Below are 57,671 nucleotides of genomic sequence, written 5' to 3'. Positions count from 1 at the left end.
AAATTGAACAAATGACAGAAGAAAAAGCAGGTGAGCTTATCATGGCGGCCCGCAATATCTGTTGGTTTGGCGATGAAGAGTAAGTCGATCAACAGGGGGAAGTAACTGATGGCAGAAACTACTGTAGAAAAGTTGGCCATGGAAGTTGGAAAAGATGTTGATCGGCTGATCGAACAATTTTCCAAAGCCGGCATAAAGAAGAAACGCAATGATCGCGTGACTGAATCTGAAAAACACCAACTGCTGGAACATCTGAAACAGCAGCATGGTCAGGACAGCGCGCCAGCGCGGATGACATTACAGCGCAAGACCGTGTCTACGCTGAGTGTGTCCGGTTCTGGTGGTCAATCAAAAGATGTCAAAGTGGAAGTGCGTAAAACGCGTACCTTCGTAAAACGCGACCCAGCCGAGCTGGCGCGTCAGGCTGCCGAAGCGGAAGCCAAGGCGAAAGCCGAAGCTGAGGCCAAAGCCAAAGCGGAAGCGGAAGCCAAGGCGCGAGCTGAAGCAGAAGCTAAGGCCAAGGCCGCCAAAGCCGAAGCGGAGGCCAAGGCAAAGGCCGAAGCTAAAGCGAAAGCCGAAGCTGAAACTGATGTCGCTAAAGCTAAACCGGTGGAACTAACCCCCGAGCAGGCCGCCGCCGCTGAAGCTGCGCGCATAGAAGCGGCTCGACTGAAGGCAGCTCAGGAAGAAGCCGTACGTCGCAAAGCGGATGAGGAAGCGGCAAAGGCCGCTGCCGAAGCGCGTCGTTTGGCTGAAGAGAATGAAAAGCGTTGGGCGGAAGAAGAACGCCAGCGTCTAGAAGCGGAAAATCGTAACGATCACCATATCACCACCTCTAAAGTGGCGCGAGCTGCCGAAGATACCAGTGATATGGATGAAGAGCGCTCTGGCCGCCGTAACCGTCATAAGAGCACAGGTAAAAAACGTTCTAAGGAAGAACGCCTGAGCCGTGATGGTGGTAAAGAGCGGATGTTGCGCTCAAAAGCCCCTCAGTCTATGAAGCATGGGTTTAATAAACCCGTTGCTGCGGTAAACCGTGATGTGCGCATTGGTGAAACTATCACTGTTAACGATCTGGCACAGCGTATGGCAGTCAAGGCCACTGAAATCATTAAAGCTATGATGAAAATGGGCTCGATGGTCACCATTAACCAGGTGTTGGATCAGGAAACTGCACAACTGGTTGCCGAGGAAATGGGTCATAAAGTGATTCTGGTGCGTGAAAACGAACTGGAGCATGAAGTACTGGCCGACCGTGATGGTGAAGATGTCAAAGTAGAGCCCCGCGCACCTGTGGTGACCATTATGGGGCATGTTGACCACGGCAAAACGTCACTGCTTGACTATATCCGTCGCACTAAGGTGGCAGCTGGCGAAGCGGGTGGCATCACTCAGCATATCGGTGCTTACCATGTGCAGACTGATAACGGCATGATCACCTTCCTCGATACCCCAGGACACGCCGCATTTACCGCGATGCGTGCACGTGGTGCCCAAGCGACCGATATCGTGATTCTGGTGGTTGCCGCCGATGATGGCGTCATGCCGCAAACCATCGAAGCTATCCAGCACGCCAAAGCTGGCGGTGCGCCGCTGATTGTGGCTGTCAACAAGATTGATAAGCCAGAAGCTGACGTGGAACGGGTGAAGAGCGAGTTGTCACAGTATGGCGTTATGTCTGAAGATTGGGGCGGACAGAACATGTTTGTCTACGTTTCCGCCAAGACAGGCCAAGGCGTCGATGAATTGTTGGAAGCGATTCTGCTAGAAGCCGAAGTCCTAGAACTGACTGCCGTCAGAGACGGAATGGCTGCAGGTGTGGTTATCGAATCCAAACTGGACAAAGGGCGTGGCCCGGTGGCTACGGTACTGGTTCAGGAAGGCACTCTGCATCAAGGGGATATCGTACTGTGTGGTCTGGAATACGGTAAAGTCCGCGCAATGAAGGACGAAGATGGTAACAGCATTACTGAAGCTGGCCCATCGATTCCGGTAGAGATCCTCGGTCTTTCCGGTGTGCCATCAGCAGGTGATGAAGCCACCGTTGTGAAAGATGAACGTAAGGCCCGTGAAGTTGCGTTATATCGTCAGGGCAAATTCCGTGAAGTGAAACTGGCGCGTCAGCAGAAAGCCAAGTTGGAAAACATGTTTGCCAACATGACTGAAGGCGAAATTCAGGAACTGAATATTGTACTGAAGGCTGACGTTCAAGGTTCTCTGGAAGCGATTTCAGATTCTCTGACTAAATTGTCTACCGATGAAGTCAAAGTGAACATCATCGCCAGCGGTGTTGGTGCATTGACAGAAACCGACGCTACTCTGGCGGCAGCTTCTAACGCCATTATGGTAGGCTTCAACGTTCGTGCAGACGCGCAAGCACGTAAAACGATTGAAAGTGAAAGCGTCGATTTGCGCTACTACAGTGTGATCTACGATTTGATTGACGAAGTGAAGGCTGCCATGAGTGGTATGCTGGCGCCGGAATTCAAACAGCAGATCATCGGTATGGCGGAAGTCCGTGACGTGTTCAAGTCACCAAAACTGGGTGCTATCGCAGGTTGTATGGTCACCGAAGGTCAGGTGAAGCGCAGTGCGCCTATCCGAGTGCTGCGTGATAACGTGGTGATCTTCGAAGGTGAACTGGAATCTCTGCGACGCTTCAAAGATGACGTCAGCGAAGTTCGAGCGGGTACTGAGTGTGGTATCGGTGTGAAGAACTATAATGATGTTCGCGTAGGCGATCAGATCGAAGTATTTGAAACCGTCGAAGTCGCCCGGACACTCTAAACAGGCTGTTGCGACGAATAAGGGCGGCTTCGGCCGCCTTTCTTAATTTGGGGGAATAAGATAATGGCAAGAGAATTTAGCCGTACTCGACGCATAGCACAGCAGTTACAGCAAGAGCTGGCTTTTGTGCTACAACGTGATATGAAAGATCCCCGGATTGGCATGGTGACAGTAAATGATGTTGACGTGTCACGGGATCTGAGTTTTGCCAAGGTGTATGTCACCCTGTTTGAAGAAGACCCAGAGCGTATCCAGGAAAAAATGGCCGCACTCACCAAGGCAGCGCCTTATGTCCGTACATTGGTTGCCGGTCGCATGCAATTGCGGGTCATGCCGGAACTGCGTTTCGTCTACGACAAATCCTTGGTTGAAGGGATGCGTATGTCTAATCTGGTAACTCAGGTTGTGAATAGCGATAAAGCTAAACATCAGCAGTCTGAACATGATGATGAAACATCCGGGGATGAGGAAAACAACTAATGGCAAAACGACCTAAGGGCCGTTTCGTAGATGGTGTTGTGCTGTTGGATAAACCCACCGGCATGAGTTCCAATCACGCATTACAGAAAGTTAAGCGGATTTATAATGCGGTTAAGGCGGGTCATACTGGTGCGCTCGACCCTTTAGCCACGGGAATGCTGCCGGTTTGCCTAGGTGAAGCAACTAAGTTTTCACAGCATCTGTTGGATGCCGACAAACGTTATCTGGTTACCGCTAAGCTCGGCGTTCGTACCGATACCAGTGATGCTGATGGTGAAGTGGTCAGCACCCGGCCGTTGACTTTCAGTTCGGCGCAACTCGAAACCGCGTTAGCGCATTTTCGCGGTGACACCTTACAGGTGCCTTCGATGTTTTCGGCCCTGAAATATCAAGGACAACCTCTTTATAAATATGCCCGCGAGGGCAAAGACGTGCCACGAGAAGCGCGGCCGATTACAGTGTACGAGCTCAAGTTTATCGCGCTGACAGATGATGAACTGACGCTGGAAATTCACTGCTCTAAAGGTACCTATATTCGTACTATTGTGGATGATCTTGGTGAACTGCTTGGTTGTGGTGCGCATGTGATTATGCTGCGGCGTTTACAGGTTGGTCATTATCCCTATGAACGTATGGTCACGCTGGAGCAACTACAACAGTTGTTCGATGAGGCGATAGCACAGGAGATTGCACCGTCACAGTTATTAGATCCATTGTTGCTACCTGCCGATGCGGCCGTGGCAGATCTTGATGAATGTAATGTCCCAGAAGCATTAGGGACTTACCTGTTGCACGGTAATCCGGTGCGGGTCAATGGATTAAAACCAGCGGCATTGGTGCGTATCACCTTGGGGGAAGCACGTCGATTTATCGGCGTAGGCACCATGAACGATGATGGTTTACTAGCCCCTAAACGCCTTATAGTCATGCACGAGACTACTGTTGACTGAACTTGCACTGTAATAGGTAACAGGTTATTATTCTGCGCCCCTCGGCTGAGTTAGTGATCGGCTGAGGTCATTTGATTAAATATTTGGAGAGACTCATGTCACTAAGTACTGAAAAGAAAGCTGAAATCCTGGCTGAATTTGGCCGCGGCGAAAACGATACTGGCTCACCTGAAGTTCAGGTTGCCCTGTTGACTGCTCAGATCAATCATCTGCAGGATCATTTCAGAGAACACGCAAAAGATCATCACTCTCGCCGTGGTCTGTTGCGCATGGTTAGCTCTCGTCGTAAGTTGTTGAGCTATCTGCAGAAGAAAGATGCTGAACGTTATGCTGCTTTGATCCAGAAACTGGGTCTGCGTCGCTAATCAGTTTCTCATCGAAAGAGGAGGCTTACGCCTCCTTTTTTGATCTATTCTTTGAACAATCAAAGCCCTACCTTACTGGGCTGTGCTACCACATAACGCTTTTCAAACTCTGCCAACGGCAATGGCTCGCTAAAGTAGAAGCCTTGACCGATACCACAACCATGACTTTCCAACCAGTCTAGCTGTTGTTTATTTTCAATCCCTTCCGCAATAATTTGTAACCCTAATTGCTTGCCTAACGTCAGAATAGTGGAAGCGATAGCGCTATTACCCGGTAGTTCAGAAATAAATGCGCGATCAATTTTGAGTGTCGTCAGTGGTAGCCGACGCAGATAAGACAGCGATGAATAACCAGTTCCGAAGTCATCCACCGCAATACCAAAGCCTGCAGATTGCAATTGTTGCAGCTTTAATACTGCCTGCTCGACATCATTCATAAAGGCTGTTTCGGTGATTTCGATTTCCAGATACTCAGGTTTTATCTGATAGCGCATTGCCGAACGTTTAATATGTGGAATAAGCCCAGGATCGGCGAATTGCTTTGTGGATACGTTACAGGCAATAGTGGTCTGGAAGTTGTAAAGTTTTTGCCACATATTGAGTGTCTTGCAACTTTGCTCAATTACCCATTCCCCGATTGCCACAATAATGCCGGTTTCTTCTGCAATGGGAATAAAAGTCATTGGGCTGACAAGTTTGTCTCCCCGTTGCCAGCGGATCAGGGCTTCGCAACCAATCAAATGGCCGCTTCGTAGATCCAGCTGTGGTTGGAAATACAACACAAACTCGTCATTTTTGATGGCGTCGTGCAGCGAGGCTTCTGTTCGCAAACGAGTAACGGCACGTTCTGTCATCTGTTGCTTGAAAAATGCCCAGTGGTTGGAGCCTGCAGCTTTGGCGCTATACATGGCAATGTCGGCATGGCGGATCAGATCTTCCGCTGTTTCACCATCGTCAGGGTAAAACGAGATCCCCACTGATGCCGCAGGATGTACAGTATGGTCGCCCAGCTTAATGGTCATCTTTAACTGTTCAAAAAGTTTTTCCACAAAATCTGCTACTTGGCTAGGAGAATGCAGATCTTCGGCCAGAATTACAAACTCGTCACCACCCAAGCGCACCACTAATCCTCGGTTGTCTACAAAACGTTTCAGTAGCAGTGCAATACGGATCAAATATTGATCGCCTAACGAATGTCCCAATGAGTCATTGATATTTTTAAACCGATCTAAGTCAATAAACAGCAGCGCTAGGTTACTTTTGCGAACATTTGCTCGCTGAATCGCAACTGTGAGGGTTTCCAACAGCAGCGTACGGTTTGGTAACCCGGTAAGTGAATCTCGGGTCGCCATTTTCCTGAGTTTTTCTTGGGCCTTACTGAATTGCACCAAAATTTGATTTAATTTCGAGGCAACCAATCCTAATTCATCGTCTTTGTGGTTGTTTAGTAGTGGTAACAGATGCTCGTCAGGGCATTCGGGATCGATGCGGTCAATCGCTTCACCGATTCTCGCAATGGGTTGCGTCAGAAATCGGTGAAATACCAAAGATAACACTAGGGTAATAAAGAGGGCTCGTGCCAGCGTCGCCGTAAAACTCACTTTTAACTGGCTGATCAGTCGCTCTGTTAACTCGCGGGTATTGTAATTTATCTGCAGCGTGCCTATTAACTGTGGTTTTTCGTCATTTCCTAGGTATGTAGGCTGATGCAGTTGACGGTTGATTTGGCGAAATTCACCAAATAACTTCAGGCTGATGGCAGAAAAGATATCGTCCGGCAGAGATGTTGTGTTACCCACACTAACAAAGGTATTGCCATCATCTAGGGTAATGATGGCTGAACCGACATAATCGACTTTCAGTAAACCTTCCAGCGTTTGTTTGGCAAGATTGTCATCCAGTGCCCAAACCGCATTTTCTACGGGCTGTTCAACAGAATCGACAACTTCTTTTTGGCTGCGCTTTAGCGTTTCACGTTCGGTGGATAGCACCATCAAAATTTCAACGATAAAGATAGCAATAGCGAAAAAAAGCGCTGTAAATACCACCAGATTGGTTTGTTTCCACGTCAACGACTTGAAACGTCTGGCCCGCATCCGCTTCTTCCTTTGCATCTAAGCCCTTTTTAAAGGCACCGTCGGTTTATATACGAATAATGTTAGTCCATAACTGCATATTTTATGGAATGAATCCCAGAGATCTTACTTTATGGGAAAGTTGTTGTTTTGTCACTTGGTTACGCTCTTTATCTGTACAACTGCTTTGCAGTATACTTACGCGCGAATTCAAGGTTATTGAAATTAAGGAATGGGTCACGTGAATCCAATAGTAAAAAGTTTTAAATATGGTCAGCACACAGTTTCTCTGGAAACAGGCGTAATCGCACGCCAGGCCGATGGTGCCGTTCTTGCAAGTATGGGCGACACCACCGTTCTGGTAACCGTAGTCGGTAAGAAAGAATCAGACCCAAGCCGTGACTTCTTTCCTCTTACTGTTAACTATCAGGAAAAAACCTATGCAGCCGGTAAAATTCCCGGTGGTTTTTTCAAACGCGAAGGTCGTCCCTCCGAAGATGAAACGTTGGTTGCCCGTTTAATCGATCGTCCTATACGTCCTCTGTTTCCCGATGGTTTCACCAATGAAGTTCAGGTCATCATTACTGTGGTTTCAGTCGATCCGCAGATTGATCCAGATATCATCTCGATGATTGGTACTTCAGCTGCATTGGCTATTTCTGGTATTCCATTTAATGGTCCGTTGGGTTCCGCCCGGGTGGGTTACATTAATGGTGAATATGTCCTGAATCCAAGTGTTGCGGAGCTGGATAACAGCGATTTGGACTTGGTTGTTGCCGGTACTAAAAATGCGGTACTGATGGTGGAATCGGAAGCGAATATTCTGCCAGAGGAAGTGATGCTGGGTGCGGTCGTTTATGGTCACGAGCAGCAGCAAGTGGTTATCGAGGCCATTGCTGAATTCCAGAAAGAAGCCGGTAAACCTCGTTGGGATTGGACTGCGCCAGTAAAAAATGAAACGCTGGCAGAGAAGATCAAAGCGCTTGCCGAAGCAGATTTTACTGCCGCTTATCAGATTACTGCCAAGCAGGAACGTTATCAGGCTGTGGCAGATATCAAGAAAGCCGTGGTTGAAAAGTTACTAGCTGAAGATCCGCAACTGGATACCACTGAGGCTGACAACTTGCTCGGTAGTTTGGAAAAACGCGTAGTACGTAGCCGTATTCTGAAAGGTTTGCCTCGTATCGATGGTCGTGAACCGGATATGGTGCGTGCGTTGAGCGTAATGGCAGGTGTATTGCCCCGTACTCACGGTAGCGCATTGTTCACTCGTGGTGAAACTCAGGCGTTGGTTACTTGTACTCTGGGGACTGAACGCGATGCTCAGAAAGTCGATTCTATTCTGGGTGAGCGTACCAAACGCTTTATGCTGCATTACAACTTCCCGCCGTTCTCTGTAGGTGAAACCGGTATGGTTGGTTCACCAAAACGCCGTGAGATTGGTCATGGTAAGTTGGCTTGGCGCGGTGTTAATGCGGTTATGCCATCAGAAGCGGAATTTCCTTACAGTGTGCGCGTGGTATCTGAAATCACCGAATCAAACGGTTCTAGCTCAATGGCTTCTGTGTGTGGTAGCTCTCTGGCGTTAATGGATGCTGGTGTGCCTATCAAGACTTCTGTTGCCGGTATTGCCATGGGCTTAGTGAAAGAAGGTGATGATTTTGTGGTGCTGTCAGACATTCTGGGTGATGAAGATCACCTGGGTGACATGGACTTCAAAGTCGCCGGTACCCGTGATGGTGTTACTGCGTTGCAGATGGATATCAAGATCGAAGGTATCACCAAAGAGATCATGGAAATTGCGCTGCAGCAGGCTTACGGTGCGCGTGTGCATATCCTAAACGTGATGGATCAGGCGATTAATAAAGCCCGTCCAGAAATCTCTGATCATGCTCCTCGTATCACCACTATCAAGATCAATCCAGAGAAAATCCGTGAAGTGATTGGTAAAGGTGGCGCGACTATCCGTGCGTTGACTGAAGAAACTGGCACCACTATTGAGTTGGAAGACGATGGCACAGTGAAGATTGCTTCTAATAACGCGGATGCTACCAAGGAAGCCATTCGCCGTATTGAAGAGATCACCTCTGAAGTGGAAGTTGGCCGTATCTATAAAGGTAAAGTTATCCGTATCGTGGATTTCGGTGCCTTTGTGAATATCCTGCCGGGCAAAGATGGTTTAGTTCATATCTCACAGATTGCTGAAGAACGTGTTGCTAACGTATCTGACTATCTGCAACTGAATCAAGAAGTCACTGTTAAAGTGATGGAAGTGGATCGTCAGGGGCGTGTGCGTCTGTCCATTAAGGAAGCGCAACAGGCTGCTGCGGCTGCACCGACTGATTCAGCTGAATAAGTCATTGACACAGTTTTAAGGAGATCTTCGGATCTCCTTTTTTATTTGCCCATAGTTTTTTTATGTCGTAGGGTAACTTGGCCGATGGCAGTGGCTCCGCTCTGTTGCTATGATGAACAGCGCATTGGAATTAAGAAGGACTTTTGAATGAATTTGAATTTGCGGGCTGCCGTATTTTGCGTTGTGGCTGTTGGCAGTCTCCTAAACGGCGGTTGTGCGGCAACGTCTGCTGCTGATAATCAAGGGCAGTTATTGGTCGCGCCGTTGTTGCCTGATTACAAGATGGAAATCGCCCTGGCAAAGCTGAATGAGATTATTTCCAATGCCAAGCTTACTCAGCAGCAGCTCGCGCGTTTTCATTATGATCGTGGCGTAATATACGATCGTCTTGGTTTACGCATCATGGCGCGTATTGAGTTTCACGAGGCGTTGAAGTTACAACCTGACTTGGCTGATGCGTACAACTTTATCGGCATTTACTATACCCAGGAAGGTGAGTTTGATGCTGCTTACGAGGCTTTTGATTCCGCATTAGAGCTGGCGCCTGATTATGACTATGCCTATCTCAACCGTGGCTTAGCGCTTTATTATGGTGACAGACCACAGCTGGCTGTGGACGATATGCAGTCCTTTCTGAACAAAGAGCCATCCGATGGTTATCGAGTCTTGTGGCTATATCTGGCTGAGTATCAGCTCGAGCCGAAACAGGCATTGCTCACGATGCAGCATAATCGCAGCAAACTCAATGATGACACCTGGTCGACAGTACTGGTGGATTATGTGTTGGGTAAAACCTCGGAAGCCCAGGTTTTTGCATTGGCAAAACAGGGGTTGAAAGGGCCTGCTGAATATGCTGAACGTCTCTGCGAAGCTTACTTTTATCTGGCAAAAATAGCGGAAGAACAGCAGCAAAATGACAAGGCCGCTAACTACCTGCGACTGGCGCTGGCAACCAATATCTATGACTTTGTTGAACATCGATATGCTCGGGTTGAGTTGGCGCTATTGGCAAATACCATGGATAACAGTAAAGACAGTTCGCTGTAATGCTCTCAGATTAGCGGCAACTACGGTTGCCGCTTGCCACAGTTGTTCAAGGCTTTTACCAGAGTTTCAGGTTTGTACGTTGTTTATCCCGTCAAGATCATAGAAAATAGCCGCCTTTAACAGTTGTCATCCGCGCTCCGGCACCGCTGGTTACTCGTCGTGTCGGCGCCATTTATGCAGAAGATAGTTATCCATGTCGAATAAGCTAATCCAGCAGGAAGTGGGCAAACGCCGAACTTTCGCCATTATTTCGCACCCTGACGCGGGTAAGACCACCATTACGGAGAAAGTGCTGCTGCACGGCCATCTGATCCAGCAAGCGGGAACGGTAAAAGGTCGCGGCTCAGGTCAGCATGCTAAGTCTGACTGGATGGAGATGGAGAAAGAACGTGGTATCTCGGTAACCACCTCAGTCATGCAATTCCCTTACAATGATTGCTTGGTGAACCTGTTAGATACGCCGGGGCATGAAGATTTCTCGGAAGATACCTATCGTACACTTACTGCCGTTGACTCCTGCTTGATGGTGATTGATGCCGCCAAAGGTGTGGAAGACCGTACCCGTAAGCTGATGGAAGTCACCCGCTTGCGTGATACCCCGATTATCACCTTTATGAACAAGCTAGACCGTGACATCCGCGATCCGATGGAATTGCTCGATGAAGTGGAAAACGAGCTGAACATCATGTGTGCGCCCATCAGTTGGCCTATTGGTTGTGGTAAGTCTTTTAAAGGCGTGTATCACCTGCATCGCGATGAAACCATCCTGTACCACAGTGGTTTAGGTCATACCATTCAGGAAGTACGCATTATTAAGGGGTTGAATAACCCAGAATTGGATAATGCTGTTGGCAGCGATTTAGCCCAGCAATTGCGCGAAGAGCTGGAGCTGGTGCGCGGCGCCTCCAATGAGTTCGATGAAGAGCTGTTCCTGAGCGGCGAATTAACACCGGTATTTTTTGGTACGGCGTTAGGCAACTTTGGGGTAGATCATATGTTGGATGGTCTTACCCAATGGGCACCCGCGCCGAAGCCGCGGCAAAGCAGTGACCGACTGGTTGAAGCAACGGAAGAAAATTTCTCCGGTTTTGTATTTAAAATTCAGGCCAATATGGACCCGAAACACCGCGATCGCATCGCCTTTATGCGCGTAGTGTCTGGACAGTACACCCAAGGGATGAAGATGAAGCATGTGCGCATCGGCAAAACGGTGAGCATTTCCGATGCAGTAACTTTTATGGCGGGTGATCGCGAACGCGCAGAAGAAGCCTTTGCTGGTGATATTATCGGATTACACAATCACGGTACTATTCAGATTGGCGATACATTTACGCAGGGCGAAGAACTGAAATTTACCGGTATTCCTAATTTTGCCCCAGAAATGTTCCGGCGTATTCGTCTTAAAGATCCGCTGAAACAAAAGCAATTGCTTAAAGGCTTGGTACAGTTGTCAGAAGAAGGCGCGGTTCAGGTATTCCGGCCGCTAGAGAATAACGATCTGATTGTAGGCGCCGTTGGGGTGCTGCAGTTTGAAGTGGTTGTCGGCCGCTTGAAATCTGAATATAACGTTGAAGCCATTTACGAAGCTGTCAACGTTGCAACCGCGCGTTGGGTATATTGCAACGACGCTAAAAAACTGGATGAATTTCAACGTAAATGCACTGTTAATTTGGCATTGGATGGCGGCGATAACCTCACTTATATCGCGCCGACTATGGTCAATCTCAACTTGTCGATGGAACGTTATCCCGACATTGAATTTGCCAAAACGCGAGAACACTGATAAAAGGCGGAGTCATACTCCGCTTTTTTCTTGGGCGCATAGAAAGGGTTGGCAACATGAATAAAATGCTTTCACTGATAAAACGTGGCTGGCTTAAATACACCAGTTGGTGCGATAAGATGGGTTTGACTGAGAACAGCCAACGCTGTTGTATGCCGCGTTTGCAGGATCCGCCACTCGAGAAAAAACCATTTAGCAAAGATCCAACCAATTAGTTGGAGATAATGCAAGCCGCAGTGTGTCTTCAATAATACTGCTTGGCTCGTCATTATGAATATATCGATGCTGACTGATTCTCACGCCCATCTTGATGCCATCGAGTTCGATGGCGACCGTGAGCAACTGTTCCTTGAAATGCAACAGGCAGGGATTAGCGGTGCATTAATTCCGGGCGTGTCACCTGCTGATTGGGCCAAACAGCAACAGATTGCTGCTGCCTTTCAATGCCCTTATGCACTCGGCATTCATCCTTGGTATTGCCCGACAGATATTCCTGCGGCGGTGGCTTTATTGGAGCGTCAACTTCAGCAGCACTTGGCTGATCCATTGCTGGTGGCCGTAGGCGAGTGTGGTCTTGACAAACCCAGAGCAAAATTCGCGGAAGACGATGTTCGTCGCGTTGCCTGGGAGCAACAAATGGTTTTATTGGACGCGCAGTTGGCATTAGCGGTGAAATACCAATTGCCGGTAGTGTTGCACGCGGTGCATTGTCACGCGGCGATGCAGGCGCTTTTGCAAAAATACCCTAGCTGTCATGGTGTTATTCATGGTTTCAGCGGCAGCTATGAAGTGGCTATGCAATACTGGCAGATGGGTTTTCGTTTGGGGATCGGTGGTTTGTTACTTGAGGCATCCGCTAAAAAGCTGCGTAGCGCGGTGAAGCGTTTGCCGCTACCTGCGTTGTTGGTGGAAACTGATGCGCCAGCCATGGCACCAGCAGCGCTGCGGCCAGCGCGCAACACGCCGTTAACGATACTGGCGGTGGTGGCTGAGATAGCAATATTGCAGGAGAAAACTGCCGTTCTGGTATCAGAACAGTTACAGAATAATTTTGTTCAACTGTTTGAGCGCTAAATAGAATTAAGGGAACATCGCAAAGTTTTTTGTAAGGTTTTGAAAAATAAACCCTAAAATGTACTACAGCAGGCGATTTTGTGGCGCCCGTTGGTTATAATGCCGCCCAAATAAAGGTCGGTTAACGCCATTAACAAAGCAATTAACAATAAAAAGGGATAGTTAATGAGTATCGTCATGAGTTTAGTGGGATTGTTTTTCCTACTGTTTATTGGCTTCTTGTTTTCCAACAATAAGAAAGCGATAAATTTGCGCACTGTCGGCGGTGCTTTTCTGATCCAGGCGGCTTTTGGTGGCTTTGTTCTGTATGTGCCGGTAGGTAAAGACATCCTTAAAGGTGTTTCCGACGCAGTGTATAGTGTCATCGATAAGGCTAACGATGGTATTCGTTTCCTGTTTGGCGACCTAGCTAACTTTAAAGTCGGCTTTATCTTTGTGATTCATGTGTTGCCGGTGATTGTCTTTTTCTCCTCGTTGATCGCGGTGTTATATCATCTGGGCATCATGCAGTGGGTGATCCGCTTATTGGGTGGTGCGCTTCAGAAAGCGCTGGGTACCAGTCGCACTGAATCTATGTCGGCCACCGCCAATATTTTTGTCGGTCAAACCGAAGCGCCATTAGTGGTGCGGCCTTTTATTCCCACCATGACGCAATCTGAACTGTTCGCCATTATGGTGGGCGGTATGGCATCCATTGCCGGTTCAGTTATGGCAGGTTATGCGCAAATGGGCGTACCAATGGAGTATCTGGTGGCCGCTTCATTTATGGCGGCACCTGGCGGGTTATTGATGGCTAAATTGATGCATCCAGAAACCGAAGCCCCACATGATGATATTGTGGCGCTGCCAGATGATCCCGATAAGCCTGCCAATGTGTTGGATGCGGCGGCTAGTGGCGCCTCCGCTGGTATGCAACTGGCATTGAACGTCGGTGCTATGCTGCTGGCATTTATTGGCCTTATTGCCTTAATCAACAGCATTATTGGTGGTATCGGTGGTTGGTTTGGCTATGGCAATGCCGCGCTCGCAACAGCATTTGAGGCATTAAAAACTGCCGCAGCAGCGACTCCGGAATTGCAGGCAGCGTTCAACAGCAGTGTGCAAGCACTGGCTGATCAAGCGCATGTGGCGGTAACGGCCTTAACAATTACCGATATTGACCGACAACTGGTGATTGAGCAGTTTAGTAAGCTGCAACAACCTGAATTAGCAACTGCAACCAAGGCGGTTGTTGATGCTGCAGCCGCTAAAATTTCCTTGGAAATGATCCTCGGTTACCTGTTTATGCCTCTGGCCTGGATGATTGGCGTACCCTGGAAAGAGGCGATGCTTGCTGGTTCCTTTATCGGCCAGAAGATAGTGGTCAATGAATTTGTGGCTTACTCTAATTTTGCCCCTTATCTGAAAGATCTGGCTGAAGGTGGCAAGCTGGTGGCTGAAACCGGTATGGTGATGACTGATAAAACCAAAGCCATTGTATCTTTCGCCTTGTGTGGTTTTGCCAACCTTTCCTCCATTGCCATTCTGCTGGGGGGGCTTGGCGGCATGGCACCCAACCGTCGTCATGAGTTGGCGAAACTAGGGATGCGCGCAGTTATCGCCGGTTCGCTGGCTAACTTGATGAGCGCCACACTTGCCGGTTTGTTTGTCGCTCTTTCCTGACCTCTGTTGACGGGCCAGATCTATGTCTCTGGCCCGCGCGTCAATTTGCCGCTACAGCTATTTTTCAATAATTGTTCGTTAATCTGAACCGCTGGTTCTGGAAATGAAATTATCCGCGGTATATTATTGGCCGCCTTGCAGGAGTCACTCGTCCCTTGCTGTGTTGCTTGCCAGTAACGGCGTATTGATTCAGCTATTTTTCGCGTTAAAAAGGAATTTTTCGCGGTGAGGGTGCCCTTGGGGCAATCCTTTCCGGTCTTCACGGAGCCAAGTCGTGAGCCCGATGATTGGTCGTCATGTGCGTACCAGCGCGGGATGTCATGTCGCTGGTAGTGGTAACCAGTGATGAACAGATTATTTCTCGGAGAGCTTACCCATGACTGATTTGAAACAGGCCGCCCGTCAGGCCATTCGACTGATGGATTTGACTACGCTGAACGACGATGACACCGAGCAGAAAGTCATTGCCTTGTGCCATAAAGCGCAAACCCCAGCGGGCAATACTGCTGCTGTGTGTGTATACCCACGCTTTGTTCCTATCGCCCGTAAAACCCTAAATAGTATTGGTGCGACAGATGTAAAAGTGGCAACTGTGACCAATTTCCCTCACGGTAATGACGACCTCGATATTGCGTTGTTGGAGACCAAAGCCGCTGTCGCTTACGGCGCTGACGAAGTGGATGTGGTGTTCCCCTATCGGGCGTTGATGGCGGGTAACGAGACGATTGGGTACGAGTTAGTCAAAGCCTGTAAGCAAGCTTGTGGTAAGCAAGCTTTACTGAAAGTCATTATTGAAAGTGGTGAATTGCAAGATCCAGCATTGATCCGTAAAGCCTCCGAAATCGCAATTGACGCGGGTGCCGATTTTATCAAAACCTCAACCGGCAAAGTGCCGGTAAATGCCACTATTGAAGCGGCTGAAATTATGCTGACGGTTATCAGCGAGAAAAATCCTCAAGTAGGTTTTAAGCCAGCCGGTGGTGTTCGCGATGCCGCGCAAGCCGCGGAGTTTCTTGGGGTAGCCCAGCGTATTTTAGGGGCGGATTGGATCAGTCCCCGCACCTTCCGTTTTGGAGCTTCTAGTCTGCTCACTAATCTGCTGCATACGCTGGAACTGGGTCAGGCACCCGGTGAAGCTCAAGGTTACTGAGTTAAACAACGCGTTATGGCAGAGTATTGACCACATGGCGGTCAGTCACAGAATTCTGACTCACAACGCAGGAGCAACTGATGTATCTGGCACAGGAAATCATTCGCAAAAAACGTAATGGTCAGGCGCTGACTGCGTCTGAAATCACCTTTTTTGTCAATGGCATCACCAACAACAGCATCTCTGAAGGGCAGATCGCCGCCTTAGGCATGGCGGTTTACTTCCAGGGGATGGATATGGCTGAACGCATAGCGCTAACGCAAGCCATGCGTGACTCTGGACAGGTGTTGAATTGGGATAGCCTACAGTTACCAGGACCGGTGCTGGACAAGCACAGTACTGGTGGCGTTGGCGATTGTACTAGCTTGATGCTGGGGCCGATGATAGCCGCTTGTGGTGGCTACGTGCCGATGATTTCCGGCCGCGGTCTTGGCCACACTGGCGGTACACTGGATAAGCTGGATGCTATCCCCGGTTATCGGACAGAGCCTGACAGCCAGCGCTTTCGCAACACGGTCAAACAGGTCGGTGTGGCCATTATTGGGCAGACAAGCGACTTGGTACCCGCCGATAAGCGCTTTTATGCCATCCGTGATAACACGGCGACGGTGGAATCGATAGCCTTGATCACGGCCTCTATTTTGTCAAAGAAGCTTGCTTGTAACCTCGATGCTCTGGTGATGGATGTGAAAGTGGGCAGCGGTGCCTTTATGCCCTCTATGGCCGAATCACAGGCCTTAGCGCAATCTATTGTCAGCGTGGCAAATGGCGCCGGAACGCACACGTCAGCACTGCTGACCGATATGAACCAGGTGCTGGCTTCCAGTGCCGGTAATGCCTTAGAAGTTGCCGAAGCGGTGCGTTTTCTCACGGGTGAGCAGCGCAATCCTCGACTGTTTGACGTTACTATGGCGCTGTGCAGTGAATTATTACAGCTCGGCGGTTTGGCACAAAACGATACTGATGCCAGACGGCAATTGCAGCAGGTACTAGATAATGGTCAAGCGGCGGAACGTTTTGGCCGGATGGTGACGGCACTTGGCGGACCTGCGGATTTTATCGAGCACTATCAAGACTATCTGCCTCAAGTACCGGTTTGCAAACCTGTGTATGCCGAGACTACCGGCATCGTGCAGGCCATCGATACCCGCCAACTGGGGTTAGCAGTGGTGGCGCTGGGTGGTGGTCGCCGTAAGCCTGGCGATATGTTGGATTACAGTGTTGGGCTGAGTGAGCTCTGTACTTTAGGTCAGCGTCTGCAACCACAGCAACCGTTAGCGCTATTGCATGCCCGCAACGACAACGAATGGCAACAGGCGGCAGCTATGGTGCGCCAAGCAGTGCAACTAGGCGATGCTGAACGCGAATGCCCGCCAGAGATTTATGGCTGTATCCGCGATACAGATATGGCCGTGGAGAGTAAATGAAACGCTGTATTATTTTAATGCTGGATTCTTTTGGTATCGGCGCGACAGCTGATGCCGATAAATTTGGTGATGTTGGCGCTGATACTTTCGGCCATATCGCCGAGCGGTGTGCCAACGGCCAAGCAAATATTGGCCGTCACGGGCCGCTGTCATTGCCAAATTTGGCGCGATTGGGTCTGGCGCATGCCGCTCAGGAAAGCTCTGGTACCATGCCAGCCGGATTTAGCGGCGCCACTCCGGTCAGCGGCGCTTATGGGTACGCAGCAGAACTGAGTTCTGGTAAAGATACCCCTAGCGGCCATTGGGAAATGGCGGGGGTTCCGGTGTTATTTGATTGGGGCTATTTCAGCGAGCGGCAGCAATCGTTTCCGCAGGAACTCACCGATAAGATTCTGGCTCGCGCTGGCCTCAGTGGCTTCCTCGGTAATTGTCATGCGTCTGGTACGGTGATCCTCGATGAACTCGGGGAGCAGCATATGCAGACCGGGTTACCGATTTTTTATACTTCGGCAGATTCGGTATTTCAGATTGCCTGCCATGAGCAAACCTTTGGATTAGACAAGCTGTATCACTTGTGTGAAATCGCCCGTGAAGAATTAGAACCCTACAACATTGGGCGAGTGATTGCCCGGCCATTTGTCGGCAGTGGACGCGGGGCGTTTAGCCGTACCGGTAACCGCCGTGATTATGCAGTGGAACCGCCAGCAGCGACAGTTTTAGACAAATTGAAAGCAGCGGGTGGCGACGTTATCAGTGTTGGCAAAATTGCCGATATATACGCACACTGCGGCATTACCAAAAAAGTCAAGGCTTCAGGGCTGGAAGCGCTGTTCGACAGCACCCTTGAGCAGGTAAAATGCGCCGCCGACAATACGATCGTATTCACTAATTTTGTGGATTTTGATTCCCAGTTTGGGCATCGGCGCGATGTGGCGGGTTACGCCGGGGCGCTGGAGTATTTTGATCAGCGCTTGCCAGAGTTGCTGGCACTATTACAGGCAGACGATCTATTGCTGCTGACCGCTGATCATGGTTGTGATCCCACTTGGCCGGGTAGCGATCACACCCGTGAACATGTCCCAGTCCTCGCACTGGGCGCTGGATTGCGCGCCGGGTCACTGGGACGTCGCAACAGTTTTGCGGATATCGGGCAGAGTATTGCTCAATATTTTGGGCTAGCGCCTATGGCTTATGGTGAATCTTTTCTGCCGTAATGCTGCAACTCCGCTATGGTTGTGCGGAGCATAACGAATTTATTTTTGAACCAAAGGGGTTATTTTTTCATGGCAACACCACACATCAATGCAGTAGACGGCGCATTCGCGGAAACCGTGCTGTTCCCAGGCGATCCGCTACGTGCCAAATATATTGCTGAGACTTTCCTGGAAAATGTTGAGCAAGTGACAGACGTGCGCAATATGCTGGGTTTTACCGGTACTTACAAAGGTAAGAAAGTCTCTGTGATGGGGTCTGGCATGGGCATCCCTTCATGTTCTATCTATGCCACTGAACTTATCAAGGATTACGGTGTTAAAAACCTGATCCGTGTCGGTACCTGTGGTGCAATCAGCCGTGATATCAAGGTTCGCGACGTGGTGATTGGAATGGGGGCCTGCACCGATTCACGGGTTAACCGCATGCGTTTCAAAGATAAAGACTTTGCTGCTATCGCCGATTATGAACTGCTGACTGCCGTGGTAAATGCCGCCAAAGCACAGAACATCAAGGTACGGGTTGGCAATGTGTTCTCGGCTGATCTGTTCTACTCTCCAGAACCGGATATGTTCGATGTGATGGAGAAAATGGGCGTTCTGGGCGTCGAAATGGAAGCGGCCGGCCTGTACGGTGTGGCAAAAGAGTTTGGGGCGCGGGCGTTGTGTGTGGTAACGGTATCAGACCATATCCGCACTGGTGAAGTGACCACTTCTGAAGAGCGGCAAACCACCTTCAATGACATGATCACTATGACACTGGAAGCGGTGCTAGCGCTGTAACTCTAGCGTCAATTGCGTACAATATTACAAAGGAGCCTACGAGCTCCTTTGTGGTTATTTGAGTGTGGCGTTGTTGGTGGTGGCAGACTCTGCCGCATTGCGGATGGTTTCAGCCGTTGTAGCAAGCTGCTTTAGTGCTTTTCGCCGGCGCTTGACTCGGGTGCGACGCCTGTCAAAGTCAGCGCGCTTGAAGGATAATGCCCGCGACAACAGCATACCGATAACCCCGGCGACCAACAGCATAATCTGTTGCTGCTTCATGTTTTGTTCGTGGGCCGCTTTGATCTCGTTAAAAAATAGTTTGGGATCTAACCGAACTTCGATAAACCCAAGATTTTTCCCATCCTGTACCACGCTCTCTACGTAGGGCGGATAAGGGGCCAATAGATTTTCCAGTTCATCGCTATCCGGGTCTACTTGCTCTTCGGTGATATCTTGGGCAAAAGATAGTCGCTGACCTGCCTCGCTGTAGATTGTGGCGGCCATTACTTTGGGGTCTTCTACCAGCGCAGTGGTGAGCCATTGTAATTGCTCATCATTCTGTAACTGTAATGCGGGTGCTGCGCCGTAAGCCGTTTGTTGTACCAATAATCTGGCCATCTTTTCAGTCTGGGACTTTAGCAAAAGCTGGCCTTGTAGTAGGCTGGTCTGCCACAACTGTACCAGCCCAACGATCAGTGTTATTGCTAACGCAATCTGCAGCAGTCTGATAAAGGTGTGGGTAGTCTTTAGCCCCTTGAACAGTAACACTTTGTACCTTAATACCCAGAGGTTTAGCGTTAATCATAATCGATTATCGTCAGCCCCGATAGCCGGAGAAACTTACCGTATGCTGCCAGCGTTTAGCCACTTGACCCGTTCCTCAGCCAATAACAGTGACACCTATCGCTTCCAGCAACAGTCATGGCCCGCTGCGGTGGAAGGTGACCACCGCCATCAGTGGCGTTTACGTTTGGTATTTCCTGCCGCGGTGGAAGCTGAGGTGTTGGCGCAATTAAGCGCTTTCCCAATCGCTGCGTTAGTCTGTCTGCAGCGGCAGCAGCCGTTACTGGGGTTAGAATTGCTACTGACCACACCACCGGAAGCTGCATTGCTCGACGTGTTGACGGAGGATGCAGCGCTAGAGTGGTTACTATTGCAGCCGACTGACATCCTGCCTGAGTTGACCCAGCCAGGACTTTTGGTCATGGATATGGACTCTACCGCTATCCAGGTAGAGTGTATCGATGAGTTGGCGGCAGCGGCAGGGGTAGGGGCACAGGTTGCCGCAGTGACTGAGTTGGCCATGCAGGGTGAACTGGATTTTGAGCAGAGTTTGCGGGCGCGGGTGGCCAAACTGAAAGGTGCAGACACCGCCATTATTGAACAGTTGTGTGAACGGCTGCCATTAACGCCAGGGCTAGCATCGATGATTGCCGAACTGCAGCAACATGGTTGGCGTACTGTGGTGGCGTCTGGTGGTTTTACACCATTCGTCAACCATCTGAAACAGTTATTGGCACTGGACGCCGCTTACGCCAATGAGTTAGTACTCCAAGATGGCAAATTTGTGGGTGAAGTGACAGGAAAAGTGGTGGATGCTGCATTTAAAGCCGCTGTGGTTACCGAAAGTGCCACACGTTGGCAGATAGCTGACGGTCAGAAAGTGGCCATCGGTGACGGTGCCAATGATATTCCGATGATCTGCTGTGCCGATTTTGGCTTGGCTTATCATGCCAAACCCAAATTGGCAGCAGTAGCGGATGCTAGGATCCGCCATCTTGGATTAGAGACCTTGCCGTTTTTTTTGCAGGCCAGAGGTTGATGGTTATTAGTTTTTGGGCGGCAGCCGCATCCGCACTTCCGCAGTAATATCTAGCAGTTCACCAACGCCAATGATCCGCCATAGCTGTTGTTCCAACTTTTGTGCCCGATGTTTAGCATGGACTTTGATGTAATCCAGTTCGCGTTGCAGGTAGCTAAAATCCGGTTTACCTGTAGCGCCACGATAGACTTTGAGCGCCATAAAGCGGCCAATATAGTCCGATTGCTGGATGAAATCGGAAAGTGCCTCAGCGTTTGCCATGTCTTCGGCCCGTTTACAGCTGAGAATTTGCGGATGGCCGCTAGTACTAACAACAGCATACAGCTCAAAACTGTCAACATTGTCTTGAGGTTTCATCTGCCGCACTGGTTCGACAAAATCCAGTTTCAGGCGTCCATCGTTTAGAATCGGGCCTAAATCAAATAACAACCGATTACCTTGCTCACGTGTAAAAAGATCGCTGATCAGGTCACGTTGCATGCCAATCCCGATACAGGCCATACGAAATGATTTAGCGGTTTTTTCTAACATGAAAGGTACGGCGTGCAGATGGCGTATCAGTTGATTTTTCAGACCATCGGCTAACTCTTTGGCTTGCTGATTGTTGTCCGTCAGTTGCTGCAGTTTTTCACGGTTACGGATAATTAAGCGATTAAGAAACTCCACCCCTGTATGTGGCGTGTGTCCAACAACCGCTGCTAGATGTAAAGTAGTGCCGTTTTTGCGGCTATGCACTACCCGGTAAGGCAACTCCTGCAGTTTAATTTTGGTGGACAATTCCTGGAGTTTGGGAAAACTGAGCAGCAGTTCTTTACTGGTGTCGAGCTTATGAGGATGCTCCAAGTGCAGTTGCAGACCTCGGCTGGAAATATCGTGGGTCATTGCTGTCAATTGTTCACCATCCTGATGGATAGTGACTAGTGTTTTGAACGCAAAACGCGCTTCTCTGCGGCGTTCACTAAAGTTCAGCGCCGCTAGTTTTACCGTATTCCGAGGCGTTTTTGTCATGCCAAAACACTTCAGATCGTTGATGTGCAATGCTGATTGCCACTGCTGATATTGCATCGCAGCGACTTGGTCGGTGAGGTCTATTAGCTGTACCAGACAACGATATTGAACCAGTTGCTGTTCAGTCAGCGGGCTATAGTTAACGTCATCTCCCGGCAGTGCTGAAGATTTATGGGGCTGCTGATGATCGAGCATATCCAGCGACAGTCGACAAACTTTCCAGCTGGATTTGGCCGCACCATAATGGAAAAACAGCGATATCAGCCCAGATGCTTGTAATTCTGCCAAGGTTGCCGCATAAAAAAACAGCCGACCTTTAGCGTTGTAAGTGAAGCAATAAAGGAGGCTGTGACTATCGTCAGCAGGATGATCAATCAGCGCCTGCAGCCTTTGGCTGTGCAGGATCGTTGGCAATTGGTTGACATCGTTTTCGTCAAGAAAATAGTGCAGTAATTCCTGATTATCACTGCTAAGTAAAATGGTACTGATTTCTGGCTGTTGTTGATTGTCGCTGATGAACAACGGCAGATGCGGATAATGAGGCAAATAGTAGCGCTCAAATCCCAGGCCACTGGCATTTACCATGACATCGTTGATATCGACTTTGTAACGGAATTTGTAACCCTGAATAAGATCAGACAACATCTGTGACAACTGCTCAGAGCCGCTGACACGTTTTAGCCGCATCAAGCAGTTTTCACCTTCATCATCGGCATCGACCACTTGATAATCGACACCCTGCTGCAGATCGGCAAAATAGAATTCGTCTCCCAGTTCCTGCAACTTAACCGTTAATGGTTGCTGCAGATCAAAGCCATGTTTCAGTGGTAACCGAATACGGGCACCGCTGACTGAGAGATCCAGCGTGTTACCGACGATTTCCCGTTGTCCCGGCTGTGACACCAGAATTTTAATGCTGTAATTCATTCGCTCTTCAGTACGGCGAATGTAGTTGCCTAGAATGATGCCTGGCACCAGCGTTGACACTGACTCCACTTTGCTGGGCTCTTTTTGTTGACGTCGCAGCTGATGTGCCTGCATCACTTCTTCGTATACACCCATAGTGTACTGATTGCGATATAGCGCTAGTGCGTTCTGGAACACCTGCTTGGCGGGTTCATCCAGATAGTGGTGTTGTTCACCGTATATGACTTCAGTACAGGGCAATTCAGATTTATCGCGTAGGTCGATAATCCGCAGGCAAGGATTGGCAAGGCGGCTGATTTCCATTTTCAGCAGAAAGCGACTGGAACTCGATTCTCCTTCGGTCATCTGCTCAAATACGTCATCAAAGTTGGGCTCCATCATCAGCGGTTTTAACTGCTCAATCAGGAGACTGTGGGCGTCTGCACTCATCTATTCACTCGTAAAAGATGCTAAACTGCGGATCCTGTATATTGTATGTCGGCTGCCGCGGCGGTAACTGAATGTAAAATGCCAGTTATCGTGTTGAAAGGGCAGTTATTTTATTTATTTTTATTCAAATTACCCCAAGATTCCATTGCGTATGGCGAAAAATAAAACAGCTTATGTCTGTACCGAATGCGGTCAGGATTATCCCCGTTGGCAGGGTCAGTGTAGTGCGTGTCAGGAATGGAACACCATTACTGAAGTGCGATTGGGGGCGGCAACTGCGGCGCGTAGCGGCAGTTTCAGTGGATACGCCGGTGCTGGCAGCAGTGAAGTTAAAACTCTAGATCAGATAGATCTTAACGAAGTGCCGCGTATTGCCAGCGGTTTTGCCGAGTTTGACCGGGTGCTGGGCGGTGGGATTGTTGCCGGTAGCGCCATTTTGATTGGCGGTCATCCTGGGGCCGGTAAAAGTACCTTACTGCTGCAGACCTTGTGCCAGTTGGCAGAAACGCTCCCGGCGTTATATGTCACTGGTGAAGAATCGCTACAACAAGTTGCTATGCGCGCCAAACGACTTGGGTTACCAACTGGTAAGCTGAAAATGCTGTCGGAAACCAATGTCGATACCATTTGTGAAGTTGCCTTGCGTGAGCAACCGAAAATTATCGTCATTGACTCCATCCAAGTAATGCATATCAGTGATGTGCAATCTTCGCCCGGCAGTGTTGCCCAAGTCCGTGAGTCAGCAGCGTTTCTAACCCGTTTTGCCAAGCAACATAATATCGCCATTATCATGGTGGGACACGTGACCAAAGATGGCAGTCTCGCCGGACCGAAAGTACTAGAACACTGTATCGACTGTTCAGTTATGTTCGAAGGCGATAGCGATAGCCGATATCGAACGCTGCGTTCCCATAAAAACCGCTTTGGTGCAATCAATGAACTCGGCGTGTTTGCCATGACTGAACGTGGCTTGCGGGAAGTGGCAAATCCCTCAGCCATCTTTTTGTCGCGTGCCGATGAGGCCGCATCCGGCTCACTGGTGATGGTGGTGTGGGAAGGTACCCGGCCGCTGCTGGTGGAATTACAGGTGTTGGTGGATCATTCTGCGTTAGCCAACCCCAGACGTGTGGCGGTGGGAATGGACAGCAACCGTCTGGCGATGTTGTTAGCGGTGATGCATCGTCATGGCGGTTTGCAGATGGCCGATCAAGATGTGTTTGTAAACGTGGTTGGTGGTGTCAAAGTGACAGAAACCAGCGCCGATTTAACCTTGTTGCTGGCAATGTTATCCAGTTTTCGCGGCGAAGTATTACCGCGGGATTTAGTGGTGTTTGGCGAAGTGGGGTTATCCGGTGAAATCCGGCCGGTTCCCAATGGCCAGGAGCGTTTGGTTGAAGCGGCTAAACACGGTTTTCGCCGTGCCATTGTGCCTATTGCCAATGCTCCCAAAAAAGCGCCGTCAGGGATGGAAATTATCGGTGTCAGCAAGCTCAGTGAAGCGCTGACGGCGCTATAACGGAGTGGCTCAGGAGTTGTCGTGCTCCTTGATAAATTGGTCCAATTCTCGATGCAGTTGTGAGGCATCACCAGTGTTGAGCTCTAACAACCGCCGCAGGTGGGTAATGCTGTCTACATCAATAAAAGCGCACTTAAGCCCTAGGTAACTGCGTTTACGGTATACCGGTTCGGCAAGCATGCTGACTTCAATATCAGAGGCCGGCAGACGAAAGCTGAGGATCAATGACGGCGATGGCTCGAAATCATCAGGTAATTGTACCATCGCGCCATTGAGACACAGATCCACTAGTCTGGTATTCCAGATTTTTGTTTCAGTTCGCAATTGGGCCGGTGTTTCAAACAGCACTCGCGAAAATTTGCGCTTGTCTTCCATCAGATGCCTGCATTGTCCTTAAGTTGCCTAAATTGTAGACAGATTTTCAGCGCTTAGCATCTGTCTTTTCATTTTTGTATCACTGTTGCTCAGAATGTGTGCTTTATACGTGCAATTATGCGTTAGTTATTGCCTGTTCACACCACAGTTGCCAGCTACCGCACAGTTCTTCATTCGGTTATCGCAGTCGTGCGGGAATTGTTTTATGATCGCGCGTCCAATATTACCGCTGGTCGCCTGTTATGACGTCATTTACAGGTATTCTGCTAGTTCCAGCGGGATGTTAAGTACCCTATTTTAAGAACAAGGTAACTTCTATGCAGTCATCTAACACCAATAATGCTGTAACCGCATCATGGCTAGAGCGCTATTTTTGTATTCAGCAACGTGGCAGCAGTGTACGCGGCGAATTGATCGCTGGTCTGACCACGTTTCTGGCAATGGTTTACTCAGTCATCGTGGTGCCATCAATGCTTGGCAAGGCGGGATTTGATCCAGGCGCTGTGTTTATTGCCACCTGTTTGATCGCTGCCTTTGGCTCACTGTTGATGGGGTTATGGGCGAATTTGCCGATGGCCATCGGCTGTGCGATTTCGCTGACCGCATTTACCGCATTTAGTCTGGTGTTGGGGCAGCATATGTCGATACCCGTGACGCTGGGTGCCATATTCCTGATGGGGGTAGTGTTCACTCTGGTGAGTGTTACCGGTATTCGGCAATGGGTACTGACCAATCTGCCTCGCGGTATCGCGCATGGGACAGGTATTGGTATTGGTTTGTTTTTATTGTTAATTGCCGCCAATAATGTCAGTTTGATTGTCGGCAATAGTGGCGGCGGTTTGCCGGTGAAACTGGGCGATGTTAACAGCTTGCCAGTTATTGCTACCATCGTGGGCTTAGCCGCCACCATAGGTTTGGAAAAACGCCGAGTGCCGGGCGGTATTCTGTTGGTGATCATTGCATTATCGGTGTTTGGCTTATTGTTTGACCCCGCTGTGAAATATAGTGGTTTGTTTGCGTTACCGGATTTGACCTCAGAACACAGCTTGTTTGGCAAGCTAGATATTATGGGGGCTCTGAATCCCGTGGTGTTGCCAATAGTGCTGGCGCTGGTAATGACCGCGATTTTTGATGCCACCGGGACAATTCGAGCAGTGGCGGGGCAGGCTAATCTGTTGGATAAAGACGACAATATCATCAATGGTGGCAAGGCGCTGACATCCGATTCGGTCAGCAGTATGTTTGCGGGTCTGGTGGGGGGCGCTCCCGCGGCGGTATATATCGAATCTGCGGCTGGAACTGCAGCTGGTGGCAAAACGGGTCTGAGTGCGACCCTGGTTGGCGCGTTATTTTTACTGCTAATTTTTCTCGCACCACTGTCTTATCTGGTGCCGGCTTATGCCACTGCGCCAGCGTTGATGTACGTGGGGTTGTTAATGCTCGCAAACGTCACCAAACTGGATTTTGACGACAAAGTTGACGCGATGGCAGGTCTCACTTGTGCGGTGTTTATTGTGCTTTCCAGCAATATTGTTACCGGTATTATGTTGGGTTTTGCAACCTTGGTCATTGGCCGGATCTGTAGTGGTGAATGGCGGAAAATCAAGCCGGGTGTATTACTAATCGCTATCGGCTTGGTAGTGTTTTACATGGGTGGTTGGGCTATCTGACCGACCAAGAAAAAAGCGGCATATGCCGCTTTTTTCTCAGACGATGCCTTGATTCAGGAACAACTAAGGCCATCGGCCCCGTATTTTATCATTCCTGAAGTACTGACAGTGATACTGCGGGAATTAACACTGCTGCTATCGGTACAATATATGAAAGTTGCGGCTCCGCTGCTTAAGCCATCAGCGCGAAACGAGACATCTATCCCTTTCACCGAGTCGCCACTGTTAAATCCATCAACGACTTTTAAGGTTTTGTTGTTCCCATCAGGGTCCACAGCATATACCAGAATGCCGTTACGCCAATCGCTGCCGCATACGCCATCACTGGCATAAGCACAGACAGACACTGTCATGCCATAACTGACTGCTTGGTTGCGGGCAAAGGCCAATAGTTGCTCGATACGGCTGATTTCGGAACGTACCCGGTAACCATCATAGAGCGATTTCAGTGATGGTACGCCTACCGAAAGCAGAATGGCTGCCACGGCAACGGTCACCATTAACTCTACCAAGGTAAACCCGCGATACTTGCCTGACATGTGACACCCTGTTATTGAATCGTGAATTTTAAGTATAGGGCGTTCAAGTGTTGAATGTCAGCAGAAATCGCCGTAATCCTTAATGGATGATTAATCATCACATTTAACGTTATCGGTACTGCGACGAGTTCTACCCGCTTGATTAACGACGATACTCTGACCATCCTCTACAGTTTTATCTGGACAATAGCTCAGAGTGCCATTGCTGCCACTGGCGAGACCGTCAGCTAAAAAACGCACCGTCGCGCGATTATAAAAAATGCTGTCCTGGGAATGAAATGGCCCTGACTCCAGCAATAATCGCTCATCACTGTCTAACTGCTGATTACCATTACGATCGATAAAAATACTGATGCCGGGTTGCCAATTACCATCTTGACAGCGATTGTCTTCAAGATGGCACACTGTTACCCGTGAACGGTAGCTGATCGCTTGGTTCCGGGCGAACGCCAGTAACTGCTGCAACTGGCGAATAGCGGAGTCAGTACGATATTGCCGCTGTAGATCGGCGAGTGAAGGCACCGCAATGCCAAGCAATATTGTGAATACCAGTAAAGTAATGATCAGCTCCACCAAGGTGAAGCCGCTGTAGACTTGGCGCTTCATAAGCAACTCCTTTTGCCGCGGCGATCTCGCATCCTGCGAAACCGTTATCTGTCTCAAGTGTAGTCGCCTGCAGGTGTGAATGCTGTGGCGCTTTTAGATCATTAGCTAATAAATGATTAGCTTTTTTATAGTAAATTATCGTCTTTGGCTGTTGGTTTCGCAGGGCTGCGGAGCGTGATAAGCTAGCGCGACAAGACAGTGGTATTTAGGTCATGAAGGAGTGCCTGATGAAAAAAGTAGAAGCCATAATCAAGCCTTTCAAACTTGATGATGTCCGTGAAGCTTTGGCGGAGATTGGCATTACAGGGATGACGGTGTTGGAGGTTAAAGGGTTTGGGCGTCAGAAAGGCCATACAGAATTATACCGCGGTGCTGAGTATATGGTGGACTTCCTGCCTAAAGTCAAAATTGAGCTGGTGATCCAAGACGATTTGTTGGAACAGGCGCTGGATGTGATTGTGGATGTTGCACGTACCGGCAAAATCGGCGACGGCAAAATTTTTGTGACTGAAGTAGAACGGGTAATTCGTATTCGTACCGGTGAAGAGAACGAAGAAGCCGTGTAGTTTACCAAAAAACAAGGGTGGTCTTTTTTGACCACCCTTTGTTATGTTCTGTCCCTTCAATGCGGGCCATGTACCAAAGTTTAACAGTAGCTTAGCGGCATCATTTCCACTTGTCTTCCTTATAGAAGTCCACTTCGGGAGTTTCATCGTAATAACGGCGTTTGGTGTCACGACGACGTTGTTTTACGCGCTTGCTATTGCGTTGTTTGTTACGCAGATGCTCTCCCCATTGAGAGTCATCATCATCAAATTCATTTGGGTTTGACATGGTCCTGTTCCAGAAAATGTGCATAAACGTCGCACACTTCCTTTTTACCTAAAGGGCCTGTCAAGCTAAAGCGAAATATTTAATGTGTATTGGTAAAAATTATTTAACAACAGTCGTTATCATCCCGGAGCGAAGTAGACTCGGTTATTTGCGTTATTGACGGCACATGCGGACAACAAACATGCCATCTGTATCGGCATCAAACGGCCATACGGTCAAATATTCTGTCCTTTCCCCGGTAAACGGATGTTGCAGCATCTGCAGTCGAAAATCCGGGTTATTGCTAAGGAATCTGTCTACAACGGCTCGATTCTCTGCGTGTGCTAAGGAACAGGTGGCATACACCAGCTTACCCCCGGTTTTCACCGCGGCACTGGCCCGCTGCAGAATATCTAGTTGCAGTGAGGGTTTGTCGGTTACAGCAGTCACATCATCAAGCCAGCGCATATCGGGGTTACGACGCCAAGTCCCGGTGCAACTGCACGGCGCATCTACCAATACGCCATCAAACTTTTCTTGGGCAACGGGGAGGTGATCAGATTGCCACAGTGCTGTACTGATGATGTCAAATTGAGCGCGACTGGCGCGCTTTTGCAGTTCCAGCAGCGCATGTTGACGAATATCCGATGCCACAATACGGCCACGGTTCTGCATTTGTGATGCCAGTTGCAGGCTTTTGCCGCCAGCACCACAGCAGGCATCCCACCAATGTTCAGTTGCTGTCGGCGCGCAGATATGCCCAATGACTTGCGATGCCAAGTCCTGCACTTCTAGGTAACCTGCTTTATAGAACGGCAATTCATTCAAGTTGATGCTCTGATGACCTAGGCTGATTGCATTGTCAAAGAATGTTGATGCTTTAACAGATAACCCAGCGGCTTCCAAGGACTGAATGGCTTGTGCTGTCGGCAGTCGTTGCACTCTTAACCATAATGGTGGTCGAGAGCTAAGGCTTTGCAATAGCTGTATTTTTTGATGTTCGCTGAGTTCAGGCAATTGTGCCCATAACCATTCTGGCACCAGCGCCTGAGCAGGAAAATCACTGCCAGCAAACCACAGCTGTAACTGTTCAGTGGCTTCCGTTAATTGCTGCCAAGGTGTAGCGACATGTGGTAATAACCCTGCTCGCTGTTGCCAGGCTTCTAGCGTGGGTTGCCAGGAATGTTGCTCCAGTAACCCACAAACGGCGAGTTGCCGAAACCACCGCTGTTCTTCATTGGCTGCTGGTAGGCGTTTTAGCCAGCCGTACCAGCGAAACAGCGCAAACAGTGTCTCACGAATGATGCGTCGATCTCGGCCACCATGTTTTTTATTGAGGCGGAAATAACTGGCGACGACCCGATCAGCACTGTGCTTAGACTGCAGGATGTCAGTAAATAATAAACGGATCGTTTGTGCGTAACTGTCCGCGTGTTTTTCAACAGGAGTCATGACGTAAAAGCGTTGGAAATAACTGGCGCCAAGTGTAACAGATGCCGGGCGTCAACGCGTCAGTAGTCGAGCTCCAACGCAAAACACAGATAAGCCATCAGTCTCTGCGTGTGTTGCAGCTGTTGGTGACAGTACTCCACAAAATCATCCGCAATGATTGCACTGAGTGGGACTGTTTTTACTGCAATAAAATCCTTACGTTTTAGTTCGTTAATTAACGGATGTTGCTTATCGTAGCCTTTAGGCGGGCGTTGCAGACTGTCACCATCAAGGTAAAATCCGCCGTTATTGAGGTCCGAGAGCGCCTTTTTGTAGCCGTTGGGATTTTCATCAATACAGGCACGGATTTTACTGAGAATCGGCGATTCTGGGTGCCAAATCCCAGCGGCGATAAAGCAGCCATCGTTGGCAAGATGTACATACAACCCGGGGGCGTGAACATCTTTCCCTTGAAAATGGCGAAACTGGATCCCCACATTGGATTTATAAGGCGCTTTATCATGACTAAAGCGGGTATCTCGCTGTGGACGCATGAGGCTACCGCCAACTTTTTTGGCTACAGCGGTGAGTCTCGGAGAAAGGGCAAATACATGAGGTTGCATCTGTTCAATAAATTGCAACGCCGGCGTGCGTACTAATGCTTCATATTGATGCTGATTAGCCTTAAACCAAGCACGATCATTGTTAAGCTGCAACGCAGCAAGAAAATCAAAACAGCCTTGAGTAAACATGGTCCCTTCCTTGACATCATTAGGGGGAGTATCAATCGCCATTCAGCGCTTGGGAACTGCGGCTTCCAGCTCTATGTCGGTACAACCTCGGTTACAGCGAATGTAGCCAACACTGTTTTCACCCGCCACGGGTAATTGGGCCTGCAATTGTTGGCCGCAATGGCGACATAACACCATGCGACCTGCCAACAGGTTTTTAATTAGCTGTTTTTGCTCATGGAAGGAGGTTGCACTGCGGCGGTTGAGTTCACTAAAGTCCTGCGTGTCCATAGTCGTATGCCGTCATCCACTAAAGTCGCGATTATAATCTGCTTTATGGATAGGCTTCAAACGCCTGTGACCAAGTTATAAAAAAGCCTCGTAATCGTACGAGGCTTTTTATAACTTGCTAAATTACATAGCGTTTCTGAATATCTGGCAGATTTCTTCGTGTGAGGCCTGTTTCGGGTTGGTCAAACCACAAGCGTCTTTCAGTGCATTAGTTGCCAGCACAGGAATATCTTCAGCCTTAACACCGATGCTAGTGAGATTAGCCGGAATACCAACATCTGCCGCCAATTTCTTGATAGCATCAATAGCCGCCTGTGCACCAGTAGCATCATTCATGGCGCTAACATCAATTCCCAATGCCTTGGCAACATCTTTTAAACGCGGCGCAGCAACCTGTGCATTGTATTCCTGCACGAATGGCAGCAGTAGCGCGTTACAAACCCCGTGTGGCAGATCATAGAAACCGCCTAACTGATGCGCCATTGCGTGGACATAACCGAGACTGGCATTGTTGAAAGCCATGCCCGCGAGGAACTCTGCATAGGCCATCTGCTCGCGCGCTTCTATGTCATCGCCGTGAGCAACGGCAGTGCGCAGGTTGTCACGAATAAGCTCCATGGCTTTTATGGCACAGGCATCGGTAATGGGGGTGGCGGCTGTGGAGACATAGGCTTCAACTGCGTGGGTAAGTGCGTCCATACCCGTTGCTGCTGTCAAACCCCGGGGCTTCTTCAGCATCAGTTGCGGATCGTTTACCGATAGCAGCGGCGTCACATGTTTATCAACAATGGCCATTTTGATGTGACGGGTTTCATCAGTGATGATGCAGAAACGGGTCATTTCACTGGCAGTACCAGCGGTGGTATTGATGGCAATCAGTGGTAGCTGCGGTTTAGACGACCGATCCAGCCCCTCGTAATCACCGATAGCACCACCATTGGCTGCGACTAACGCAATCCCCTTCGCGCAATCGTGTGGTGAACCGCCACCCAGTGAAATTACACAGTCACAGTCATTTTCCCGCAGTAGTTTCAGACCCGCCTCTACATTTGACACGGTAGGATTGGGATGCACGCCATCGTACACTGTCACTGATAGCCCGACTTGCCCCAGTTTTTCAGCGATAGAGCCAACAATGCCTATGCTGACCAGTGGTTTATCGGTCACAATCAGCGCATGTTTGAATCCGAGAGTTTTTATATCATTAATGGCGTCATCCACGGCGCCTTGACCCAGTACGTTGACTGACGGGATGAAAAATTTCGCAGCCATTTGTACACCTCCTAGTGTTTTTTTGGGCGATTGGATGTGTAAGCATACTTAACACAAGAAAAATCTAATGTAAATGAAATAGGCTTACAGTTCAGATAATTGAATAAATTTACGACAATAATCCCTTATTGTTATTCAATATCTTTATTAGATAAATGTGAAACAATAACACTCGGTTCCACTACATACAAAGTATAGTTCTCTGTACAGTCTGAGGCGCTCTCCCGTTGTAATTCTCTGTCGCTATCAAAGGGATTTGTTATCATGACGTGGTTGTCTTCGTGTACATCTCAATCCTGGCCTAATCAAATGGAAGCAAAATGGAAAAATATGAACAGTTGCTGATTTCATTGCGTAAGATCATTCGGGCCATTGATCTGCATTCTAAACAGCTCAGTAAGCATTCGGGGCTGACTGGCCCACAGTTGATTGTTATGCAGAAAATTGCCTTACTGGGAACGCCTCTGGCAAAGCAGGTGGCGGCGGAAATTAACCTCAGTCCTGCCACGGTGACGACCATTCTGGATCGACTGGAAGCTAAAGGGTTAGTGATCCGCCAGCGCAGTGTCGAGGACAAGCGTAAGGTCCATTTGTTACTGAGTGATGCAGGTCAGATATTGCTGCAATCTGCGCCCAAACCGCTGCAGGAGCATTTCATAAAACGCTATCAGTTGTTGGAAGAGTGGGAGCAAAGCCAGTTGTTATCGGCGGTGGAACGTATTGCAAATATGATGGATGCTGAGAAATTAGATGCCGCACCTATGCTCTTGGTCGGGCAGATCCTGTCACATGAGGATGATGAATCGTCGCGGTAATTTTTGGTACAAGCGTTGCTGCAATCTGGACATTATTTTCCCTAATGTAAAGACTCCACTCTCAATACTCTGAATTAACAATAAAAACCCATAGTTACTTTGGTGGATACTTCACCGCCATATGCACCGCTTTGGTGAACAGTTGCACATTTTTGCACCAACAGCTCATCTGTCTACGCAAAGCCGATAAACCATCAGTCACAGGCAATTTGTCATGTCACTGTAATAGTTATTTGATTTTAAACGTGTTAGATCATGCTGCAGCACGTTACTGTGATGCTGCAGGCGATGGATTTGCTTCTGGCATGGTAACTGCTCAATAATTGACTACTAGCCAACCAACAAACAGGGAGTGCGTTGATGGATCTGGAGAAGTTGCTGTACTTACAGGGAGTAGGTAATGGCTTTGTGGACTGCGATAGCCATTACCACACCACCCCTGCTGCCGATCGGGAAGCGATCCTGCGGGCAATGTGCCACGCGGAGTTACCCGTGGCTGGTGAGCCGCTTACTGCAGATTGGGTGACACAACGCATTAATTTACTTGATGCCGCACCGTGGCATAATTTTCTTCAGCCTTTTCAATGGAGCTACGTCGACGCCCCTTCTATCCGAGTGCGTTGTCCACAAGCTTATACCGGTGCGCTCACGCTGAACCTTTGTACCGAAAATGGCATTGCTACCGAGCTGACCTTTGTCGTTCCTCCGTTGCCAGTGGTTGGTGATTATTACACCGATAACCGTCTGTATCAGGAGCGTGAGCTACGGCTAGCGGAATACCTGCCAACTGAGCAGTTATCGGCACTGAGCGCGGGTTATCACCAGATAAAAATCTCCGCAGCAGACTGTCCTGATGGCATGAATAACGCTTGGTGCGAGGGTATCTGGATGCTGGTGCCCAGACGCAGTTATGGTGCTGAGCTACCACAGCAGTTGTCGCGTAAGCCCTGGGGGGTGAGTGTGCAGCTGTTTTCACTCTGGTCTAAGCAACCAAGTGATAGCCGTCGTAGCGGGATCCCCGCGAAAATTGGTGATTTTCGGGTATTGAGCGAATTTATCCGTTTAATGGCCGCCAAAGGGGCGGATTTTATTCAACTCAACCCCTTGCACGCTCTTCCATTACAAGATTCCGAGGCCGCCAGTCCCTACAGCCCTTATGACCGAAGACGGTTGCATCCTCTATACATCAGCACCTCGATGTGCCCAGAAGCCTGCCACGATGACTGGCAAGCTGCATTACCGCAAAAAATGCCTGCTAATAACAACGGTAGTCTGTGGATAGATTATGCGGCGGCGTTTAAGGTAAAAGTCGCCGAATTGAAGGCGTTGTTTAAGGTTTTTAAAGGTTACCCATCGCATCACCCTCGGCAACAGGCTTATGCACGCTTCATCGACGATAACGGTGAGGATCTGCAGTTTTATGCCAGGACACAGGCACAGCAAGTAACGGCGCCGTGGTTAAAAAATCCCGACTTCTATCTGTATCTGCAATTTGTTGCTGAAGAGCAACTGGCCCATTGCCAGGCATTAACACAGGAACTCGGCATGGCTATCGGGTTAGTACGAGATTTAGCTGTGGGTGCCATTGGTGCTGGCGCTGAAGTTCGCCAGCATCCAAACCAATTTTGTACTTATGCCAGTATCGGAGCGCCACCTGATCCATTCGCCCCGCAGGGGCAGAATTGGGGGTTAACGCCGCTGGATCCCATCGGATTACGGCAGGCAAGTTTTGGGCATTTTATCGCTTTGCTGCGTAGCAATATGCGGCATTGCGGTGCCTTGCGTATTGACCACATGATGGGGTTGTTTCGACTTTGGTGGTGGCCGGAGGTAGCTGCTGGTGGCACTCAGCATGGTGGAACTTATGTGTACTATCCGTTCGAGTGTTTGATGGCGATTTTGTTGCTGGAGAGTCAGCGGGCGGCTTGCATGGTGATAGGCGAAGACTTGGGATTAGTTCCTACGGAGATTATTGAGCCGATGTATCGTGGCGGTATTTTTTCCAATGAGCTGTTTTACTTCTGTGTTGACGAACCGCGTTTGCCGCAGTATGCCGGATTCAAACCGCCATCGGAATACAAGCCGCATGCACTGATGATGTTGGCTAATCATGATGTACCGACGATGGCAGCGTGGTGGCAGGGAAAGGATCTGCTGCAGCGTCAGCAACTCAAACTGTATTCCGCAGTAGAGTTACAGCAGGCGCAGCAACGTCGAGACCATAAGCGGCAGGGGCTGCTGCATTGGATACAGGATATGACCGGCTGCCAGCTTACTGTGGATGTTGATTTTGCCACACTGTTGCCCATCTGGGCGGGTGCGGTTGCTGCTGGCAACAGTGAGCTGTTCAGCTTAGCACTGGCAGACCTGCTGGCAGAAGAAGATGCCGTAAATATTCCTGGCACCAGTCGCGAGTACCCGAACTGGCGTCGACGTTATTCATTGCCGGTGGAACAACTGTCACAACACGCACTCTTTGGGCAGACCATCGATACCGTTGCTGACGCCAGAAATACCCCTCGCAATTAACTGACAGGAGAACTTGCTGATGAAACCGCAACCATCCGCTCAATCCAATCAACGCTCGGCCTCCGTCGCTCAAGGTGATGGTGCTAGTGGTATTTGCGGTGATACAGCAACCTGTAAGGCGCTGGCGCAAGGTTATCATGGTGATGCTTTCAGTTGGTTGGGGATGCACCAAATTGTATTGGAAGGCAAATCAGCCTTGGTTGTCAGAGCCGTGTTGCCTAGCGCTACTGATGTATTCGTTATTGATCGCAAATCCGGCAATAAGGTCGCGCAGTTATTACCAGTTGCAGGTGCCGAACCGCTGTTTGTCGGTAAGCTTGGACGACGGACCACACCTTTTGCCTATCAGTTACAAGTGCACTATCCCGAGGCGCAAGTATTATTGGATGATCCTTATGCTGCGCCATCTATCCTAGATGAACGGGATATCTACCTGTTTTGTGAAGGTCGCCAGCAACAGGCTTGGCAGTTCCTCGGTGCTAATTGGCGTCAGAATGATGGTCTTGACGGGGTGTTGTTTTGTGTTTGGGCGCCTAATGCAAAAGCGGTGTCAGTAGTTGCAGATTTTAACTGTTGGGATCAGCGTCGCCACAGTATGCGTTTCCATCCAGGTTCTGGGCTCTGGGAAATTTTTATTCCAGGTCTGCAAGGGGGTGAGTACTACAAGTATGCCATTCAAACCGCAACTGGCGAGTGGCAGCAGAAAGCCGACCCGTTTGCCAGAGCAATGGAGCCACCGCCTCACAATGCCTCACGAGTGCCTTTTGCTGAAACATGGTCCTGGGGAGATGAAAGCTGGATGCATGGGCGCAGCCAGATTGCTTGGCACAAGGCCCCCATCAGTATTTACGAAGTCCATTTAGGATCTTGGCGGCGTAAAGGTGCTGATGGCCGTGAATATCTGAACTATGAGGAGCTGATTGCCCAGTTAGTGCCTTATGTGTCGGCGCTGGGATTCACCCATGTAGAATTCATGCCGCTGAGTGAATATCCCTTTGATGGTTCCTGGGGTTATCAACCGGTGGGTTTATATGCGCCAACCTATCGCTTTGGTAATGCTGCGGCGCTGAAGGCATTGATTGATGCTTTTCATCAGGCGGGCATTGGCGTGATATTGGATTGGGTGCCAGCACATTTCCCGAAAGATCCGCACGGTTTAGCACGTTTTGACGGCACCTGTCTGTATGAACATGAAGATCCTCGGCGCGGCAGTCACCCAGACTGGGACACCTTGATATACAACTATGGACGTAAGGAAGTACAGAGTTTCCTGTTGAGCAATGCCTGTTACTGGTTACAGGAGTTCCATATTGATGGCCTGCGGCTGGATGCGGTGTCTTCGATGTTATATTTGGACTACAGTCGCAAAGCGGGTGAATGGGCTCCCAATCAGTATGGCGGTCGTGAAAATCTGGATGCCATCGCTTTGCTGCAGGATCTCAATACCAGGCTCTACTCTCGTTATCCCGGCATTATGATGATCGCCGAAGAGTCTACGGCTTGGGGCGGTGTCAGCCGCGATGTTGGCTCCGGAGGGCTCGGGTTTGGCTTTAAGTGGAATATGGGCTGGATGCATGACACCCTCAGCTATATCAGCCGCGATCCTATTCACCGCAGTTTTCATCATCATGAGATGACCTTTTCTCTGGTGTATGCCTACACTGAAGAATTCATTTTGTCACTGAGCCATGATGAGGTGGTGCACGGTAAACGCTCCCTAATAGAGAAAATCCCCGGCGATGATTGGCAAAAATTCGCTACATTGCGGGCTTACTATGGTTTCATGTGGGCGCATCCAGGCAAACAGTTGTTATTCATGGGCAATGAATTTGCCCAACGGCATGAGTGGCAGCATGACTACAGTCTTGACTGGCATCTATTGCAATATGCGCCGCATCAGCAGTTACAGCAATGGGTAACTGATCTTAACCAATGTTATCGGCAGTGTCCGGCACTGTGGCAGCGTGATGGTGAAGGCAGTGGCTTTGCTTGGCTGGATTGTACCGATGCGGCCGACAGTGTGCTGGCCTTTTGCCGGTTTGATGATCATGGCAATGCTTTGGTGACGGTGTGTAATTTTACCCCAACAGTACACCATGGTTATCGTATCGGTTTGCCCAAGGCCGGACATTATCGGGAGCTGCTCAACAGTGACAGCCATTTTTATGGTGGCAGTGATGTGGGAAATGGTGGCGGCATTAACGCCGAAGCCGTGCCTTGGCAGGGGATGCAGCATAGTGCCATGATCAGCCTTCCACCACTGGCGACTGTGTATTTTCAATGGCAGGAGAGTGACTGATGCAGATGCTCAGTGGTCAACCTTACCCGCTTGGTAGTCAGGTTGTCAGAGATGCTGACGGTCAAGTGTTGGGGGTGAATTTTGCCTTATTTTCAGCGCATGCGACGCAGGTCGAGCTATGTATCTTCCGCACTGAAACCGGAGGACACTGGCAGGAGGTTGGTCGTTACTCATTACCACAGCAGCGCCAACAGATTTGGTGTGGTTTTCTAGCCGGGGCCGAACCGGGTATGTTCTACGGTTATCGGATCGACGGCCCCTACCAGCCACATCTTGGGCACCGCTTTAATCCGAACAAGTTGCTACTGGATCCCTATAGCCGTTGGATTGCTGGAACATTGCAACCTGGCCCCTGGCATCTTGGCTATGCCAGAGTTGACGCATCCGGCAGGCCTCTCGATGACGAATGCCAGCTAGAATTGCCAGAACTTGAACGAGATGGTGCCAAAAAAGTCAGTGCTGACGGTGGCATTGGCGACGATTCCCTTCCCAATAGCTGTGATAACGCTTGGGCTATGCCGCGTTCAGTCGTGGTGGAAGATCAATCTTTTAATGGGACGCGGATATTGCCGCGGCCACTGAGCTATGAGGTGATTTATGAGATGCATCTTAAAGGCTTCAGTGCCCGTTTACCTGAACTGGCTGAACATCTGCGTGGCACGTTTGCCGGATTGGGCAGCGATGTTGCTATTCGTTATTTGAAATCCCTAGGCGTTACCTGTGTAGAGCTATTGCCGATACAGAGTTTTTTTTCCGAACCTTTCTTGACCGATAAAGGTATGACTAACTACTGGGGCTATAACAGTATTGGCTTTTTTGCGCCCCATCCGAGCTATTGTGCAACGGCTGATGGCATTCAGGAGTTTAAGCAGATGGTCGATGCCCTGCATCAGCATGATATTCGCGTGGTGCTGGACGTAGTTTATAACCATACCGCAGAAGGCAGTCGGCTTGGACCCCATTACAGTTTTCGTGGCATCGATAATGCCAGTTATTATCGGCTGCACCCCAATGATAAACGTTTTTATATCAATGATACTGGTTGTGGTAATTGCCTCAATATCAGTCACCCGCGGGTGTTGCAGTTGGTGATGGATTCGTTGCGCTATTGGGTGTCGGTCATGGGCGTTGATGGTTTTAGATTTGATCTGGCCACCTGTCTAGGGCGGGAGCCGCAGGGGTTTGATCGTGGCAGTGGTTTTTTCGATGCACTGATGCAAGACCCGGTGCTCAGCGGCGTTATGCTGATTGCTGAACCCTGGGACATTGGACCAGGCGGCTATCAGTTAGGACAGTTTCCGTTGGTGTTTTCTGAGTGGAATGACCGTTATCGCGATACTATTCGCCGTTTTTGGCGTGGCGATTACGGCATGCTGCCGGAACTGGCCAAGCGGTTACACGGCTCCGGTGATCTATTTGAGCACTCAGGACGAGGCCCTTGTAGCTCTATCAACTTTATCAGTAGCCATGATGGATTCACACTCCGTGATTTAGTGAGTTACGAACAGCGCCATAATGAAGCCAATGGTGAAGATAATCGCGATGGTCATCACGAGAATTTCAGTTGTAATTTTGGCGTGGAAGGTCACAGCGATGATCCACAAATCCAAGCATTAAGGGCGCGCCAGTGTCGTAATATTTTGGCCACTTTGCTGTTATCGCAGGGAGTGCCTATGCTACTGGCTGGTGATGAGCAGGGTAATAGCCAGCAAGGTAACAACAATGCCTATTGTCAGGATAATCCGCTGGGATGGATTGACTGGCGTGATGATGAACACAGTCACGCGTTGCAGCGCTTCTGTCGGCGATTGATTGATATTCGGCGTCAATCCTCAGTGTTTTACTGCTCGGCTTATATCCATACAGATGATCTTTTGGCACCACAGGCCTTAGCGTGGTTTGATGCCCGCGGTGAGGCGATGAGTCGAGTGCATTGGGCGGAAGGCCATTGTCGCAGCTTACAGATGTTGCTCAAAGGTGAGAATGACAACGGGCAGCCGGAAATGTTGCTGTTGTTGCTGCATGCCGGTGACGACCAACACGCTTTTACCATTCCCAAAACCAGCCTTGCCGCCCGTTGGCAGCCGTTGTTGAGCAGCGCGACTGCCGATGGGGCACCGCAAGACAGCACGCCACGAAAACCCGGTCAGCAGCAGTTGTTGATATCGCATAGCCTGCTGTTATTTAAGGCCATTATCCCCGCTACTAATTAATCGCATTTGACGTTTGCAGCATCCAACCAGGAGGAAACATGAGCGACACCTCGAAAACCCCGGCCCGCCGCACCGCCAAAGGACGTAGCCAAGGTCAACAAAGTACCGTTGCCAGCCAGGCCAAAATGCCGGCCCATGAACCCTGCGAACCTTGTGATTCACTGAAAGCCGCATTTGCCAGACAGTTGCGTTATGACCTGTGCTGGGATGAGCAAAATTCGGAAGCGATGTTTCATGCGCTAGCGCTCAGTGTCAAAGAACAGTTGTTGGATAACTGGCGTGACACCCGTAGGCAGGATTTGCAGCAACACAAAAAGCATGTGGCTTACCTGTCACTGGAATTTCTCATGGGGCGCACACTCGGTAATGCCTTGCTGAATTTGGAATTGACTGATGAGTGCCGCACCGTCTTGCAGGAATATGCCGTTAGACTGGAGACGCTGGAGCAACAGGAACATGATGCCGGATTAGGAAATGGTGGTCTGGGACGGCTGGCCGCCTGTTTTCTCGATAGCTGCGCTACATTAGGGCTAGCGGTGACGGGTTATGGCATCCGTTACGAATATGGCATGTTTTTACAGAAGATTGTGGATGGCTATCAGGTGGAACAACCGGACCGCTGGCTGCGCGATGGTAATCCGTGGGAAGTCCGGGTTCCGCAGCACAATGTGACGGTGCATTTTGGTGGCCGAACCCAGAGTTATGTGGATCTGCGGGGGCGGCGTCATATATTGTGGCTTGATACTCAGGATGTACTGGCGGTGGCATATGATGTGCCGGTTCCCGGTTATCGCAACGGCCGGGTCAATACTTTGCGTCTGTGGAAAGCCGAAGCTACCAATGAATTTGATCTGGCCGAGTTTAATCAGGGCGATTATACCGAGGCGGTAGCTGCCAAAAACCAGGCAGAGCAGATCACTATGGTGCTGTATCCCAATGACAGCAGCGAAAACGGTAAAGAATTGCGGTTGCGGCAGCAGTATTTTCTGTCTTCAGCCAGCCTGCAGGACCTGTTGCGTAACTGGGTGCAGCTGCATGGCATGGATTTTACTGAATTTCCCAAGTTTAACGCGATCCAGTTAAACGATACCCATCCCGCCATTGCTGTGCCGGAGTTGATGCGGCTACTGGTGGATGTTTATGAACTGGAATGGGACCCGGCCTGGCAGATTGTCAGCCGTTGTTTGGCTTATACCAACCACACTTTATTGCCTGAAGCGTTAGAGCGCTGGCCGGTACGCATGTTTGCTCACATGCTGCCGCGTATTCTTGAAATCGTCTATGAAATCAATGCCCGCTATCTTGATGAAGTGGCACATCGCTGGCCTGGAGATGTCAGCAAATTGCGAGACATGTCGATCATTGAAGAGGGACCAGAACCCCACATCCGCATGGCTTATCTGGCGATTGTGGCGAGTTTTTCCGTCAATGGTGTGGCGGCGCTGCACACGCAACTACTGACTTCAGGGTTGTTTCATAATTTCCACGAATTATGGCCACATAAATTCAACAATCGTACTAACGGTGTGACACCGCGCCGATGGCTGGCGTACTGTAATCCAGCGCTAGCCCAACTGATCAGTAGTCGTTTAGGACATGACTGGGTAACCGACCTTAGCAAGTTATCGGCACTCAATGCTTACACCCAGGATCATGCTTTTGTTGAGGAATGGCGTCGCGTTAAACAGCATAACAAGCAGAAGCTGGCAACGCTGGTGGCTGAGCGTTGCCGGGTGGAATTTGATACCGGCATGTTGTTTGATGTACAGGTGAAACGTATCCATGAATATAAACGTCAGTTACTGAATATTTTGCATGTGATTCATCTGTACCAACGAGTGCTCACTGGTGACACTCACGGAATGCAACCCCGTTGTGTCTTAATCGGGGGTAAAGCGGCGCCTGGCTATGCCATGGCTAAACTTATTATCAAGTTAGCCAACAACGTGGCGCATATGATCAACAGTGACCACCGCGCCAAACCATGGCTGCGATTTGCCTTTTTGCCCGACTATAACGTTAGCGCTATGGAAACCATCTGTCCCGGTACCGATCTGTCGGAACAGATTTCCACTGCCGGTAAAGAAGCGTCCGGTACTGGCAACATGAAATTTATGATGAATGGTGCATTGACTCTCGGGACTTTAGATGGCGCCAATATTGAGATGTTGGAAGAGGTGGGGGAAGACAACTTTTTCCTATTTGGGCTTAATGCGCCATCGGTGGAGGAGTTAAAGGGGCATTACCGCCCATGGGAATATATTGCGGCATCAGAAGCGCTAACAGGGGTGATGGCACTGCTGAAAAGTGGCCATTTTAACCTGCAAGAACCGGAGATTTTTGCGCCGATTGTGGCCGCTATCGAATCGCCTACTGATCCGTGGATGTTGGCAGCAGATTTTGAATCTTTGCGACTAGCACAACTTGAAGTGGCAAAAGCTTATCAGGACTGGCAGCGATGGACCGCCATGAGTATTCGTAATACTGCTGCCAGTGGTCGGTTTTCCAGTGATGTCACGATTGCTGGCTACCGGGATCATATTTGGAAGGCGCGTTAACGGGCCTTTTTTCAGTTGGGGAGACAGAGGATATGTCAAATTCTAGTTTGCGCTTTATCAGCAACTTAACCCGCGATACCTATGCGTTGATCCTGGCAGGAGGCCGGGGAAGTCGTCTGCATGAACTGACCGACTGGCGTGCCAAACCGGCACTGTATTTTGGTGGTAAATTCCGTATTATCGATTTTCCGCTTTCCAACTGCGTTAACTCAGGTATCCGCCGCATTGGGGTAGTCACTCAGTATAAATCTCATTCACTTATCCGCCATATCATGCGTGGTTGGGGGCATTTCAAGAAAGAGTTGGGTGAATCAGTTGAAATTCTGCCGGCATCACAACGTTACTCAGATAACTGGTACCAGGGAACGGCCGATGCGGTATTTCAAAACATTGATATTATTCGCCATGAATTGCCACGCTATGTGATGGTGCTTTCTGGCGATCATGTGTATCGCATGGACTATGCTGGGCTGTTAGCCGCGCACGCGGAGTCCGGTGCGGATATGACAGTCTCCTGTATGGAAGTGCCCGTTGCCGAAGCTGCCAATGCGTTTGGGGTGATGGAAGTGGATACTGGCAACCGCATCCTCGGTTTTGAAGAAAAACCGGCGCATCCCAAGCCATTGCCAGACAACCCCGAGCTGTGTTTGGCATCTATGGGCAACTATGTCTTCAATACCGACTTTCTGTTTGAACAGCTAAAGCGCGATGCGCAGAATGCCGAGTCACAGCGCGATTTTGGTAAAGATATCATTCCGTCGATTATCGAAAATCATCAAGTGTTTGCCTACCCGTTCCGCAGCTCTTTCCCTAATGAGCCTGCCTATTGGCGGGATGTTGGCACGCTGGATTCATTTTGGATGGCCAATATGGAGTTGCTTTCACCCACCCCGGCGTTAAATCTTTATGATGCCAAGTGGCCGATCTGGACGTATCAGGAGCAATTACCTCCCGCTAAGTTTGTGTTTGATGATGATGGCAGACGCGGTATGGCCGTAGATTCCGTAGTTTCCAGTGGTTGCATCATTTCTGGTGCCACGGTACGTCATTGCGTGTTATTTAATGAAGTTCGGGTGTGTTCCTACTCAGTGGTTGAGGATGCGGTGATCCTGCCTGATGTGGTGATTCTACGTAACTGTCGTATCCGCAAAGCGATCATTGATCGGGGTTGTATTATTCCCGAAGGCATGGAAATAGGTTATAACCACGACCACGACCGCGCCAAAGGCTTCCGGGTATCGGAGGATGGGGTGGTGCTGGTGACCCGCGACATGTTGGGTCTTCCGGTAGGCTACGAATAACTAATAACAAAGGATAACGGAAGTAAATGCGGGTACTAATGCTGGCCGCTGAAAATGCGGCCCTCAACGGGGCGAAAGTTGGCGGTATGGCTGATGTGTTGCGGGATTTGCCGCTAGCACTGCAGCCTCATGGGGTTGCCGTCGATATGATTATGCCCGATTACGGTTTTTTGGCGCGGGAGCAACAGGCCGAGTTTGTGTGTGACTTTGTGGTGCCATTTGACAGTGGTCATTACCCGTTGAAGCTGTATCGCCTGCCTAATCCGTTGCTGCCTGATGTCTGGATCTACCTGTTGGCCCATGAGATGTTTGTCTCGCCAGGTCATGTTATCTATACCCAAGATGGGCCTGGTCGCCCGTTTGCTACCGATGCTAGCAAGTTTGCTTTGTTTTGCACTGCGGTTGCTACCTTGCTCTGTGGTGGCTTGCTGCCGTTACCAGAACGGTTGCACTTACATGACTGGCATTGTGGTTTTTTCAGCATGTTGCGAGCGTTTGAACCCGCATATGTCAAATTACAGCAAATCCCTACGGTGCTGAGTATTCATAATTTGGCGATGCAAGGGATCAGACCGCTGACTGGCGATATCTCCTCATTGCAGTCTTGGTTCCCCGCCATGACAGCTATGGGGGTAAAAGCGTTAGCACCTGCTATTGATCCCCGTTATCCCGATTGTGTTAATCCGCTACGTGCGGCCATTAATCTCAGCGATGCCGTGCATTTGGTGTCACCCGGCTATGCCGAAGAGGTGTTGCAGTCGTCGCGGCCTGCGGATGGTTTTTTTGGCGGGGAGGGCCTGGAGCTGGATCTGCAACGGCTACGTCGTTGCAAAAAGCTGTTTGGCATTCTCAATGGTTGTGACTACAGCACTGCGCCACCCGAAGTGTCGCGAACACAGATGCGTCAGCAATTAAATCCGCTGGCATATCAGGCACTGCTGAGCAAACTGGGATACAGTGAATTCGTGCATTCATCGGAGATGATTGCCCAAATCCGTTTGGCGCAACATGAGTCTCCACAGGGTTTTTTACTGACATCCGTCGGCCGGTTAACTGATCAGAAAATGCTGATTTTACGGCAACCCTGGCAAGGTGGCTTGGTGTTGGATGCGATATTGCAGCGACTGGCGTCGTGGAACACCTCTGCTCGCTTCTGGTTACTCGGTAGTGGCGATGCGGCGTTGGCGCGGGAGTTCAGTGAGGTGGCTGCTCGTCATCATAACTTTCTGTTTATCAACGGCTATCATGAACAACTGTCCTCGGCGCTTTATCACTGTGGCGACCTGTTCTTGATGCCCAGTTCATTTGAACCCTGTGGCATTAGCCAAATGCTGGCACTCAAGGCTGGACAGCCCTGTCTGGTGCATGGCGTTGGTGGTCTTAAAGATACTGTTGAGGACGGCCATAACGGCTTTGTTTTTCATGGCGCTAATCTGCAGCAACAAAGTGAGGCGCTATTGCAGACATTGGAACGGGCATTAACGCTTTTTGGTACCTCTCATTGGCAGCAATTGGTGAGTGCCGCACATGCCAGTCGCTTTGAATGGCACACCAGCGCTCGCGAATATGTGGACAAGCTCTATAGTTCTGCTAATTAACCGAAGCAATTCAAAGGACTCTGCTAAAATCAGATCGATTGTGCTGAGAATTTTCTCTGGGGGCTTCGGAGCCTGATATGTTTCTTCCATTAGTGCAGAACGCAGCTTTGCTGTTGGCGTTGCTCTTAATTTATGACGCTATTCCGCTGTATCGTAAAGACAGTCGCTATCTGTTGGGGGGACAGTTGCTGTCGGGGTCGCTGATTGGGGGGATCTGTATTGCGGTAATGCTGACTCCGTGGACCTTCAGTCCTGGGGTTATCTTTGACAGCCGCAGTGTCCTGCTGTGTATGACCGGGTTGTTTTTTGGTGGCATTCCAACATTGCTGGCCTGCGTTATTGCCTCATTGTTTCGTATCTATCTAGGTGGCGAAGGTGCATTTATTGGCGCTGGCGTTATCTGGACATCCGGGATAGTGGGGATTTCTTGGCGTAAATGGCGTAACTGGAATCGCCAATCACTGACTCATATCGGCTATCTGGAACTCATCATTTTTTCGCTGCTGACCCATGTGTTGATGCTGCTGTGGATGTTGCTGTTGCCTGCAACGCTGGCTGTGGATGTCATCACTCGTATCGCTTTTCCGGTGCTGATACTCTTCCCAATAGTGAATGTGCTGATGGGCAAAATGCTGTCGCAACGTCTGGAACGGGAAGTGACACAACAGTTGCGGTTGCAGGATGATTTTTTATTCCGTTCACAATTTAACGTAGGCAATTACGGTATCTCCATCAGTTCTCCTGAACGTCTGTTCTTGAAGGTCAATCCGCATTTTTGTCACATGGTGGGTTATACCGAAGAAGAATTACTGCACAAAACCTGGGACAGCCTGACACATCGTGACGATATAGACGAAAACATGTTCAATTTCCGTCGGATGATGGCAGGTGATATCGAACGATATGAGCTGGAAAAACGCTTTATCAAAAAAAATGGCCAGGTGCTTCATACCCATATGACGGTTTCCTGCCAGCGCAGTTTCCATCAAGTACAACTGGTCATCGCCGGTTATATTGACATCAGTGCAGCTAAGGAAGCACAGCAGGCGTTGGCGGTGAGCCATGCCGAGCTAGAACTAGTGCTCGCCAGCAGCCAGTTAGGCTACTGGGTGTGGGATCTTTGTAGCGATCGCATCACCAATGATAAACAAACCGCAGCTATGCTGGGCTGTACGCTGGAGGAACTCAATAGGGGACGACAAGTGTGGCTTAACGCCATATTGGTTGAAGACCGCATGGAAACACTGCATGCACTTGAACGGCACATCTCCGGCGATACGCCTTCCTATAACAGCGAGTATCGGATCCGCCGTACTGATGGAGAGATCCGCTGGATCCGCGATGTCGGCCAGGTGATGGAACGTAAAGCTGCCAAACCAGTAAAAGTTTGCGGTATTCATCAAGATATCACCCGCGAAAAACAACGTGAGACCTCCTTGAAGTTGGCGGCATCGGTGTATGAAAACAGCAGCGAGGCCATGAGTGTGCTCGACCGTCATGGTAAGATCATCAATGTGAACCCGGCGTTCTGCACCATCATTGGGTATCGAGAAGCTGAGATTATTGGCAAAAATATCACTCTGTTGAAAAGTGAGCGTTACTCGGCTGCAGATTTTCGTGCCATCAAAAAAGATATCGGCAAATACCAGCGCTGGCAGGGCGAGTTATGGATACGGCGCCATGATGGACAAGAAATTATCACTTGGTTGACCATCAACACTATCAGCGGCAGAAAAGGTGAACCACCGCAGTGGGTGGCGTTGTTCTCTGATATCACCGAGAAAAAGCATTCAGAGCAGGTTATCTGGCATCAAGCTAATTACGATCCGCTGACCGGATTACCTAATCGTCGTATGTTACTGGATCAGCTGTATCATGAAATCCAGCGGGCCCGTCGCCGCAGTAGCAAACTAGCGCTGTTATTCCTTGATTTGGACTTCTTTAAGGAGGTCAACGATACCCTAGGGCACGATATGGGCGATCAACTGCTGATCCAGACCGCCGCTAGGTTGCGTGAATGTGTGCGGGAATCCGATTTTGTGGCGCGTCTTGGGGGCGACGAATTCACGATTATTCTAACCGATGCCATTAGCTCGCAGGGGATTGAACGGGTAGCCGGACAGATCCTGGCACGTATTGCTGAGCCCTATCAACTTGGTGATGAAACCGCCTATATCAGTGTCAGTATCGGTATTACGCTGTATCCCGATGATGGCGAAGTGGAAGATGTATTGCTGAAACATGCTGATCAGGCAATGTATGCCGCCAAAGAGCATGGGCGCAATCGTTATCACTACTTCACTGATTCCATGCAGCAACAGGCACATTACCGCATGCGTTTGATCCAGGACTTGCGTTCGGCGGTGGAAAGCTGCGCGTTTCAGCTAAGTTATCAACCTATTGTGGAATTGAAGAACGGTAAAGTAACCAAAGCTGAAGCACTTATCCGCTGGCATCATCCGCAACGAGGGCAAGTATCTCCGGCGGAGTTTATTCCGGTTGCTGAAGACACTGGGTTAATTTTTGCTATCGGTAATTGGGTGTTCCAACAAGCCGTCAAACAAAGTGCCCAGTGGCGCGAGCAATTCGGCGCAGAAGTGCAAATCAGCATCAACAAATCACCGGTACAATTTCGCGATGAAGGCTCTCATTTCCATGAGTGGTTACAAACGTTGCAGCAACAACCAGATGGCGGTATCTGTATTGAGATCACCGAAGGATTGCTGCTAGATACCAATATGCCGGTGTCAGAAAAACTCTTGGCGTATCGGGATGCTGGCGTACAGGTATCACTGGACGATTTTGGCACTGGCTATTCCTCTTTGGCCTACCTAAAAAAATTTGATATCGACTATCTGAAAATCGACCAGTCCTTTACTAAGAATATTGACAGCGACGCCAGCAATCAGACCTTGTGCGAAGCCATCGTGGTAATGGCTCACAAACTCGGCATGAAAGTTATTGCTGAAGGGGTGGAAACTGCCGCACAGGCAGCCTTGTTACAGCAGATTAACTGTGACTATGCACAAGGTTACTTTTACTCTAAACCGATTTCTGCGACAGAGTTTGCCTCGCTTTATCTACAGCCAACGGCGATTGCAAGTCACTCGGAATAAAGTTGTGCGCCGTGTATACTGCGCGCTTTATATGGTGTGGACCTGATTATGCTGTTTTCTGAAACATCGCTACCTCATCAACTGCTCACTGCGGTGGCAGATTATGGCTATCGCCAACTGACACCGGTGCAACAACAGGTATTACCGTTGGCGCTGGCAGGTAACGATCTGCTGGTATCGGCGCAGACCGGCAGCGGTAAAACGGCGGCATTTGGGTTGCCGATTGTGGCACGGCTGAGTGCTCAGTCACCAGCAATCGGTGCTGCTCCCAAAGCGCTGATCCTTACCCCAACTCGGGAATTGGCACAGCAACTGGCAATACATCTCAATGCCTTTGCGGCCGGGTCATCACTCAAGATTAGCGCTGTCTATGGTGGCGCTAATTTTCGGCCGCAGCGGCAGCGGTTACTGCAAGGGGTTGATATTCTGGTCGCGACCCCTGGGCGTTTGTTTGATCATTTGAGTCAGGACTATCTCGATCTCAGTCAATTACAGTTTTTGGTACTGGATGAAGCCGATCGCATGTTGGATATGGGTTTTATTAAAGATATTCAACGATTGCAAAAATGGTTGCCAAGCAAGCGGCAGACACTGTTGTTTTCTGCCACTTTCCCGCCAGTTGTGCGCCAGTTGGGGCAACAACTGACGCAGCAGCCACAATGGATTGAATTGCCACACAGTGTCTCTCAGGGAAGCATCCACCAACAGGTATTGCTGGTGTCAAAACAGCGTAAAGCCGAATTGCTGGCCGAATTGGTGGGTAAACACAACTGGCAACAGACGCTAGTATTTGTCAATACCAAAGATGCTGCCAGCCGTTTGGGGCAGGAACTCTCTCTGGATGGCATCAGCAATGAAGTGTTTCATGGTGACTGTACGCAAGGCGCTAGAAATCGAGCATTAGCCGCTTTTGTTGACGGTAAGATTCGGATATTGGTGGCTACCGATGTCGCCGCCAGAGGACTCGACATCCCAGCACTACCGCGGGTGATCAATCTGGAACTGCCGACGGAGCCAGAAGATTATGTGCACCGCATTGGTCGCACCGGTCGCGCCGGCTTGGACGGTGAAGCCTTAGCTATGGTGAGTCCTCAAGAATTGCCGCAATTGCAACAGTTGCAACAAGTTCTCGGATTGAATTTGCCACAGCAGACACCTGTGGGCTATGAAGTCACCGCGCCATTACCAGAACGTTATCGTCACGCTGCTAAGCTCACCAGTACTAAACTGCCACCCAAACAAAGGGTGCGTAGTAACCAGAAACCCAAGCGACCACGCCGATAACAGGTGTGGCTGGCAGCGGTTTTGGGTACACTTGGCAACCTGCTGAATGCCAGTCTTAATAACTTATTATGATCATTACCGCCGTTCCGACCCATGTTATCACCGGCTTCTTGGGAGCAGGAAAAACTACTTTTATCAAAGCGTTATTGCAGACTAAGCCAGTCGATGAAACCTGGGCGGTGCTAGTAAATGAATTCGGTGAAATCGGTATAGATGCGGGACTGATGGGCAATGGCAATGCACAGGTTGTGATCCGCGAAGTGGCGGGTGGCTGCATCTGCTGTGCCGCTGGCGTACCATTGCAAGTGGCGGTGACACAGTTACTTGCCAAAGCCAAACCACAACGTTTGTTGATTGAACCCACAGGTTTAGGCCATCCACAGCAGATCATTCGTACGTTAAAATCAGACTGGTTTGCACAATCGATTCACTTGCTTTCGTCCGTGTGTCTGTTGGATCCGCGGAAACTGGGTGATGCGCGCTACTATGAGCATGAAACCTTCAACGCGCAGCTTGCCAGTGCGGATATCTTGCTGGCAGCTAAAGCCGACTTATGGCAGGAACAGAGCCAAGTTCAGCAGCAATTACAGCAGTTTGTTGCCAAGCATTATCCGCAAAAGCCGTGGTTAGTTTGGTCACAGCAGTTACCTGTGCCGTCAGCATTATGGGCGTTAATGCAGCATCCAGGCAATGATACCAGCGCTCCTAGCCGCCAGATACCTTCACTATTGCAACCCACATCTGAGTTCAACATAGATGCCGACACTGCTGATGAAGCTTTTGACGACAGAGGTGTACTCTTCAAACAACATCTGGACGGTGAGGTCTGTAGTTATGGCTGGGTTTTCTCTCCGGCTTGGGTGTTTTCATTAGCGCCTTTACTGCGATGGGTTAAAGCCCAGCAAGTGATGCGATTAAAAGCGGTAATGATCACCGCCGATGGCATAGCCGCCTGCAACATGCTTGACGGTGAGTTACAGGTGGCGGAGTTGGATGATGCACTGGATTCCCGCCTAGAGCTTATCAGTCGGGAACCACTAGATGCCGTGCTGCTGGAGCGGCAATTGTTAGCGTGTGCGGCAGCGGAGTATTAATGGGTAGCACCGAAAATCGAGGCGCCGCGGCCGATCTGGCGTTGCTGCAAGCGCCAGTTGGCAAACTGTTTTGGCGTTATGCCGTGCCAACTATCGCTTCGATGTTGGCGACCGGCATTTATGTAACCATCGATGGCATGTTTATCGGCCACTACTTAGGAGCCGATGGCTTAGCGGGGATCACCTTAGCTTATCCTGTCGGCGCAATATTATATGCGGTGGGGACCTTAATCGGCATGGGCGGTGCGGCGCTGGTGTCTTTGTTGCTAGGGCAAGGTAAGGTCACTGAGGCCCGTCAGGTCGTGGGTAACAGCTTCACGCTGGCCTTGCTGTGCGGCATAACGTTGGCGGTCATTGGTAGCGCTGGCAGTGAGTCGGCGTTGCGACTGCTCGGCGCTGATGGCGCAGTACTGGCTTACGCCCGCGATTACCTGTTCTGGTATTTTGCCCTTGGGACTTTACCTATTCTGGCAACCACCTTTACCGCCATGTTACGTAATGATGGTCATCCGGGAACAGTTACGCTGATCCTGATCTTGGGCGGCGTGTTGAACACGCTGCTCGACTGGTTGCTGATCGTGGTATTGCCGTTCGGGCTGGCCGGGGCGGCTATCGCCACCATGTTGTCGCACGGTGTCACTGCGGCATTGTGTTTGCGGCATTTTTTCAGTGACCGTACCCGTTTGCAATTAAATCTGCGACAAATGCAATGGCAATGGCCTCACGTGCGTGGCATTGGCCGATTGGGTCTCTCCAGTATGTTGATGAGCCTTTATCTGTCGGTAGTGCTGACACTGCATAATATTGCCTTGTTATGGCAGGGCAATGAGTTGCACCTCGCCGCCTATGGCGTGATCGGTTACACCGAAGCTATGTTTTATCTAATTTTTGAAGGTATTGCTCTCGGCACTCAGCCCATTCTCAGTTTCAATACCGGTGCCCGACAACTGCAACGTGTGCGTCAGGCGGCCAAACTGGCTTTTAGTGTCACCATTGCCACAGCCTTGCTCGGCTGGCTGTTGATTTATGGTAGGCCACAGTGGATGTTGTGGTTGTTTGCTGGCGATAATCCGCAGTTGGCACCTGTAGCGATTGAAGGGATGTATCTGTATTTCTGGGGATTGCCGCTGGAAGGCATGGTGCTCGTCGGTGCCAGTCTGTTTCAGGCTATCAACCGTCCGAAAGAAGCGGCGATGTTGACCGGTGCCAAAATTGTGCTGGTGGCCTTGCTATTGTGGTTACTTGGCGGCTTGTTTGGGGTGCGAGGTGTGTGGGTTTCGTTATCTTGCTGCAGTACGCTGTTATGGTTGTGGATGTGTCATACCTTAAAGCGCCTAAATAATGCGGCATGATAATTTATCTATTTGTTTTAAAATGAATTAATTTAAATGTAACTAAAGAAGCGATTACCATATTAGCGGTTTTGTGTTATTAATGGAGTCGGATTTTCGTCTGTAGCGGAGGTAGAGGTCGTGGCCCCTAAAAGAATCGTAATCGTTGGTGGTGGTGCTGGTGGTCTAGCACTTGCCTCAAAGCTGGGGCGTAAGTTAGGGCGTGCAGGTAAAGCAGAAGTATGCTTGGTGGATAAAAGCCCGGTACATATCTGGAAGCCCAAGTTACATGAAGTCGCTGTCGGGGTTATCGATCAGTCGATTGAAGGCCTGCTCTACCGCGATCACGGCCTGAAAAACGGCTACCGTTTTCTGCGTGGCGAAATCACCGGTTGTGATCCTCATAACAAGCAAATCACTCTCTCAAAAGTCGTGAACGATGATGGCGATGCATTACTGGATGAACGCCACGTTGACTATGATTGTCTGGTGCTGGCAATTGGCAGTGTTTCCAACAGCTTTCACACTCCTGGCGCCGAAGAACACTGTATCTTTCTTGATAATCTGGAAAGTGCCAACCTGTTCCACCAGAAATTATTGGATAATTTGCTGCTGCTTGACGAAACCAGCGAGAAACTCAGCATAGGGATTGTGGGGGCAGGCGCTACCGGGGTGGAACTGGCGGCTGAACTTTATCACGTGTTGGAGTCTGTCAAAGACTTTGGTTACCTGAATATCGATAAATCCCATTTGGAAATCCATCTGATTGAAGCCGCGCAGAAGATCCTGCCAGCGCTGCCGGACAAAGTCAGCGCCGGGGCACAGTCAGTGCTGGACCATATTGGTGTGCGCTTGCATATCGGTGTGCAGGTTAAAGAAGTCACTAAAGAGGGGTTTGTGACTCAGGATGGGGGCATTATCCCCGCTGGCTTGAAAGTGTGGGCCGCCGGAGTTAAAGGCCCGGATTTGCTGCAACACTTTACTGAACTGCCCATCAATAAACGCAACCAAATTGAAGTAGATGCCTGCATGCGCGTGAAAGGGCAGGAATACATCTATGCGTTGGGGGATTGTTCGGCTATGGTGATGGATAACGGCAAAACCGTCCCACCACGCGCACAAGCCGCTGCGCAAATGGCCGATACGCTCTACAAAAACCTGCTGAACCGACTGGAGAGCAAGGCCGAGCTGCCATTTCGTTATCGCGACTACGGCTCGCTGGTATCACTCAGTCGCTTCTCTGCTGTTGGCAATCTCATGGGCAATCTGCGTTCACGCTCATTGTTCATTGAAGGTTATTTGGCGCGAGTTATGTACATGTCGTTATACCAGCGGCATCTGGCCAGCCTTTACGGTTGGTTCTCGGCACTGGTCTACCGCTTTGCACAGCGTCTGCTGAAATGGCAACGGCCAAAACTGAAACTGCACTGACAGATTGTCGAAATTCCCGGCAGTCGTATCACGTTTGCGATGGTTGCGGTTTTTTAATCACCAGTAATCAGGGTATAAATAGGGTTAGGGAAGCTATTTCCTTTCATTTTTTTAACGGAATTTTAAAATTACGAGCCCCAAGGAGCTTTCAATGAGCGAACCATTTGCACTGCTTGATAATGAAAAGCATGCTGACGTTAAGTTTACCGCGCCCAAATATGCTCACGTAGCTGATCAGCACATGCTGCCAGTTTCTTTGCATGAACTGCTGTATGCTGCGGTGGAAGTACCAGTAGTATTTATTAAAAATAATGACACTGAAGAGTTTCAGGCGGTGATGATGTTAGGTCTAAAACCTAATCAGAACCTGTTGGTAAAAGGTGAAGAGTGGTTGGCGAACTATGTGCCTAACGTGCTGCGTGATTTCCCTCTGACAGTAGTGCTGAATCCTGAACATAAAGATAAAGTCTGGATTGGTCTGCGGGAAAACAGTGAGCAGGTAAGCAAAGAAGAAGGTGAACCACTATTTGCAGATGGCAAAGAAACGGAGTTTTTGAAAAACCGCCGTGAAGCCTTGCTGAAGCATTTCGAACAGGATCAACAAAGCCGCGCCATTCTTGGCTATCTGAACAGCAAAGGGCTGTTGAGCGCTCAGACATTGACCGTAGAAGTGAAGGGCGATCAGCGCAATATCAACGGCATCTACCTGATTGATGAACGTAAACTGGCTGAACTGTCAGATGAAGATTTCCTAGATCTGCGTAAACGTGGTCTGTTGGGACCTATCTACAGTCATCTCACATCACTGAATCAGATCCCTCGTTTGGTGAAGTTTGAATCTGAACTGTAAGTGTTGATTCTCTTAAGAGAGGGCGCTCAGGCGCTCTTTTTTATGCGGATTTTTTGCTAAAAAATATCAATACAGGAAAGCAAAAAGCCACTCAATTGAGTGGCTTTTCTAAATTCATGGTGCCGGCACCAAGAGTCGAACTCGGGACCTACTGATTACAAGTCAGTTGCTCTACCAACTGAGCTATGCCGGCAAAAAAGTGGTGCCCGAACCCGGAATCGAACCAGGGACACGCGGATTTTCAATCCGCTGCTCTACCGACTGAGCTATTCGGGCGACTGATTTTAGCGTCAGTACACTACTTCAATAACCATTAACAACGGCTGTTTTTGAAGTGGGCGTATGATAAAGCAGGTTATTTTACTACTGCAAGTGGTTTTTGGCAGTAGTGCCACTGTTCGCTCAGTTAATGGGCAGAATGACAGATATTCCGCCTGTTACATGCTATTGCAACAGATTAAAAACAGTATCTGAACCCCACACGTCGAACTATCATGGCAAGCCAATTGCGCGACAACTTGCTATGATATGCGCCCCGCAGATATGAAGGAATTTGCGGTTTCTCCATTCTCCATTGTTAAGGGAACCGACCATGGCTCAGACTCAAGCGCGCATGCTTTCTCCATTACTTATTTTGTTGATGGCGGTTGCTACAGGTGTCGCCGTTGCTAATAACTATTATGTGCAGCCGCTGCTGGATACCATTGCCAACTATTTCAAAGTGTCACACACCGCCGCAGGCATGTTAGTGACCACAGCTCAGCTGTTTTATGGGGCAGGATTACTGCTACTAGTGCCATTAGCCGATATGGTTGAGCGGCGGCGCTTAATTGTGGTCATGATGTTGTTGGCAACTTTGGGACTACTCATCAGCGCGTTAGCAACTAACCTGTACTGGTTACTGCTGGGAACTGCCGTTGCCGGGGCCTGTTCGGTGGTGGCTCAGGTTTTGGTGCCATTGGCGGCAACCCTAGCCGATCCATCACAACGTGGCCGGGTGGTAGGAACCGTGATGGGTGGCCTGCTGTTAGGCATACTGCTGGCCCGAGTGGTCGCCGGGGTGATTTCCACATGGATTTCTTGGCAAGCAGTGTATTGGCTGGCCGCAGGCGCAATGCTGCTCATTACCTTATTGCTGGCGCGTGCTTTGCCGGTGTATCAATCTGAAACCACCATCCGTTATGGTGAACTGATGCGCTCTTTGTTTGGGCTGTTTCGCACTGAGCCCAAGTTACGCTCCCGCTCATTTTTGGGGGGCTTGTCTTTTGCCATGTTCACTATGTTCTGGACTCCATTGGCGTTTTTGCTGGCAAATCCGCCTTATGAGTATTCCGATGCCACTATTGGCTTGTTCGGCCTTGCGGGTGTGGCCGGTGTGGCAGCGGCGCGCTGGGCCGGTAAGTTGGCTGATAGTGGCAAGGGGAATACCGGGACTTGGGTGGGACTTGGATCTGCTCTTATCAGTTGGTTGTTGCTGTTTTTTGCTGCCGACTCGCTGGTGCTACTGTTAGTCGGCGTGGTGCTGTTGGACTTAGCGGTACAGCTGACCCATGTCAGTAACCAGAATGTGATTTACGCGCTGCAACAGCAACTGCGTAACCGCCTTAATGCTGGCTATATGACCTGTTACTTTGTGGGTGGGGCATTGGGTTCCTGGGTATCCGTCAACCTGTATCAGTTCGGTGGCTGGCATGCGGTGTGTTACGGCGGTGCGGCCTTAGCCATTATTGGTTTGTTGTATACCGGGCTTAAAGGCCGTATTGCCAATGCGCTTTAATGGCTTGGTCGGTTAAAGGACTTGAGTATTGTGGCACTCACCGATAACGGGAGTGCTGTTTTCTTTGGCACGCGCCATCTTAACCCTTTGGTTTCTTGGGCTTGATGGCGATTAATGCAATCAAAATAACAACCGCAATGACAATCCCCTGTGTTAGCGACATGCCATGATTGTTGTTGGGTGCCGTGTGTGGGGTTTCGGTTACCGCCTTATTCTGTGACGTATCGGCGCTTGTCTTAGGCGCACCACCCACCTCATCGGATACGAGAAACGCACCTTGACTGCGGCAAAATGGCACCTGATTTGTGCCATCAATACAGTGTTTTTGTGAAAGCATCTGACCTCCTGTCTGTTATCGACAAAATCCAGCTTAACCTAATTAAGCTATTCTTCAAATTCTGGCTATCTCTGACAGTGCAGGCACTTGTTATGGTTAAGGCTGATTAGTTAGGCGTTGAGCTGGTCGGTCTATGCCGCCATACAGCAGTTTGGCGGCATCACTTATTCCAAGTGTATGATTTACAAAATTAAATTCTTCCCACGAGTTCTTAGGTGTGAGTGATGATAAGCAAGCCGTGCTCGATATGGTGGCGGAGTATTTTGGGGGGGTAACAGTTTACTTATAAGGGCATGATGAAGGTTCAAATTCAAAACCAAGCTCTTTAATTTCTTGAATTAACGCATCGGTTCTGAGTGTTTCACACAAAATGGTAAGATAGTCATATACCTCTAAATAGCTGATCCGAATACTGCTACATTTTCGCGATGCCGTGTCCGTTGCCGGGGAAAGGCGAAACGGTTTCCATAAAATGCCATACCTTGCCAAGAAGTTCCCGCATGTTTCGGCAACTGTGATTACGGGTTACCGTTTCATGTAGTGCCAACCATAAGCGCTCTATCTTGTTGACCCAAG

The 57,671-nt window shown here is 49.6% G+C and carries 44 protein-coding genes, 2 tRNA genes and 1 pseudogene (1 of these 47 running past the window's edge); 32 read left to right on the top strand and 15 right to left on the bottom strand.

The genetic code is table 11. The features are described 5' to 3' along the window. From nusA to rpsO, 5 genes are all read left to right on the top strand, one after another. Window positions 1-83: the 3' end of a transcription termination factor NusA gene (gene nusA / locus J3L11_RS07680; RefSeq protein ID WP_189617167.1), read on the top strand. 1,417 nt of this gene lie to the left of the window's left edge; 83 of the gene's 1,500 nt are visible here — the last part of the coding sequence; its start codon lies beyond the left edge, outside the window; the stop codon is at window positions 81-83. Window positions 84-108: 25 nt separating this feature from the next. Then, entirely contained in the window at window positions 109-2,787 is a 2,679-nt protein-coding gene (gene infB / locus J3L11_RS07675) for a translation initiation factor IF-2 (RefSeq protein ID WP_189617166.1), read from the top strand. 63 nt (window positions 2,788-2,850) lie between these two features. Next, a complete protein-coding gene (gene rbfA, locus J3L11_RS07670) occupies window positions 2,851-3,267 on the top strand; it encodes a 30S ribosome-binding factor RbfA (protein WP_207570645.1) in 417 nt (138 codons plus the stop codon). After that, window positions 3,267-4,217, top strand: coding sequence for a tRNA pseudouridine(55) synthase TruB (truB, locus tag J3L11_RS07665; RefSeq protein WP_207570644.1), 951 nt, complete (start codon window positions 3,267-3,269; stop codon window positions 4,215-4,217). The genes rbfA and truB overlap by 1 nt, the downstream gene beginning before the upstream one ends. Window positions 4,218-4,312: 95 nt before the next feature. Continuing rightward, on the top strand, window positions 4,313-4,582 hold the full coding sequence (gene rpsO / locus J3L11_RS07660; RefSeq protein ID WP_133039757.1) for a 30S ribosomal protein S15: 270 nt from the start codon (window positions 4,313-4,315) through the stop codon (window positions 4,580-4,582). A gap of 59 nt (window positions 4,583-4,641) precedes the next feature. Here the strand turns inward: rpsO and J3L11_RS07655 are convergent, their stop codons facing one another. Next, the gene (locus J3L11_RS07655; protein WP_207570643.1) at window positions 4,642-6,678 is read right to left on the bottom strand and encodes an EAL domain-containing protein; all 2,037 of its coding nucleotides are present in this window, start codon (window positions 6,676-6,678) and stop codon (window positions 4,642-4,644) included. Between the two features lie 220 nt (window positions 6,679-6,898). Here J3L11_RS07655 and pnp point away from each other — a divergent pair, with 220 nt between their 5' ends. The 9 genes from pnp (at window position 6,899) to deoD (ending at window position 19,150) form a co-directional block, all read left to right on the top strand. Next, a complete protein-coding gene (pnp, locus tag J3L11_RS07650; RefSeq protein WP_189617162.1) occupies window positions 6,899-9,013 on the top strand; it encodes a polyribonucleotide nucleotidyltransferase in 2,115 nt (704 codons plus the stop codon). Window positions 9,014-9,160: 147 nt separating this feature from the next. Continuing rightward, window positions 9,161-10,060: a lipoprotein NlpI gene (gene nlpI, locus J3L11_RS07645; RefSeq protein ID WP_189617161.1), complete on the top strand. Its 900-nt coding sequence runs from the start codon at window positions 9,161-9,163 to the stop codon at window positions 10,058-10,060. A 193-nt stretch (window positions 10,061-10,253) separates the two neighbouring features. Next, entirely contained in the window at window positions 10,254-11,843 is a 1,590-nt protein-coding gene (gene prfC / locus J3L11_RS07640) for a peptide chain release factor 3 (protein WP_133039760.1), read from the top strand. Window positions 11,844-12,125: 282 nt separating this feature from the next. After that, a complete protein-coding gene (locus tag J3L11_RS07635; protein ID WP_242695136.1) occupies window positions 12,126-12,917 on the top strand; it encodes a TatD family hydrolase in 792 nt (263 codons plus the stop codon). Between the two features lie 165 nt (window positions 12,918-13,082). Beyond that, complete coding sequence (locus J3L11_RS07630) at window positions 13,083-14,579, top strand: NupC/NupG family nucleoside CNT transporter (protein ID WP_207570641.1); 1,497 nt, start codon at window positions 13,083-13,085, stop codon at window positions 14,577-14,579. Window positions 14,580-14,955: 376 nt separating this feature from the next. Beyond that, a complete protein-coding gene (gene deoC, locus J3L11_RS07625) occupies window positions 14,956-15,729 on the top strand; it encodes a deoxyribose-phosphate aldolase (protein ID WP_207570640.1) in 774 nt (257 codons plus the stop codon). 80 nt (window positions 15,730-15,809) lie between these two features. After that, window positions 15,810-17,156: a thymidine phosphorylase gene (gene deoA / locus J3L11_RS07620; RefSeq protein WP_207570639.1), complete on the top strand. Its 1,347-nt coding sequence runs from the start codon at window positions 15,810-15,812 to the stop codon at window positions 17,154-17,156. Further along, window positions 17,153-18,370 (top strand): phosphopentomutase, encoded by a 1,218-nt coding sequence (locus tag J3L11_RS07615; protein ID WP_189617156.1) that lies wholly within the window; start codon window positions 17,153-17,155, stop codon window positions 18,368-18,370. The genes deoA and J3L11_RS07615 overlap by 4 nt, the downstream gene beginning before the upstream one ends. A 69-nt stretch (window positions 18,371-18,439) precedes the next feature. Next, complete coding sequence (gene deoD / locus J3L11_RS07610; RefSeq protein WP_189617155.1) at window positions 18,440-19,150, top strand: purine-nucleoside phosphorylase; 711 nt, start codon at window positions 18,440-18,442, stop codon at window positions 19,148-19,150. A 54-nt stretch (window positions 19,151-19,204) separates the two neighbouring features. Here deoD and J3L11_RS07605 read toward each other — a convergent pair whose 3' ends face one another. Further along, window positions 19,205-19,900 carry an AhpA/YtjB family protein gene (locus J3L11_RS07605; protein ID WP_133039767.1) on the bottom strand — a complete coding sequence of 232 codons (696 nt, stop codon included), beginning with the start codon at window positions 19,898-19,900 and terminating at the stop codon, window positions 19,205-19,207. Window positions 19,901-19,979: 79 nt separating this feature from the next. Here J3L11_RS07605 and serB point away from each other — a divergent pair, with 79 nt between their 5' ends. Beyond that, entirely contained in the window at window positions 19,980-20,954 is a 975-nt protein-coding gene (gene serB, locus J3L11_RS07600; protein ID WP_207570638.1) for a phosphoserine phosphatase SerB, read from the top strand. 6 nt (window positions 20,955-20,960) lie between these two features. Here serB and J3L11_RS07595 read toward each other — a convergent pair whose 3' ends face one another. Beyond that, window positions 20,961-23,318, bottom strand: coding sequence for a PilZ domain-containing protein (locus J3L11_RS07595; RefSeq protein ID WP_207570637.1), 2,358 nt, complete (start codon window positions 23,316-23,318; stop codon window positions 20,961-20,963). A gap of 151 nt (window positions 23,319-23,469) precedes the next feature. Here J3L11_RS07595 and radA point away from each other — a divergent pair, with 151 nt between their 5' ends. Further along, window positions 23,470-24,834: a DNA repair protein RadA gene (gene radA, locus J3L11_RS07590; protein WP_207570636.1), complete on the top strand. Its 1,365-nt coding sequence runs from the start codon at window positions 23,470-23,472 to the stop codon at window positions 24,832-24,834. 9 nt (window positions 24,835-24,843) lie between these two features. On the opposite strand, the gene J3L11_RS07585 is transcribed toward radA, so the two are convergent. Further along, window positions 24,844-25,209: a PilZ domain-containing protein gene (locus J3L11_RS07585; RefSeq protein WP_133039771.1), complete on the bottom strand. Its 366-nt coding sequence runs from the start codon at window positions 25,207-25,209 to the stop codon at window positions 24,844-24,846. A gap of 317 nt (window positions 25,210-25,526) precedes the next feature. Between J3L11_RS07585 and J3L11_RS07580 the strand changes: the two genes are divergently transcribed. Beyond that, window positions 25,527-26,879, top strand: a complete 1,353-nt coding sequence (locus tag J3L11_RS07580; protein ID WP_189617150.1) for an NCS2 family permease — start codon at window positions 25,527-25,529, stop codon at window positions 26,877-26,879. 53 nt (window positions 26,880-26,932) lie between these two features. On the opposite strand, the gene J3L11_RS07575 is transcribed toward J3L11_RS07580, so the two are convergent. Both J3L11_RS07575 and J3L11_RS07570 read right to left on the bottom strand, forming a co-directional pair. Next, on the bottom strand, window positions 26,933-27,418 hold the full coding sequence (locus tag J3L11_RS07575; RefSeq protein WP_207570635.1) for a GspH/FimT family pseudopilin: 486 nt from the start codon (window positions 27,416-27,418) through the stop codon (window positions 26,933-26,935). Window positions 27,419-27,508: 90 nt separating this feature from the next. Next, complete coding sequence (locus J3L11_RS07570) at window positions 27,509-28,024, bottom strand: GspH/FimT family pseudopilin (RefSeq protein ID WP_189617148.1); 516 nt, start codon at window positions 28,022-28,024, stop codon at window positions 27,509-27,511. Between the two features lie 227 nt (window positions 28,025-28,251). Here J3L11_RS07570 and J3L11_RS07565 point away from each other — a divergent pair, with 227 nt between their 5' ends. Next, the gene (locus J3L11_RS07565; protein WP_133039775.1) at window positions 28,252-28,590 is read left to right on the top strand and encodes a P-II family nitrogen regulator; all 339 of its coding nucleotides are present in this window, start codon (window positions 28,252-28,254) and stop codon (window positions 28,588-28,590) included. 100 nt (window positions 28,591-28,690) lie between these two features. Here the strand turns inward: J3L11_RS07565 and J3L11_RS07560 are convergent, their stop codons facing one another. From J3L11_RS07560 to yiaY, 5 genes are all read right to left on the bottom strand, one after another. Beyond that, window positions 28,691-28,858 carry a small highly charged protein gene (locus tag J3L11_RS07560; protein WP_133039776.1) on the bottom strand — a complete coding sequence of 56 codons (168 nt, stop codon included), beginning with the start codon at window positions 28,856-28,858 and terminating at the stop codon, window positions 28,691-28,693. A gap of 153 nt (window positions 28,859-29,011) precedes the next feature. After that, window positions 29,012-30,289, bottom strand: coding sequence for an RsmB/NOP family class I SAM-dependent RNA methyltransferase (locus J3L11_RS07555; protein WP_207570634.1), 1,278 nt, complete (start codon window positions 30,287-30,289; stop codon window positions 29,012-29,014). 59 nt (window positions 30,290-30,348) lie between these two features. Further along, window positions 30,349-31,020, bottom strand: coding sequence for a DUF2461 domain-containing protein (locus J3L11_RS07550; RefSeq protein ID WP_189617146.1), 672 nt, complete (start codon window positions 31,018-31,020; stop codon window positions 30,349-30,351). Window positions 31,021-31,062: 42 nt separating this feature from the next. Next, window positions 31,063-31,290, bottom strand: a complete 228-nt coding sequence (locus J3L11_RS07545; protein ID WP_189617145.1) for a hypothetical protein — start codon at window positions 31,288-31,290, stop codon at window positions 31,063-31,065. Window positions 31,291-31,413: 123 nt separating this feature from the next. Then, the gene (gene yiaY / locus J3L11_RS07540) at window positions 31,414-32,562 is read right to left on the bottom strand and encodes an L-threonine dehydrogenase (RefSeq protein ID WP_133040388.1); all 1,149 of its coding nucleotides are present in this window, start codon (window positions 32,560-32,562) and stop codon (window positions 31,414-31,416) included. A 320-nt stretch (window positions 32,563-32,882) separates the two neighbouring features. Here yiaY and J3L11_RS07535 point away from each other — a divergent pair, with 320 nt between their 5' ends. The 13 genes from J3L11_RS07535 to J3L11_RS07475 all read left to right on the top strand — a co-directional run bounded on the left by J3L11_RS07535 (window position 32,883) and on the right by J3L11_RS07475 (window position 54,981). Beyond that, window positions 32,883-33,377: a MarR family transcriptional regulator gene (locus tag J3L11_RS07535; RefSeq protein ID WP_189617144.1), complete on the top strand. Its 495-nt coding sequence runs from the start codon at window positions 32,883-32,885 to the stop codon at window positions 33,375-33,377. Between the two features lie 360 nt (window positions 33,378-33,737). Then, window positions 33,738-35,906, top strand: a complete 2,169-nt coding sequence (gene malQ, locus J3L11_RS07530; protein WP_207570633.1) for a 4-alpha-glucanotransferase — start codon at window positions 33,738-33,740, stop codon at window positions 35,904-35,906. Window positions 35,907-35,925: 19 nt separating this feature from the next. Then, window positions 35,926-38,205 (top strand): 1,4-alpha-glucan branching protein GlgB, encoded by a 2,280-nt coding sequence (glgB, locus tag J3L11_RS07525; RefSeq protein ID WP_207570632.1) that lies wholly within the window; start codon window positions 35,926-35,928, stop codon window positions 38,203-38,205. Continuing rightward, complete coding sequence (gene glgX / locus J3L11_RS07520) at window positions 38,205-40,418, top strand: glycogen debranching protein GlgX (protein WP_207570631.1); 2,214 nt, start codon at window positions 38,205-38,207, stop codon at window positions 40,416-40,418. The genes glgB and glgX overlap by 1 nt, the downstream gene beginning before the upstream one ends. A gap of 125 nt (window positions 40,419-40,543) precedes the next feature. Continuing rightward, window positions 40,544-42,976 carry a glycogen/starch/alpha-glucan phosphorylase gene (locus tag J3L11_RS07515; protein ID WP_242695140.1) on the top strand — a complete coding sequence of 811 codons (2,433 nt, stop codon included), beginning with the start codon at window positions 40,544-40,546 and terminating at the stop codon, window positions 42,974-42,976. A 32-nt stretch (window positions 42,977-43,008) separates the two neighbouring features. Beyond that, entirely contained in the window at window positions 43,009-44,277 is a 1,269-nt protein-coding gene (gene glgC / locus J3L11_RS07510; protein ID WP_133040394.1) for a glucose-1-phosphate adenylyltransferase, read from the top strand. 26 nt (window positions 44,278-44,303) lie between these two features. After that, entirely contained in the window at window positions 44,304-45,875 is a 1,572-nt protein-coding gene (locus J3L11_RS07505) for a glycogen/starch synthase (RefSeq protein ID WP_242695135.1), read from the top strand. A 77-nt stretch (window positions 45,876-45,952) separates the two neighbouring features. Then, window positions 45,953-48,991, top strand: coding sequence for an EAL domain-containing protein (locus J3L11_RS07500; RefSeq protein ID WP_207570629.1), 3,039 nt, complete (start codon window positions 45,953-45,955; stop codon window positions 48,989-48,991). Window positions 48,992-49,039: 48 nt separating this feature from the next. Continuing rightward, window positions 49,040-50,275, top strand: a complete 1,236-nt coding sequence (locus J3L11_RS07495; protein ID WP_207570628.1) for a DEAD/DEAH box helicase — start codon at window positions 49,040-49,042, stop codon at window positions 50,273-50,275. 68 nt (window positions 50,276-50,343) lie between these two features. Then, window positions 50,344-51,369 carry a GTP-binding protein gene (locus J3L11_RS07490; RefSeq protein WP_207570627.1) on the top strand — a complete coding sequence of 342 codons (1,026 nt, stop codon included), beginning with the start codon at window positions 50,344-50,346 and terminating at the stop codon, window positions 51,367-51,369. Continuing rightward, window positions 51,369-52,721 (top strand): MATE family efflux transporter, encoded by a 1,353-nt coding sequence (locus J3L11_RS07485; RefSeq protein ID WP_207570626.1) that lies wholly within the window; start codon window positions 51,369-51,371, stop codon window positions 52,719-52,721. The genes J3L11_RS07490 and J3L11_RS07485 overlap by 1 nt, the downstream gene beginning before the upstream one ends. Window positions 52,722-52,841: 120 nt before the next feature. Then, entirely contained in the window at window positions 52,842-54,131 is a 1,290-nt protein-coding gene (locus tag J3L11_RS07480; protein WP_189617135.1) for an NAD(P)/FAD-dependent oxidoreductase, read from the top strand. Window positions 54,132-54,282: 151 nt separating this feature from the next. Continuing rightward, window positions 54,283-54,981, top strand: a complete 699-nt coding sequence (locus J3L11_RS07475; protein ID WP_189617134.1) for a SapC family protein — start codon at window positions 54,283-54,285, stop codon at window positions 54,979-54,981. A gap of 117 nt (window positions 54,982-55,098) precedes the next feature. Here J3L11_RS07475 and J3L11_RS07470 read toward each other — a convergent pair. Both J3L11_RS07470 and J3L11_RS07465 read right to left on the bottom strand, forming a co-directional pair. Continuing rightward, a tRNA-Thr gene (locus J3L11_RS07470) sits at window positions 55,099-55,174 on the bottom strand. 7 nt (window positions 55,175-55,181) lie between these two features. Further along, window positions 55,182-55,257 (bottom strand) — tRNA-Phe (locus J3L11_RS07465). A 316-nt stretch (window positions 55,258-55,573) separates the two neighbouring features. On the opposite strand from J3L11_RS07465, the gene J3L11_RS07460 reads away from it, so the two are divergent. Next, window positions 55,574-56,758 (top strand): MFS transporter, encoded by a 1,185-nt coding sequence (locus J3L11_RS07460; RefSeq protein ID WP_207570625.1) that lies wholly within the window; start codon window positions 55,574-55,576, stop codon window positions 56,756-56,758. A gap of 79 nt (window positions 56,759-56,837) precedes the next feature. Here J3L11_RS07460 and J3L11_RS07455 read toward each other — a convergent pair whose 3' ends face one another. Both J3L11_RS07455 and J3L11_RS07450 read right to left on the bottom strand, forming a co-directional pair. Next, entirely contained in the window at window positions 56,838-57,095 is a 258-nt protein-coding gene (locus J3L11_RS07455) for a hypothetical protein (RefSeq protein WP_207570624.1), read from the bottom strand. Between the two features lie 415 nt (window positions 57,096-57,510). Continuing rightward, window positions 57,511-57,671, bottom strand: a pseudogene (locus J3L11_RS07450) (IS630 family transposase); the annotation flags it as partial.

Origin of the sequence: Shewanella sp. 4t3-1-2LB, assembly GCF_017368415.1 — a bacterium.
Classification (GTDB): domain Bacteria; phylum Pseudomonadota; class Gammaproteobacteria; order Enterobacterales; family Shewanellaceae; genus Shewanella; species Shewanella fodinae.
Note: the sequence above shows the minus strand (reverse complement) of the source record. Positions and strands in the feature narration are given on the sequence as shown.

Bases quoted from the DNA above. Each gene is read 5' to 3' on its own strand.
- infB (WP_189617166.1), top strand. From the start codon at position 109: ATGGCAGAAACTACTGTAGAAAAGTTGGCCATGGAAGTTGGAAAAGAT.
- rbfA (WP_207570645.1), top strand. From the start codon at position 2,851: ATGGCAAGAGAATTTAGCCGTACTCGACGCATAGCACAGCAGTTACAG.
- truB (WP_207570644.1), top strand. From the start codon at position 3,267: ATGGCAAAACGACCTAAGGGCCGTTTCGTAGATGGTGTTGTGCTGTTG.
- rpsO (WP_133039757.1), top strand. From the start codon at position 4,313: ATGTCACTAAGTACTGAAAAGAAAGCTGAAATCCTGGCTGAATTTGGC.
- J3L11_RS07655 (WP_207570643.1), bottom strand. From the start codon at position 6,678: ATGCGGGCCAGACGTTTCAAGTCGTTGACGTGGAAACAAACCAATCTG.
- nlpI (WP_189617161.1), top strand. From the start codon at position 9,161: ATGAATTTGAATTTGCGGGCTGCCGTATTTTGCGTTGTGGCTGTTGGC.
- prfC (WP_133039760.1), top strand. From the start codon at position 10,254: ATGTCGAATAAGCTAATCCAGCAGGAAGTGGGCAAACGCCGAACTTTC.
- J3L11_RS07635 (WP_242695136.1), top strand. From the start codon at position 12,126: ATGCTGACTGATTCTCACGCCCATCTTGATGCCATCGAGTTCGATGGC.
- J3L11_RS07630 (WP_207570641.1), top strand. From the start codon at position 13,083: ATGAGTATCGTCATGAGTTTAGTGGGATTGTTTTTCCTACTGTTTATT.
- deoC (WP_207570640.1), top strand. From the start codon at position 14,956: ATGACTGATTTGAAACAGGCCGCCCGTCAGGCCATTCGACTGATGGAT.
- deoA (WP_207570639.1), top strand. From the start codon at position 15,810: ATGTATCTGGCACAGGAAATCATTCGCAAAAAACGTAATGGTCAGGCG.
- J3L11_RS07615 (WP_189617156.1), top strand. From the start codon at position 17,153: ATGAAACGCTGTATTATTTTAATGCTGGATTCTTTTGGTATCGGCGCG.
- deoD (WP_189617155.1), top strand. From the start codon at position 18,440: ATGGCAACACCACACATCAATGCAGTAGACGGCGCATTCGCGGAAACC.
- serB (WP_207570638.1), top strand. From the start codon at position 19,980: ATGCTGCCAGCGTTTAGCCACTTGACCCGTTCCTCAGCCAATAACAGT.
- J3L11_RS07595 (WP_207570637.1), bottom strand. From the start codon at position 23,318: ATGAGTGCAGACGCCCACAGTCTCCTGATTGAGCAGTTAAAACCGCTG.
- radA (WP_207570636.1), top strand. From the start codon at position 23,470: ATGGCGAAAAATAAAACAGCTTATGTCTGTACCGAATGCGGTCAGGAT.
- J3L11_RS07585 (WP_133039771.1), bottom strand. From the start codon at position 25,209: ATGGAAGACAAGCGCAAATTTTCGCGAGTGCTGTTTGAAACACCGGCC.
- J3L11_RS07580 (WP_189617150.1), top strand. From the start codon at position 25,527: ATGCAGTCATCTAACACCAATAATGCTGTAACCGCATCATGGCTAGAG.
- J3L11_RS07575 (WP_207570635.1), bottom strand. From the start codon at position 27,418: ATGTCAGGCAAGTATCGCGGGTTTACCTTGGTAGAGTTAATGGTGACC.
- J3L11_RS07570 (WP_189617148.1), bottom strand. From the start codon at position 28,024: ATGAAGCGCCAAGTCTACAGCGGCTTCACCTTGGTGGAGCTGATCATT.
- J3L11_RS07565 (WP_133039775.1), top strand. From the start codon at position 28,252: ATGAAAAAAGTAGAAGCCATAATCAAGCCTTTCAAACTTGATGATGTC.
- J3L11_RS07560 (WP_133039776.1), bottom strand. From the start codon at position 28,858: ATGTCAAACCCAAATGAATTTGATGATGATGACTCTCAATGGGGAGAG.
- J3L11_RS07555 (WP_207570634.1), bottom strand. From the start codon at position 30,289: ATGACTCCTGTTGAAAAACACGCGGACAGTTACGCACAAACGATCCGT.
- J3L11_RS07550 (WP_189617146.1), bottom strand. From the start codon at position 31,020: ATGTTTACTCAAGGCTGTTTTGATTTTCTTGCTGCGTTGCAGCTTAAC.
- J3L11_RS07545 (WP_189617145.1), bottom strand. From the start codon at position 31,290: ATGGACACGCAGGACTTTAGTGAACTCAACCGCCGCAGTGCAACCTCC.
- yiaY (WP_133040388.1), bottom strand. From the start codon at position 32,562: ATGGCTGCGAAATTTTTCATCCCGTCAGTCAACGTACTGGGTCAAGGC.
- J3L11_RS07535 (WP_189617144.1), top strand. From the start codon at position 32,883: ATGGAAAAATATGAACAGTTGCTGATTTCATTGCGTAAGATCATTCGG.
- malQ (WP_207570633.1), top strand. From the start codon at position 33,738: ATGGATCTGGAGAAGTTGCTGTACTTACAGGGAGTAGGTAATGGCTTT.
- glgB (WP_207570632.1), top strand. From the start codon at position 35,926: ATGAAACCGCAACCATCCGCTCAATCCAATCAACGCTCGGCCTCCGTC.
- glgX (WP_207570631.1), top strand. From the start codon at position 38,205: ATGCAGATGCTCAGTGGTCAACCTTACCCGCTTGGTAGTCAGGTTGTC.
- J3L11_RS07515 (WP_242695140.1), top strand. From the start codon at position 40,544: ATGCCGGCCCATGAACCCTGCGAACCTTGTGATTCACTGAAAGCCGCA.
- glgC (WP_133040394.1), top strand. From the start codon at position 43,009: ATGTCAAATTCTAGTTTGCGCTTTATCAGCAACTTAACCCGCGATACC.
- J3L11_RS07505 (WP_242695135.1), top strand. From the start codon at position 44,304: ATGCGGGTACTAATGCTGGCCGCTGAAAATGCGGCCCTCAACGGGGCG.
- J3L11_RS07500 (WP_207570629.1), top strand. From the start codon at position 45,953: ATGTTTCTTCCATTAGTGCAGAACGCAGCTTTGCTGTTGGCGTTGCTC.
- J3L11_RS07495 (WP_207570628.1), top strand. From the start codon at position 49,040: ATGCTGTTTTCTGAAACATCGCTACCTCATCAACTGCTCACTGCGGTG.
- J3L11_RS07490 (WP_207570627.1), top strand. From the start codon at position 50,344: ATGATCATTACCGCCGTTCCGACCCATGTTATCACCGGCTTCTTGGGA.
- J3L11_RS07485 (WP_207570626.1), top strand. From the start codon at position 51,369: ATGGGTAGCACCGAAAATCGAGGCGCCGCGGCCGATCTGGCGTTGCTG.
- J3L11_RS07475 (WP_189617134.1), top strand. From the start codon at position 54,283: ATGAGCGAACCATTTGCACTGCTTGATAATGAAAAGCATGCTGACGTT.
- J3L11_RS07460 (WP_207570625.1), top strand. From the start codon at position 55,574: ATGGCTCAGACTCAAGCGCGCATGCTTTCTCCATTACTTATTTTGTTG.
- J3L11_RS07455 (WP_207570624.1), bottom strand. From the start codon at position 57,095: ATGCTTTCACAAAAACACTGTATTGATGGCACAAATCAGGTGCCATTT.